We start from the raw sequence: 56,948 nt of genomic DNA, 5'->3' as shown, positions 1-56,948 counted from the left end.
TCCTGTTCGGCGCGGAAGAGCGGTCCGGCTTCCAGCAGGCGGGACTGCAACTGGGTGTGGCGGCGGATGCAGTCCTTGACGATGTCGACGAGCTCGGCGGCGCGCCGCTTGTGCTCGGGCTCCTCGGCCTCGTCGCGCGCCTTGCGGATGTTGGTGAGGATCGCGTTCTCGTGGCGGTAGCGGTCGGCGACGTGATCGAGTGCTTCGGCGATCATGTCGGGTACCGCATTGAGCCAGTCGACGGCCCGGACGTTGCGCCGGGTGGCCTCCAGCGTCTTGCGGAGGGTCTCCGCGTACTGAACGGTGCGGTAGCGGGCCTGCTCGGCGGCGAGTTGTGCATCAGCCAGGCGGCCCCGGCTGATGAGGACCTCCAGCTTCACCTCGGCGGCGATCTGGGCGCTGGTGACGTCTGTGTCGAGGGCGCCGACGAGAACGTTGACCGCCTCGTCGGTGGCCCGGAGATAGACCGTGCCGCCGTACCCCGGGACCTCTTCGATCAGCTTGAAGTCGTAATCGCGGCGGACATACACCCCATCGGGGCCGAAAGTGCCGTACACCGCACGGAATCCGCGGTCGACGCTGCCGACATTGATCAGGTTCTCCAGCACCCAGCGGGCGACCCGCTCGTGCTCGGCGGCCGGGCGGTACGGGGCCTGCGCGGCAACGCGGGGAAGCAGCCTGGTCACTATCTGGTCGTGGTCGGCACCCGTGTCGAAGTCCATGTTGAGGGTGACGTGGTCGATCGCCGCGAGTGCGACCTCGGCCATCGCGTAGACGGTGTACTCGCCGGCCAGATTCACCTTGCGCACATCGAGGTCGTGCAGGGGTGCCGTGCAGGCGAGCGCGCGCAGCCGCCGCGAGAGCCCCTCGTCGGCGGCCGGGCCCGGGGCAGGCCGCGGCCCCGCGCTGAGCTGGGGCGCAGCGTTGTCCGTGTAGGCAGGCGAAGTCACGCTGCACAGATTAGGTCCTCACACTGACAACGGTCGAAACGGCGCAGAAGCGACCCCTTGCCCGGAGCCGGCCGACGCCGGCTTCACCGCCGTTCCCCGGTGCGTTCCGGGCGGTCGTTCCGGCCCGGCTCCGGGGCTCCGTAGCCCCCGCCGCCCGGTGTGCGGAGCACGAATACGTCCCCCCGCTCCAGTTCCGCCGTGTCACAGCCGCGCAGTGGCGTGACCGTCCCGCCGTCGGAGCGCTCGATGTGCTGCTCACCCAGCGCGCCGGGTTCACCGCCCGCCATGCCGTACGGCCGGACCCGGCGATGGCCGGAGAGCAGCGCCAGGGTCACGGGTTCGAGGAAGCGGATTCGCCGCTCCACACCGCAGCCGCCGCGCCAACGCCCCGTACCCCCGCTGCCGTCCCGTACCCGGAAACTCTCCAGCAGCACGGGGTAGCGCCATTCGAGGACTTCGGGGTCGGTGAGGCGGGAGTTGGTCATGTGGGTCTGTACCGCGTCGGCGCCGTCGAAGCCGTCGCCCGCGCCCGATCCGCTCGCCACGGTCTCGTAGTACTGGACCCGTTCGTTGCCGAAGGTGAGGTTGTTCATCGTGCCCGAACCCTCGGCCTGGATGCCGAGCGCCGCGTACAGAGCACCGGTGACGGCCTGGGACGTCTCCACGTTTCCCGCGACGGTGGCCGCCGGATGGACGGGGGCCAGCATGGAGCCTTCCGGAATTCTGACCTCCAGGGGCTTGAGACACCCGCTGTTGAGCGGGATGTCGTCGGCGACCAGGGTCCGGAAGACGTACAGGACAGCCGCCATCACCACGGATTTCGGCGCGTTGAAGTTACCCGGCTGCTGCGGTGAGGTGCCGGTGAAGTCGACGACTGCGCTGCGGGTGCCCCTGTCCACGGTGAGGGCGACCTCGATGACCGCGCCGTTGTCGGTCTCGTAGCGGTAGGCACCGTCGTGCAGTTCGGCGATGATCCGGCGGACGGACTCCTCTGCGTTGTCCTGTACGTGCCCCATGTAGGCGGCGACGGCCTCGGTCCCGAACTGATCGGCCATGCGCCGGAGTTCGGCGATGCCCTTCTCATTGGCGGCGATCTGGGCGCGCAGATCGGCGAGGTTGGCGTCCGGGTCGCGGGAGGGGTACACGGCGGTGGTGAGCAGTTCGCGTGTCTCGGCCTCGCGGAGTCTGCCGTCCCGTACCAGCAGCCAGTTGTCGAACAGCACTCCTTCCTCGTGGATGGTGCGGCTGAAGGCGGGCATGGAGCCGGGGGTGATGCCGCCGATCTCGGCGTGGTGTCCGCGTGAGGCAACAAGGAAGCGCAGCTCCGGTTTTTCACCACCGGTCTCGTCGAACACGGGTGTCACCACGGTCACATCAGGCAGATGTGTGCCGCCGTGGTACGGGTCGTTGATGGCGTACACATCGCCTGGCCGCATCGCGCCACTGTTGCGCCGCAGCACCTCCTTGATGGACTCGCCCATCGAACCGAGGTGCACGGGAATGTGCGGGGCATTGGCGATCAGATTGCCGTCCGCGTCGAAGAGGGCGCAGGAGAAGTCGAGCCGCTCCTTGATGTTGACGGAGTGGGCCGTGTTCTCCAGGCGCACACCCATCTGTTCGGCGATCGACATGAAGAGGTTGTTGAAGACCTCCAGCATGACGGGGTCGACCCGGGTACCGACGGCCGTGCGGTCCGGGCGCGGGCGGACCCTGGTGAGCAGCAGATGGCCGGTGCCGGCGAGGGCGGCCTGCCAGCCCGGGTCGACGACAGTGGTGGCATCCGCCTCTGCGATCACGGCAGGGCCGTTCACGGTGTCCGCGGGGTGCAGTTCCTCGCGCCGGTGGAGCGGGGTGTCCTGCCATCGGCCGTCGGTGAACATCCTTACGGTGTCGTGCGGTTGAGGTTCTGCGCTCTCACGGGGTGTGCGGACGGCCGGGCGCGGTTCGTGCTGTCCCGCCGTTCCGATCGCCTCGACCGACACCGCCTCGACGACCAGGGGTTTGTCCATGGTGAACGCGTAGCGTGCGCGGTGCTCCGCGGTGAACGCCTCGGCCATGGCGGGTGCGCTGTCCAGGCCGACGGGCAGGCTCGAGTCCGTACCGGCGTAGCGCAGGAACACGCGGGCGTGGGTGCTGATCGCGCTGTCGGGGATGGCGTCGGCGTGCAGTTCGGCGCGGGTGCGGGCGGCGAGTTCGTCGCAGAGTTCGCCCACCGCGGTACGGGTCGTCTCACTCAGTTCCGCCTCGACGGACTGTTCGCGCATCGCGGTGGCGTCGGCGAGACCGATGCCGTACGCGGAGAGCACGCCGGCCAGGGGCGGTACGAGGACGGTGTCGATGCCCAGGGCGTCGGCGACGGCGCAGACGTGCTGGCCTCCGGCGCCGCCGAAGCCCGTCAGGGCGTAGCGGGTGATGTCGTGCCCGCGCTGCACGGAGATCTTCTTGACCGCGTTGGCCATGTTGAGCACGGCGATCTCCAGGAACCCGGCGGCGACCTCGGCCGCTGTGCGCCGCGTTCCGGTGGCGCCCGCCACGTCCTCGGCAAGCGCGTCGAAGCGTTCGCGGACGAGGTCCGCGTCGAGTGGAAGGTTGCCGTCCGGCCCGAAGACTGCCGGGAAGTGCGCGGGCTGGACCCGGCCGAGCATCACATTGGCGTCGGTGACGGTCAGCGGGCCGCCTCGGCGGTAGCAGGCCGGGCCGGGGATCGCGCCCGCCGAGTCGGGGCCGACGCGGTAGCGGTGGCCGTCGAAGTGGAGGACGGAACCGCCGCCGGCGGCGACGGTGTGGATGTTCATCATGGGGGCGCGCATCCGTACACCGGCCACCTGAGTACCCAGTTCGCGCTCGAACTCGCCCGCGTAGTGCGACACATCGGTGGAGGTTCCGCCCATGTCGAAGCCGATGACCCGGCCGAATCCGGCCTGTCCGGACGTACGGGCCATGCCGACCACGCCACCGGCGGGGCCGGAGAGCACCGCGTCCTTGCCCCGGAAGTGGGAGGCTTCCCGCAGCCCACCGTTGGACTGCATGAACATCAGCCGGATGCCGTCGAGTTCGCGGGCGACCTCGTCGACGTACCGGCGCAGGATAGGCGAGAGATAGGCGTCGACGACGGTGGTGTCGCCGCGTGGTACGAGCTTGATCAGCGGGCTCACCTCGTGCGAGCAGCTCACCTGGGTGAAGCCTGCCTCGCGGGCTGCGGCGGCCACGGCGCTCTCGTGTCCGGGGTGGCGGTAGCCGTGCATCAGGACGACCGCCGCACTGCGCAGTCCGTCGGCCCGGGCCGCCATCAGTCGCTCGGCCACGGCGTCCCGGTCGAGCGGTGTGACGACCCGGCCGTGGGCGTCGATCCGCTCGGGGACCTCGATCACCCGCTCGTACACGGCCTCGGGCAGCAGGATGCGGCGGTCGAAGAGTTTCGGCCGGTTCTGGTACGCGATGCGCAGCGCGTCGCGGAAGCCTTCCGTGATGACCAGGACGGTCGGCTCACCGCGCCGCTCCAGCAGGGCGTTGGTGGCGACCGTCGTGCCGATCTTCACCGTGCCGACCCGGTCGGCGGGGACCGGGTCGGTGGGGCCGAGGCCCAGCAGCCCCCGGATTCCGGCCACGGCGGCGTCGCGGTAGCGGTCCGGGTCGTGGGAGAGCAGCTTGCGGGTGAGCAGGTGCCCGTCGGGATCCCGGCCCACGACATCGGTGAACGTCCCGCCACGGTCGATCCAGAACTCCCAGCGTCCCGTCATCCCTCCATACTGCCGCGCGGCACGGGCAACGGTCCTGAGGGCACGGCCCGCTCCCCGGCAGCCGGCGAACCGATCGGTGCCACGGCGGCCAGCGCGCTCCGCAGCGCCGCCTCGGCCCGCCGGGCCGGCCGTCGGCCGGTGCCGCAGACCCGGTGCCCCACCTCCGCTCCGGCCAGACACAGCAGCTGGGGCAGCAGATCGGTGCTTCTGCGCGCCAGCCGGCCGGTGCCGGCGGTGGCCAGCCAGAACCATGTGTCGGCCCGGCTCGGGGGCGGCTGCTGGGCTTCGAGCCCCGGCGTGGCGCCGTGTGCCAGACCCCGGGCGGCCAGCAGCTCGTGGAAGCCGGCCGCGACCGTCCGGTGACCGCGTTCGGCCGGGTGGAGCCGGTCCGCGCTCCACAGCGAGCGGTCGCGGACCCACGCCCGGTCCGCCATGTGCAGATGAACGGCGTCGTAGCGTTCGGACAGTGCGTGCACGACGGCGTTCACCGCGGCCTGGCGCCGGGCGAGCGGCCTGCCCAGGGGCGCGGGGAGCCCGAGCACGGCGCCGGGGTCGGGCAGACAGGCGGTCAGGAGTACGGCTCCGCTCTCCGTCAGGAGCGCGCAGACCGGGTCGAGGCGCCGCGCGAGGAGCCGGATGTCGAACGTGCGGCGCAGGGTGTCGTTGACGCCGACGACGACGGACACGAGGTGGGGCCGGAACGCGGCCGCCGCCGCGGCCTGCCGGTCCAGGACGTCACCGGACTGCGCGCCGCTGACGGCGAAGTTCCTGAATTCCACGCCCCGTCGGCTGTCCGCGAGACCTTCGGCGAGCAGTGCGGCCCAGCCCCGTCGGCCACCGGGGACGGGATCGCCGACGCCTTCGGTGAACGAGTCCCCGAGCGCGGCGAACCGTACCGGGGAGAAGCTCGTGGACGGGTGCGGTCCCGGGTTGTCCGACGGCACCGCCCCCTTCATGTCCGTACCCCCGGAATCCCGCCCCGGTCCGGCACATCGTGCGCGGCCAGGAACGCGGCCACCGAGCGGTCCCAGCCGAAGAGTTCGGCCCGTCGCCTCGCCTCGGCGCGACGCCCGTCGTGCGGGCGCCCGAGCAGCTCCCGTACCGCGGCTGCGAACGCCTCACCCGTGTCCGCGGCGGCCAGTCCGGCACCGCCGATCACTTCCGGCAGCGCGGAACTCTCGCTCGCCACCACCGGGGTGCCGCAGGCCAGTGCCTCCAGGGCCGACAGGCCGAACGTCTCGGCGGGTCCGGGCGCCAGGCAGATGTCGGCCGCGGCCTGCAGATCCGCCAGAGTCTCCCGGTCCCGCACATGGCCCAGGAATTCGACCGGCAGCCGCCGCGCCCGAGCTGTGTTCTCCAGGCCCGCACGCAGTGGCCCGTCGCCCGCGACGACCAGCGCCGCGCGCACCCCCCGGTGCCGCAGCTCGGCAATCGTCTCCAGGGCCCGGCCGGGGCGTTTCTCGACCGAGAGCCGCGAGCACAGCAGAAGCAGCACGTCCCGGCCGTGCAGGTGCCGGGCGCGCAGCACCGTACTGCGCCGGTGGGGGCTACAGCGCCGCAGGTCCACGCCGAGCGGGGCGCGCACCACGTTGCGGGCGCCGATGCGCAGGAACTCGCGCTCCGCCCATTGCGTGGTGCACACGATCCGGGTGTACGCGTGGGCGCTGCGCGCGTTGAGGCGGTCGGCCGTCCGCCCGGCCGCGGCGGCCGGGACGCCCCAGGTGCGCAGCACCCCGTCGGCCGTCTCGTGGGAGACCATCACGGCGGGCACCCTGGCACGTCGCGCCCACTGCCCCGTCCAGCGCAGCGTGGTCCGGTCGGAGACCTCGAGACGGTCGGGCCGCAGCGTTTCCAGGAGGTGGCGGAGACTGCGCCGGCCGGTCAGTACGCGGTAGCCTCCGCTGCCCGGCAGGACCGGCCCGGGGAGCGTGATCACCCTCCCCTGCTCCGTACGCTCGTCGCTCCGTGTGTCGCCGGGCACGATGAGCACCGGCTCGTGCCCGGCCGCGAGATAGCCGCGGCCGAGTTCGTCAAGGGCGGTGCGCAGTCCGCCCGATGACGGGGTGATGAAGTTCGCCAGCCGGACGATGACCGTCCGCCGTTCGCGGCCGGTCATGCCACCACCGCCGTCCGGTCGCGCAGCACCTCGTCGTAGTGGTCCAGGAGTTGGTCACCCACGGCCTGCCATGTCCGGCCCTCGACCGTGGCCCGACCGGTGGCGCCGTAGGCCGCCGCGAGCGCCGGGTCCGCGGCGAGTGCGCCGACTGCCGCCGCCACGGCACCGGTGTCGAGCGGCGGGACCAGCAGCCCGGTCCGCCCGTGGTCGACGAGGTCGAGCGGTCCGCCCGCGGCCGGGGCGATCACGGGTACTCCGGAGGCCATGGCCTCCTGCACCGTCTGGCAGAACGTCTCGTACGGTCCTGTGTGCACGAACATGTCCAGCGAGGCGAAGAACCGGGCGAGGTCGTCCCCGGTTCTGCGGCCGAGGAAGACCGCGCCGGGCAGGGCGGTCCGCAGCGATGCATCACTGGGTCCGTCTCCGACGACCACGACCCGGACCCCGGGTGTCGCGCAGGCCCCGGCAAGGAGTTCGACGTGTTTCTCCGGGGCGAGCCGTCCGACGTACCCGACGAGCCGCTCCCCGCCGGGGGCGAGACGGCGGCGCAGTGCCTCGTCGCGCAGTCCGGGCCGAAACCGTGCGGTGTCGACGCCGCGTGGCCACAGCCGTACCCGGGGCACGCCGTGTTCGGTGAGGTCGCGGACGGCGGCGGTGGACGGGGCGAGCGTGCGGTCGGCGGCGCGGTGCACTGCGCGCATCCGGCGCCAGGCGGTGTTCTCGCCGGTGCCGAGATACGTACGTGCGTAGCCGGCCAGGTCGGTCTGGTAGACGGCCACGGTCGGCAGCCCGAGCCTGGTCGCGGCTGCCATGCCCCGTACGCCGAGCACGAACGGTCCTGCCAGATGGACGAGTTCCGCGCGGTGCGCGGTGAGGGCGGCCGTCAGCCGTCGGCTCGGCAGTGCCACCCGGACCTGTGGATAGCCGGGCAGGGGAAGCGAGGGGACCCGCACCACGGGGCACGGTGCGTCGGCTTCGAAGGCGTCGGAGCGCTCCGAACGGGATGTGGTCGACGCGCCCGCCGTGGCCGGGGCGACGACAAGCGGTTCGTGGCCGCGGCCGGCGAGATGCCGGGCCGTCTGCAGGGTGCAGTGGGCCACGCCGTTGACATCGGGCGGGAAGGATTCGGTGACGATGACGACACGCATACCCGTGTTGTCGCCACGCCGGACGTGTCCGGGCCGACTTGGATCTTTCCGCCCGGGGAACGTCCCATGAGCATTTGAGCCGAGCACGCCCCCGACGCGCTGCTCGCCCGTTCGCGCCGCGCGCCCCCGACGCGCGCCGCTGTGCGTACTCCGGTCAGACCGCGGGGGTGTCGGGCCCGATCCTGCTGCGTACCGCTGTCTGCACCTCGGCCTCCTCGGCCGGGTCCGCGGCGAGTCGGCGCAGTCGCTCGGCGACCCTGATGTCGCCGGTCTCGGCATGGAGTGCGGCGACCTCGCGGGTGGTCTCCTCGCAGTCCCACAGGCATTCGACGGCGAATCCGGTGGCGAAGGACGGGTCGGTTGCGGCCAGTGCGCGGGCCGCTCGGCCGCGCAGGTGGGAGGAGGACGTCTCCCGGTAGACATGGCGCAGTACGGGGGCCGCGCAGGCGATGCCCAGCCTGCCCGTGCCGTCGACGAGGGTCCACAGGCGTGGTGCGTCCGGGCCTTCGCCCCGCACGGCCTCGCGGAGTGCTCCGAGGACCAGCGAGGCGTCCTGGGCGCCGCCCCGGCAGGCGAGCACACCGGCCGCGGAGGCGCCGAGCGCGTCGGGCCGTCGGGCCCAGCGCCTGGCGCGCTCCACCGCCGCGTCGCCGCACATCCGCTCGAAGGCGGCGACGGCCGCGTCGGCGACGGTGCGCGAGGCGCCGACCGCGGCGATCTCGATCAGGTCGAGCACAGCAGGATCCCTGGCCTCGGCCAGATAGTGCAGGGCGGCGCAGCGTGCGCCTTCCGGGCCGCTGCGGGCGGCCTCGATGATCGTGGACCGGTCCTCGGGTCCGGCGACGGCGGTGAGACAGCGAGCAGCCGGGACATGGAGGACGCTGCCGCGTTCGATTCCCTGCTGGGCCCAGTCGAGGACGGCCTGGACGCTCCAGCCGGGACGGGGGCCGCCGGGCCGCATCTGCCGCTGCCAGCGGTCGAAGGAGCCCTGTTCGGAGGCGGCCCTGACCCTGGCGCCGACCTCTTCGCGCGGGTCGTCCGCCCAGAGCCTCCAGGGGCGGGGCTCGAAGGCGTCCCGTGCGGCCGCGGCCAGTTCGGCGGCGCCCTCCTCGGTGGCCGGGAACCGGCCGAGCACGGGTACGGCGAGGGCGCGGAGCCCCGCGTCGTCGTCACGCAGGGCGAGCTCGTCGAGGGCCCAGGCCCAGTTGGCTCCGGTCGCGGCGTACCGCCGCAGCAGGGCCAGGGCGTCGTCCCGCCCGTACGAGGCGAGGTGGCCGAGCACGGCGAGGGCCAGCCCGGTGCGTGAGTCGTCGGTGTCGAGGTGGTCGTCGGGATCACACAGATGGCGCTCGATCTCTTCGATACCGCCGTCGAGGTCGAGGTACAGGCGTGCGTAGTAGAGCGAGCGGTTCTCCACCTGCCAGTCGTGACGCGGATCGCTCAGGACACAGTGGTTGAGAGCCGCCAGGGCCTCGGGGCGTGGTGCGGCGAGCGCGTGGAGCGTGCCGTCGCCACGGCCCCTCTGCAGCAGGCCGAGCAGGGTGCCGCTCGGCGCTATGAACGGATCAAACATGGAAAAAGCCTCACATCAAGCTGTCGACGCAACCGGGACTGTGCAGTTCCAAGTGCCGGGTGGGGCACTACGCCGCGCAGCAACATGATCGGCCGACCGCCGTCTTCTGCTTGGTGTAGACCATCTTCCTCTGCCTCTCGTCGGTGGCCCGAACCGGGCCCGCGACGTCATGATGACCCAGCCATTTCGCCACCGCGACCACATTTACGGCGTACCCGGTCAGCGGGAGCCGAAGAGTTCCAGCAGGTCGGCCTTGCCGAACATGCGTGCAGTGTCCAGTGCGGAGGGGGTTCCGGCCGACGGGTCGGCCCCTGCGGCGAGCAGCGCCTCGATCACCGCGCCCTCGCCCTTGAAGACGGCTCCGGCCAGCGGTGTCTGTCCGCGGTCGTTGGCCCGGTCCGGGTCTGCGCCACGGCCGACGAGGGCGGTGACCGCGGCGGCGTGCCCGTGATAAGCGGCGAGCATCACCAGCGAATCGCCCCGGTCGTTGGTGAGGTTCACAGGAACACCTGCGTCGACATAGGCGGCGAGTGCTTCGGTCTCGCCGCGGCGGGCCAGGTCGAAGACCTTCGTCGCCAGCTCGACCACCTCGGGATCGGGGGTTTCGCTCATCGGACGGACCGCCTTCCATCAACCGGTTTCACACTGTCGATCTGCTGGGGCGTACGGCGCCGGCGCCGTACGAGTGAATCGACAGGGTACTGCTCGACCGAGCACATGACCCGGCCCGCCCATGGCGAAGGATCGCGCCCGGTGACGGCGGAACAGCGCGTGACATCGATGTTTCCGTCCTGCCGATGCTCCCGCGCGGGCCAATCAAGTGAAAATACAGACTTTTCACCTGAATGCAGCTTTTATCGTATAGATACTTTCGGTGAACCTGGAAGGACTCATGGTGACCGTCCCCCTAACCAGGAGAACCTCTCATGATCCTGTCCATGTCAGGCGTAGTCATCCTCGGCATCATCGTCTTCCTGTTCTTCAGGAAGGACGGCCTCAAGGCATCGCACGCCGTCGTCACTGCCATGTTCGGCTTCTATCTGGCAGGCACCGCCATCGCACCGAGCATCACCGCGGGCGGCGCGAGTCTCGCCGGTCTCTTGGGCGGGATCAAATTCTGACCCTCCGCCACCACTCCCACCCCGTCAGGAGACCGACGTGGCCCGGCGACCACTCCCCCGCATTCTGAGCAGCGGCAGCGCCTCGATCACTCGCAGTCGCGAGTTCGCGCGCACGGCCGCCGACAACGCCACCGACATCCTCCATCCGCTGATCACGGTCACTCGTGGTCTGCGGTTGCTGGCCGGAGCCGGACGGCAGAAGTGGGCCGCGACGCCCAAGGACAAGCGTGGTCCGACGCTGTTCACCGTCGCGGCCTGCGTATTCGTGGTCGCACTCATCCCGTACGGGTCCGTGCTCGCCCTGGTGACGGTGATGGGCGCGGCCGCATGGAAGGGCCGGGAGCGGACTCCCGCGAAGACCGGCCCCGACGAGGCGGAGACCGGGCGGCTGCGGTCCCTGTACGAGGCGCTCGTGCCGTACTTCTCCGTGGCCGACGACCCCAGTCCGCTGTTCGCCCACGGCGGCGACTGGGACAAGGTCTTCAGCGATTACGAGTTCGACGGCAACGGGCGCCCGACACGTCTCCAGGTGCAGTATCCCGCCTACTTCACCGACAGCGAAGCCGCCTCCCGCATCCGCATCGAGCAGCTGCTGCACGCAAAGTCGGGCCGTGGCCGCGAGTACCACTTCGCCTGGGACGAGGAGGGCAACCGGCTCGTCATGAGCGTGCTCGACGCCCTGCCCACCTCGATCGGGGCCCAGCGCTTCGTCACCGCCCCCGGCGAGACCGTGCTGGGTTTCACCGACGGCGACGCGGTGCAGCGCACCGTTCCGGTGAACGACGGCGACGAGACCCGCGACGCACCTCCGGTCGTCTGGCGGACCGGCGCCCGCTCCACCGAGCCGCATCTGCTGGTCGTCGGACAGCCCGGCAGCGGCACCACCACGCTGATGCGCTCCATCGCCCTGCAGGCGCTCCAGCACGGTGACATCCTCATCATCGAAGGCAGCGGAACCGGCGAGTACGCCTGCCTGACCGGGCGCGACGGTGTACTGGCCGTGGAGTGCGGTCCGGCGGGCGCACTGGCGACCCTGGAGTGGGCGGCCAACGAGACGGAGCGGCGGCTGATCGCGGCGAACCGGGCCCGGCAGTCCGGCCACCCCGCCCCCGACGACATCAAGCGCCCGCTCTGGATCCTCCTGGACCGGCCCAGCGTCCTCGGCCACCTGGCGGCAGCCGACGGAAAGCCCGACCCCCAGGAGTTGCTCCAGGTGCCGCTGCGGCACGGCAGGTCGGCCAACGTCACCGTGGTCGTCACCGATCAGTTCGACAGCCTGGACACCCTCGGCGAGACCGTACGGACCCACACCAGGGCCCGGGCCGTGCTCGGCAACTGTTCCCGTGACCAGATCGAGTCGGTGCTCGGCACGGAGCCGCACACGACGCCGACACCGGACGTCCCGCCCGGCCGGGGGTACGCGCGGCTCGGCACCGGCCCCGTACTGCGGCTCCAGGTCCCTGCCACCCCCGATCCGTACGACGAGGCGACCAGCGAGGCGCAGCGGCAGGCGGTCCTCGGGCTGCTCCCCGGGCTGCAGTCACCGGCCGAGGAGACCGCGCCGGTCGGGGCGAGCGTGCCGGACCCGGCGATGCCGCGCACCGTGACCGCGGCCGTCGAGAGCGTGGCGGTCGGCGACTGAACAGACGGCCCAGGGCTGCTCAGGGGTGACGGACCGGCTGATCCGTCACCCCTGAGCAGCTCCATGTCGATCACGCGACGAACGTCCGCGGCGCCTCCACTCCCGCACCCGCCCCCGAACTCACCAGCTGCGCCGCCGCCGCGAGCCGTACCGCCGCCTCGTCCGCGACCGGCCCGGCAACCGTGAACGGCAGCCGTACATACCCCTCGAAGGCGCCGTCGACACCGAACCGGGGGCCGGAGGGAACGCGTACGCCGACCCGCTCCCCCGCCACAGCCAGCCGGGAGCCGGAGAGGCCGCCGGTACGCACCCAGAGGGTCAGACCACCGCGCGGAACCGAGAACTCCCAGTCCGGCAGCTCCCGGCGGACCGCGGCGACGAGCGAGTCCCGGTTCTCCCGCGCCTGTTCGCGCCGGACCTGCACGGCCTGCTCCCAGCCGCCGGTACGCATCAGCCAGTTGACGGCGAGCTGCTCAAGGACGGGCGTCCCCATGTCGGCGTAGGCGCGGGCGGCCACCAGGCTGCGGATCACATCCGGGGCGGCGCGCACCCAGCCGATCCGCATGCCGGCCCAGAAGGCCTTGCTCGCCGATCCGACGGTGAGCACGGTGGAGCCCGCCGGATCGAAGGCGCAGACCCGGCGCGGCATCTGCACATCGGCGTCGAGATACAGCTCGTTCATGGTCTCGTCGACGACCAGGACCGTACCGGCGGAGCGGGCGGCTTCCACCAGGTCACGGCGCCGGTCCTCGTCGGCCAGCGCACCGGTGGGGTTGTGGAAGTCGGCGACGACGTAGGCGAGCCGCGGCGCCGCGTCCCGCAGTACCTGCCGCCACCGGTTCATGTCCCAGCCGCCGAGCCCCTCCTCCATCGCCACCGGCACCAGCCGGGCGCCCGCCTCCCGCATCAGCTGCAGGATGTTGGCATAGCTCGGGGACTCCACCGCGATCCGTTCTCCGCGGCCCGCGAAGAGGTGGCAGATCGCGTCGATGGCGCCCATCGCCCCGGTGGTCACCATGATCTGTTCGGGCATGGTCGGGATGCCACGCTCGGTGTAGCGGTCGGCGATCATCTGCCGCAGTGCGGGCAGACCGGCCGGGTAGTCGCCGTGGGTGTGGGCGTACGGCGCCAGCTCCTCCAGGGCGCCCTGGACCGCCCGGGTCAGCCACGGTTCGGGGGCGGGCAGCGAGGCGCAGCCCAGGTCGATCATCGAACCGAGCGACTCCGGGGGAAGCGGTTCCAGACCGCGTGCGGGCAGTGGATTGCCCGCGGGCACGGCGGTCCAGCTGCCGGCACCCCGGCGGGACTCCAGGAATCCCTCGGTCCGCAGGGCCTCGTACGCGGCGGCGACGGTGGTGCGGCTGACGGACAGGGCGAGCGCCAGTTCACGCTCTGCGGGGAGCCGGGCGGCCACCGGCACCCGGCCTTCGAGGACGAGCAGACGGACTCCGTCGGCCAGCGCGCGATAGGCGGGCGGCCTGCGGGCACCCGGTCCGGCGGGCCGGGGCTGTTGGGCCTGGAGCTGCCGGGCGAGCTGTGCCGCACCGACTGCCGAAGTCCACTGCGCCATGAAAATCAGTCCACCTTCCTCGGATTGGCCATAGTTGGCGGCCAATCCCCTGCCACAGAGTGACATGCGACAGTCCACTACCACCACTCAAGGGGGCACTTCTTGTCCATCACCCCCGTCCCTCGCGGGGCGCACCTCACTCGAAGGCTGATTCAGCTGTACGTCGGCCTTGCGCTGTACGGGGCGAGCTCGGCGCTCCTGGTCCGCGCCGGTCTCGGCCTCGAACCCTGGGGTGTACTGCACCAGGGACTCGCCGAACGCACCGGACTGTCCATCGGGGTCGTCTCGATCATCGTCGGCGCCGCCGTTCTGCTGCTGTGGATACCGATCAGGCAGCGTCCCGGCCTGGGCACCGTCTCCAATGTCTTCGCCATCGGCATCGCCATGGACGGCACGCTGGCCCTCGTGCCCGAAGTGCAGGGCCTCGCCGCGCAGATCGCCGTGATGGCCGCCGGTGTCGTGGTCAACGGTGTCGCGACGGGGCTGTACATCGCGGCACAGTTCGGCCCGGGACCGCGCGACGGGCTCATGACCGGTCTGCATCTGCGTACCGGCCGCTCCATCCGGCTCGTCCGCACACTGATCGAGGTGGCGGTCGTGGTGACCGGCTTCGTGCTCGGCGGCTCGCTCGGCGCGGGCACGGTGCTCTACGCCCTGGCCATCGGCCCGCTCGCCCAGTTCTTCCTGCGCCTCTTCGCAATCGGCGGGAAGCCGGCAGCAGCGGCCGCCGGATCCGATGCCGTGGCAGCCGTCGCACCCGGGTCGGACGGCGTCGACACCACCGTCACCACCCGGACACCGGAGCAGGCCATACTGCCGCAGTGACCTCCGTACTCCACCCCTATCTGGACCATCCCGCGACCATCCCCTTCGCCCATCGAGGCGGTGCCGCGGACGGGATCGAGAACACCACGGCCGCGTTCCGCCGGGCCGCCGACGCCGGGTACCGCTACTTCGAGACCGATGTGCACACCACGGCGGACGGCCGTCTGGTGGCCTTCCACGACGCCACTCTGGACCGGGTGACGGACGCCCGGGGCCGGATAGCCGAGCTGCCGTGGAGCGAGGTGCGGCAGGCCAGAGTGGCGGGCCGGGAGCGACTGCCGCTGTTCGAGGAGCTGCTGGAGACATTCCCCGAAGCCCGCTGGAACGTCGACATCAAGGCCGAGTCCGCCCTGGTCCCGCTGGTCGATCTGATCCGCCGGGCGGATGCCTGGGACCGGGTGTGCGTCGGCTCGTTCTCGGAGACCCGGGTCGCCAGGGCCCACCGCCTCGCGGGGCCCCGGCTCGCCACCTCCTACGGCGTCCGCGGCGTGCTGGGCCTGCGGCTGCGTTCGTACGGCATACCGGCGGCGCTGCGGTCCGGTGCGGTGTGCGCGCAGGTGCCGGAGAGCCAGAACGGCGTCCGGGTGGTCGACCGGCGCTTCGTACGCGAGGCACACGCACGCGGACTCCAGGTGCACGTCTGGACGGTGAACGAACCCGAGCGGATGGCGGCGCTCCTCGATCTCGGTGTGGATGGCATCATGACCGATCACATCGAGACGCTGCGTACGGTGCTGAACGAGCGGGGGGCCTGGGCCTGACGCGCCGGTCGTGCGAGGTCTCCACGGGGAGAGACGAGGGGGTGCGGGTTGAGCGCCGAGACCGCGGACACCGCTGAACCGACTGGACTCACGACGGGTTCCGCCGACGCCGCGAGCCGCAGACGTGAACAACGCGGCTGGTATTTCTACGACTTCGCCTGCTCCGTCTACTCGACGAGCGTCCTGACCGTATTCCTCGGCCCCTATCTGACGTCGGTCGCGAAGGCGGCCGCCGACGCCGACGGTTTCGTGCACCCGCTCGGCATACCGGTGCGCGCAGGATCGCTGTTCGCCTACGCGGTCTCCGTGTCCGTCGTGGTCGCGGTGATCGTCATGCCGGTCGTGGGCGCCGCCGCGGACCGTACGGGGCGGAAGAAGCCCCTTCTCGCGGCCGCCGCCTATGTGGGGGCCGCCGCGACCACCGGCATGTTCTTCCTGGACGGCCACCGCTATCTGCTGGGTGCGTTCCTGCTGATCGTGGCGAACGCATCGGTCTCGGTGTCGATGGTGCTCTACAACGCCTATCTGCCTCAGATCGCCGGACCGGACGAGCGGGACGCGGTCTCGTCGCGCGGCTGGGCTTTCGGATACACCTCGGGCGCGTTCGTCCTCGTCCTGAATCTGGTCCTGTACACGGGCCACGACTCCTTCGGCCTCTCCGAGTCCGACGCAGTGCGGATCTGTCTCGCATCGGCCGGCGTCTGGTGGGGCGCCTTCACCGTCGTACCACTGCGACGGCTGCGCGACAGGCGGGTGACGGCGGGCGGCGAGGGGGCGGTCGGCTCGGGGTGGCGGCAGCTGATGGCCACCCTGCGCGACATGCGCCGCCATCCGCTGACGCTCTCCTTCCTGCTGGCGTACCTCGTCTACAACGACGGCGTGCAGACGGTGATCTCCCAGGCCTCGGTGTACGGCTCCGAGGAGCTGGGCCTCGACCAGACGACGCTGATCACGGCCGTGCTGCTGGTGCAGGTGCTCGCGGTGGCCGGAGCGCTGGGAATGGGCCGACTGGCGCGGGTGTACGGCGCGAAGCGCACGATCCTGGGCTCGCTCGTCGTCTGGACGCTGATTCTCGTCGCCGGCTATTTCCTGCCCGCCGACGCGCCGGTCTTCTTCTATCTGCTTGCCTCGGCGATCGGTCTGGTGCTCGGCGGCAGCCAGGCGCTGTCGCGCTCACTGTTCTCCCATCTCGTGCCGCACGGCAAGGAGGCCGAGTATTTCTCCGCGTACGAGATGAGCGACCGGGGACTGAGCTGGCTGGGGCCACTGGTGTTCGGTATCGCGTATCAGCTGACCGGGAGCTACCGGGATGCGATCATCTCGTTGGTGATCTTCTTCGTGGTCGGTTCCGTACTGCTCGCGAGGGTGCCGATCAGACAGGCCGTGGCGGCTGCGGGGAATCCCGTTCCGGAACGGATTTAGACGTTGAAGTGAAAGGCCGGTAGTGTACGCCTTTGGCCTGCCCGGAGGACCGTTACTGCGAGTGGAAGAAGCCAAACCGTTGGGTGACAACTTCCGTCAGATGTGACAAACCGGGCATTGGCGGGTACTTGGACCCTGGGAAACCTGATAAAGCAGCGGCACGACGGGCGACGCATGACCGGCAACGGGAATCTTTGCCGCCGACCGGACGTTGACCGGATGACGACGACAGCGACACCTGTCCTGTGGGCGACAAGCCCGGGAGGCACGATTCATGAGTGAGCGAGCTCTCCGCGGCACGCGACTCGTGGTTACCAGCTACGAGACGGACCGCGGCATCGATCTGGCCCCGCGCCAGGCGGTGGAGTACGCATGCCAGAACGGACATCGATTTGAGATGCCGTTCTCGGTAGAGGCGGAAATTCCGCCGGAGTGGGAGTGCAAGGCGTGCGGCGCCATGGCACTCCTGGTGGACGGGGATGGCCCCGAGGAGAAGAAGGGCAAGCCTGCGCGTACGCACTGGGACATGCTCATGGAGCGGCGCACACGCGAGGAGCTGGAGGAGGTGCTGGCCGAGAGGCTGGCGGTTCTGCGCTCCGGAGCCATGAACATCGCCGTGCATCCGCGGGACAGCAGGAAGTCTGCCTGACCGCGCAACACCGCAATACGACAGAGCCGCGGGCTGTGGCACACCGAGCGTGTGTCACGGCCCGCGGCTCTGTCGCGTCACGGTCCGGTATCAGGGTGTCAGCGGCGGCCGGGGGCCCTCGTCGGGGCGGGAGCCCGGCTGTGTGCCGTCCTGGCGGATGACCTCACCCTGCACGATCTTTCCGTCCGGCCGGTGAATACGGGCCTGCTGGAAGGCGCCGGAGAGGCTGCCGGGCGTCGCGGCGCGCATGCGGCGCTCCAGCGACCGCTCCGCGTACCGGCCCATCATCGAACGAACCGGCGGCACGAGCAGCACAAGCCCCGCCACGTCCGAGATGATCCCCGGGATCATCAGCAGCAGCCCGGCCAGCATCAGGAAGCCGTTGCCCTTGCTGCCCGAGGGTGCGGCCTGCGGGGCGGCGGCCCCGGGCTGCCCCGGCATCTGCTGGAGCGTCTCGGTGAGATTGCGGAAGGCCCGGCGGCCGGCCCGCTTCATCACCGCGGCCCCGAGCACGATCCCCGCCACCAGGAGCAGCAGCACGGTGAACCCGCCCGCCATGTCGGCCACGACGATGAGCAGCCAGATCTCCAGCACCGCCCAGGCGGCGATGGCGAGGGGGACGAAGGTACGGGCGCGTGAGCGCCTGGGGGCGGTCGGGGGCGGTGTGCCGGTCGTCATGGTCCCCAGTGTGCCCGTAAGGGCGTCCGATCGGCGCATGGGGGTGATCACGAGCGGCGGACCGGCGCCCGCCGGCTTCGGTGGCTCAGGTCGCCTTGCGGCCGAGGACCCGGTTCGTACGGGAGGTGACACCCCAGGAGGTGACCCGCCAGAGCGCCTCGACCAGGATGTCGCGGCTCATCTTCGAGTCGCCGATCTCGCGGTCCACGAAGGTGATCGGGACCTCGACGACGTGATACCCGGCGTCGATGGCGCGACGGGCCAGGTCGACCTGGAAGCAGTAGCCCTGGGAGGCGACCCGGTCGAGGCCGATGCCCTCCAGGGTCTCGGCGCGGAAGGCCCGGTAGCCGCCCGTGACGTCCCTGGTCTGCAGCCCGAGGAGGAGCCGCGAGTACGTACTGCCGCCGCGGGAGATCATTTCCCGGGACTTGGGCCAGTTGACCACGCGCCCGCCCGGCACCCAGCGGGAACCGAGCACCAGGTCGGCACCCTTGAGCGCGGTGAGTAGACGGGGCAGCTCCTCGGGCTGGTGGGAGCCGTCGGCGTCCATCTCCACCAGCACGCCGTAACCGTGCTCGATGCCCCAGCGGAAGCCCGCGAGGTAGGCCGCACCCAGCCCTTCCTTGCCCTTGCGGTGCAGCACCTGGACCTGGTCATCGGCCGAGGCGAGCTCGTCGGCGACCTTACCGGTGCCGTCGGGGCTGTTGTCGTCGGCGACAAGGATGTCGGCTTCCGGCACAGCGGCGCGCACCCGGCTCACGATCGGCTTGATGTTCTCGGCCTCGTTGTAGGTCGGAATGATCACCAAGGTTCTGCCGAGCGGGCCGTATCGCCTCTGACCGCCGTCGTTCACTTACTGCCCCTTAAGTCCGTACGCAGGTGCACACCATATCCAGCGGGCGGGGGCCCGATACCGACGCGGTCGGGCGGGAGCGGACACCGCCACGGACAGAAGGAGGGAAGTACGGACAGACTCCCTGACGGGAACTACGGATGGGGGCCCAGCGCCCTTCGGGCCGACCTGGGACCCGCTGGCTGCGGGTCGACCTAGAGCCGTTGTCTACTGAACGTCCGGGCCCCACCCGGGTCGCACCTACCGTCCGGCTGAAACCTCCCCTCGCCCCCGAGGCGCGGGCGCTGAACCTGGCTGTCAGTGGTGGTGCACCGGTGCGGCGCACCACCCCATGACCCAGCGGCGTTCGACGACTGCGTGGAGGTTTAACCGGTCGGACGTCCTGTGGTGGACTCGGCCGAACCTACCGGCCGGTGGGCGCGTTCTGTCAATAGGTGCCTGACCTGCGATGTTCACGGAACTTGCCTGGTCAGTAGCGAAGATCCGCAGGTCGCGGCGGAGCGGGGACGTCTTCGATCGGCGGTACGAAATGTCCGGACGTCACTCGTTCGGCCGTACGTAGACATTTTGTCCGAAGACCGCGGTGCTCAGGCAGACCGGAAGCTCGGCGCCCGGGGTGAGGTCCGGCAGGCCGGGCGTTCCCGACCTCGGGTCGGTCGACCAGCGGGCGACCCGGTCGTCCGGGGCCTGGACCACCAGGTCAGCGGTGCGCCAGATCGCGTAGTCCGCCGGGGCACCGGGTACCAGGACCCCCGCGTCGTCGCGGCCGACGGCCCGCCAGCCGCCCCTGGTGTGGGCGGTGAAGCCCGCCCGTACGGAGATCCGGTGCTCGGGCGTGCGATGGAATGCGGCGGCCCGTACGGTCCCCCACGGGTCCAGCGGGGTCACGGGGCTGTCCGAGCCGAAGGCCAGGGGCACACCGGCCCGCAGGAGCGCCGCGTACGGGTTGAGGGTCCTGGCCCGCTCGGTGCCGAGCCGCTGCGCGTACATGCCCTCCTCGCCGCCCCAGGCCGCGTCGAAGGCAGGCTGCACGGAAGCGGTCAGACCCAGCTCCGCGAAGGCGGCAACGGTCTCGGGGGTGAGCATCTCGGCATGCTCGATACGGTGCCGGGCGGCCCTGATCCGGGCCAGGCCGAGCGTCTCGGAGGCGGCCCGGACGCCCTCCACCACGGCGGAGACCGCCGCGTCGCCGATGGCGTGGAATCCGGCCTGCAGCCCGGCCTCGGTGCAGGCGGTGACATGGGCGGCGATCCGCGCTGCGTCCAGGTGGGCGGTACCCGTATGTCCGGCCGGGCCGTCGGCGTACGGCTCGTGCAGGCAGGCGGTGTGCGAGCCGAGCGAGCCGTCGACGAAGAGGTCGCCGGCGGCGCCGATCGCACCGAGTTCCCGGATGCGGCGGGCGTCCTTCTCGTCGCCGACCTGCTCGGCCCAGTAGCCGAAGACCCGTGGTCCGCTCTCCGTCGCGGCGAGCTCGATCAGCGCGACGAAGTCCTCCTCGTCGGAGATGTCCGGGCCGCCGCACTCGTGGACGGTGCCGATGCCGAGCGACGCGGCGTGGCGCAGAGCGGCGCGCTGGGCGTCGGCGCGCTGCTGCGGCGAGACGGCGCCGTGGGCCGCGGAGCGCACCGCGTGGTGGGCGGCGCCGGTCAGCGGGGCATCGGGGTGGTACCCGGTCAGTCGGGTGACGCCCGGGACCAGATCGAGCAGGGCGGTGGTGACGACCGCGGAGTGCACATCGATACGGGGCAGGTACACCGGCCGTCCGCCGACGGCCGCGTCGAGCTCGCCGCGCGACGGCGGGCGTTGCTCCGGCCAGCGTGTGGCGTCCCAGCCGTGGCCGAGGACGACCCGGTCCGCGGGGTGCGCCGCCACGTACGCGCGCAGGAGACCGAGCGCCTCGTCGAGGGTCCGGGCACCGGAGAGGTCGAGGCCGGTGAGGGCCAGGCCGGTCGATGTGGTGTGGACGTGGGCGTCGGTGAACGCGGGGGTGACCAGTGCACCTTCGAGGTCGATCACTTCATCGACGCCGCTCGCGAAGGCGTCGGCGGCCCCTTCCGAGCCCACCCAGGCAACATGGCCGCGTTCGACCACCATGGCGGTGGCGAAGGGGTCGGCGGGGCTGTGGACGTCTCCACCGCGCAGCAGTACGGTGCGGTGTTCGCTCTGGGGGGCGGTGCTCTCGGTCATGGGACCAGTCTCGCGCCTGCCCGGACCCGCGCGTCCCGCGACCCCCTCAGATCTGCGGGGGCCGGGCCTCGTACGGCGTGGAGAGTACGACGGTGGTCCGGGTGGAGACACCGGCCAGCGAGCGGATCCGGCTGAGCAGGTGTTCCAGCTCCAGCGGGGTCGCGACACGCACCTTGAGAATGTAGTTCTCGTCACCCGCGACGCTGTGACACGCCTCCAGCTCCGGGACGCCCGCGAGCCGCTCCGCGATGTCGTCCGGCGCGCTCGGGTCGAAGGGTTTCACCGAGATGAACGCGGTGAGCGGCAGGCCGACGGCCTCGGGGTCGACGACCGCGGCATAGCCCCGGATCACCCCGCGCTGCTCCAGCCTGCGGACACGCTGATGAACCGCCGAGGTGGACAGGCCCGTGGCCTTGCCCAGGTCGGTGTAGCTCATCCGCCCGTCCTTGACGAGCAACTCCACGATCTGTCGGTCCAGCTCCTCCATACGGATCAACCTATTGCCCCAGGTCCCTCCAGGCACAGCGGTGAGGGCTCCGGAAGGGCACCTGCGGCGGCCATGTGACGAATGCCACAGGTTTACGGGTGGGTAGTCGACCCCCTCGTGGTTACGGCCGATGCGTGACGGGAAGTGCTTGCTGTGGTCGAGGCCGTGGCGCCTTGTCGGCCCACCCGAGGGGGGAATTTCCCATGCAGAGCCTGAAGCTCACCGGACGTACCGAACCGGAGCCCGTTGATCCGGTCGAGGACACCGCTCCCGACGCGTACGACATGTTCGAGATGTACCGGGTGATCTGCCCGGACTGCGCGCAGCCGATCGCGCTGCTGGCGGACGAGGACGTACTGCCGGAACACGCGCTGTGCCCGACTCCGTGGAATCCGTTCGTTCTGACGGTCTGTGCCGGGACCGGCCGCGCGGCGTCCCAGGCGCGGCCCGCCGACGAGTCGCTCGTCCTCCAGGAGCAGGAGACGGCACTGCTGTTGACGCTCCCTCAGGGGCTCGACTGGCGCATGCAGCCGTTCTCGCATGCCGGCGGCCCCGGCTCGCGCCCGCTGCGGGTGCCGCAGATGCGGCGCAACGCCGCCTGAGGGCCCTTCCCGCACTTGCGCGGGACCGCCCGGACGCGTCCGGCACAACTGCGCTGCACCACGACGGCCCGGCCGGCGTGGTGCCCGCTGTCGATGAGACCGCGCCGCCCGGGAACCCGGCGAACGGGCTCTCGAATCGGCCGGGCAGTGACCTGCGCCCGCCCCGCACCGTTGGCGAGGCATGACCCTGCTGCACTCAACGGCCGGTCCCGGTCGCCGCCGCCTCGCCGCTCCGACCGCCGAAGAATCGGTTCCGCAGCCCGGTTCGCAGCCGGTGCCGCAGCCCGTACCGCCCCGGTCCACGCCGCGACCGGCGCCGCACTCCACCGATCCACCCATCTACCGGTCCATGCTGCGTCATTGGGAAGGCACGGGGCGGACCCTGCCGGGCCGCCATGACCAGGAGTGGAACCGGATCATGACGACGCCCGTGTGGTCGGAGCGACCGCTGCGGGTCAGCGCGTCTCAGGACCCGCGAGGTGGCGCGCGATGACCATCCGCTGGATCTGATTGGTGCCTTCGACGATCTGCAGCACCTTGGCCTCACGCATCAGCCGCTCGACGGGGAAGTCGAGGGTGTAGCCGTATCCGCCGAGCACCTGGACCGCGTCGATGGTCACCCGCATGGCCGCGTCCGTGCAGAACAGCTTGGCCATGGCCGCCTGGCGCGAGAAGGGCCTGCCCTCGTCGCGCAGCCGGGCCGCCTCCAGGTAGAGCGACCGGCCCGCCTCTATCTGGGTGGCCATGTCGGCGAGCATGAAGCGCAGGCCCTGGAAGTCCGCGATGGGCCGGCCGAACTGCTGCCGCCCGGTGGCGTAGGCGACGGCCTCGCCCAGTGCGGCCTGGGCGACGCCGATCGCACAGGCGGCGATGCCCAGGCGTCCGGAGTCGAGCGCGGACAGGGCGATCGCGAAGCCCTGGCCCTCCTCACCGATCCGGCGGGCGTCGGCGACCCGTACGCCGTCGAAGTTCAGCTGGGCGGTGGGCGAGCCCTTCATGCCCATCTTCTTCTCGGGGGCGGCCGCGTTCAGCCCCTCGGCGTCGCCGGGGACCAGGAAGGCCGTGATGCCACGGGCGCCCTCGGCTCCGGTGCGGGCCAGGACCGTGTAGAAGTCGGCGATGCCGCCGTGCGTGATCCATGCCTTGGTGCCGGTGATGACCCAGTCGTCGCCGTCCCGTACGGCCTTCGTACGGAGCGAGGCGGCGTCGGAGCCCGAGGCGGGCTCGGAGAGGCAGTAGGCGCCCAGCAGGCCACCTCCCAGCATCGCCGGGAGGTGTTCGGCCTGCTGCTCCTTGGTGCCGTATCCGGCGAGCGCGTGGCAGGCGAGGGAGTGGACACTGACGCCGAGACCGACGGTGAGCCGGGCGGACGCGAGCTCTTCGAGGACCTGGAGGTAGACCTCGTACGGCTGGTCACCACCGCCGTGGGCGGAGTCGTAGGGCAGTCCGAGCAGTCCGGACTCGGAGAGCAGAGTGAAGACTTCGCGCGGGAACCGGCCGGCGTCCTCCTCCTCGGCCGCCCTCGGCGCGATCTCTCGCTGGGCGATGTCGCGGACGAGCGCGACGAGCTGCCTGGACTCCTCGGTGGGTAGACGGCGTTCCACCAATTGCGGGGCACGGTCGGTCATGACGGCGCTCTCCTCCCTGTCGGGCGTTGCGACGGTCGCGCGCGCGGGGTGTGGGCGGCGCCGCCGGGGGGCGTTCCGGGCACGGCCCGGAGAAGCACTGCTGCCCAGCCGATGCCGGACTCCCGGATTTCGAGAGTCGCCGGCCAGCGGCTGTGGCGGCTTGAGTATGCCCGATCGGACGATATCCGTCACGGGGTGACCGAGCGACTCGGGGGCGAGCGGAACGGTCTCCGAAGTTGGTCCGAACCATTGACCCAACTGGTCTAGTCCATCTACGGTTCCACCGAACCGGCCTTTCCGCGTTCATACCAAGTCCACGGATGGCCGAAAGCGCGCCCCCCACTGCCGAGTTCCCTCCCCCACGAGGAGACAAGATGTTCGGACCGTACGATCCCCGCGCCCGCCTCCAGGCGCTTGCCGCAGCCGCCTGCACCGTCGCCCTGGGCGCCACCCTGCTGGGTGCCGCGGGCACCGCATCAGCCGGCGCGGCCCCCACCGCCACGCAGGCCGCGGCTCCTGCAGCCGCCGACGCCACCCCCACGGCGGCCGGCGACAAAGTGGTCGGATACTTCACCAACTGGGGTGTCTACCAGCGCAATTACCATGTCAGGAACATCGAGACGTCGGGCTCGGCCGACAAACTCACGCATATCAACTACGCCTTCGGCAATGTCACCGGCGGCAAGTGTGCGATCGGCGACTCGTACGCCGACTACGACAAGGCGTACACGGCCGACCAGTCGGTCGACGGCGTGGCGGACACCTGGGACCAGGACCTGCGCGGCAACTTCAACCAGTTGCGCAAGCTGAAGAAGCTGCACCCGAACCTCAAGGTCATCTGGTCGTTCGGCGGCTGGACCTGGTCCGGCGGCTTCGGCGAGGCGGCGAAGAACCCGGCCGCGTTCGCCGAGTCCTGCTACAACCTGGTGGAGGACCCCCGCTGGGCCGATGTCTTCGACGGCATCGACATCGACTGGGAGTATCCCAACGCCTGTGGTCTGACCTGCGACACCAGCGGACGTGACGCCTACGGCAACCTGCTGGCCGCGCTGCGCTCCAAGTTCGGTGCGGACAACCTGGTCACCTCGGCAATCTCCGCCGACGGCTCCGACGGCGGCAAGCTCGACGCCGTCGACTACGGCGGCGCGTCGAAGTACGTCGACTGGTACAACCCGATGACGTACGACTTCTTCGGCGCCTGGGACGCGAAGGGGCCGACCGCCCCGCACTCCCCACTGACCTCCTACAGCGGCATCCCGAAGGAGGGCTTCAACAGCGAGGCCGCCATCAACAAGCTGAAGGCGCAGGGCGTCCCCGCGTCGAAGCTGCTGCTCGGCATCGGCTTCTACGGGCGCGGCTGGAGCGGCGTCACCCAGGACGCGCCCGGCGGCACCGCGACCGGAGCGGCCCCCGGTACGTACGAGGCGGGCATCGAGGACTACAAGGTCCTGAAGACCAGTTGCCCGGCCACCGGCACGATCGCCGGAACGGCGTACGCACACTGCGGCACCGACTGGTGGAGCTACGACACCCCGGCCACCATCGCCACGAAGACGGACTACAAGAACCAGCAGGGGCTGGGGGGCACCTTCTTCTGGGAGCTCAGCGGTGACACGACCGATGGCGAGCTGATCAAGGCGATCAACTAGCCGGTCACTGTGTCCGGCGCGACCGGCCCCAGGAGCGGGGCGGCGGGCCGTCGGCCTTCCGCCCCGTTTCGTCCGTGATGACAGGCCCCCCGCGGTAGAGACGTCCGTCACTCCGCCCTGAAGAACCAGCGGTTGCCCAGCCGGGACGAGCAGCCGGATCCAGCCGCGTCGCCGCAGGCCGGTCCGGTGCGCCACGACCCGCGATCGGGAAGATTCACCGGGGCGGTGGGTGTCAGGGGTGCGTCCGTGGAAGTGGTGCCTGGCGTACTGAGCTTCGCTCTGCCCGTGGGGATGCCTACGGCCCCGCACGGTGAGCGCCTCCTCCACAGCACTGTCAACTCTGCTCGATGTGCAGATGAATCGGCCCCCGCAGGATCGGGCTGGGCCGGTACGGCGGCGGGTCGGTCACCAGCCTGGGCCGCTCGAGTCGGCGCACCAGCTCGCTGAGTGCGATCTGGGTTTCCAGCCGGGCCAGCGGGCCTCCGAAGCACAGGTGGATGCCGCTGCCGAACCCGAGGTGCTGGTTGTCCTGTCGATCGGGGTCGAAGCGGTCGGGATCGTCGAAGCGGTCCGGATCGCGACTGCCGGAGGCGAGCATGAGAATGATCCGGGAACCCTTGGGGATGACGGTGTCGGCGAGGGTGATGTCGCTGTACGCCGCCCGCCAGGGGATGATGTGGACAGGGGGCTCGTAGCGCAGCAGCTCCTCGACCAGTCGCACGATCAAGTCCGGTTCGCCACGCAGCCGTTGGAGTACGTGCGGGTGGCGCAGAAGCGTCAGCATGCCGTTGGTGATGAGGTTGACGGTGGTCTCATGGCCGGCAATGAGCAGCAGGTGGGCGGTGCTGATGATTTCCTTGTCGGTCATCCGCCCATCGGGCCCGTCGTCGTTGGCCAGCCGTGACAGCAGGTCGTCGCCGGGCCGGCCGTGGCGTGGCTCCAGCAGCCCACCGAGATACTGGTGCATGTCCTTGGTGGCCTGCATGCCATGGTTCATTTTCTCCGGCGGGTCGGTCTCCGGGTTGTAGTCGAGCGAGTCGATGATGGCGTTGACCCACTGGTGGAACCGTGGTTCGTCCTCGCGTGGCACGCCGAGCAGTTGGCAGATCACGGTGACGGGGAACGGGTAGGCGAAGTCGTCGACGATGTCGACCAGCTGCGAGTTTTTCGCGAAGTCGTCGATCAGGCTGCCGACGATCGCGGTCAGGTCGGGTTGCATGCCGGTCACCAGCCCCGGCGTGCACGGCGGGCCGAAGTGGCGCATCGCCAGGCGACGTAGGCGGTCGTGCTCGGGCGGGTCGATGGTGATGAACGAAGGCGTGTCGCGCTCTTCGGCTGCCGGCGTCGGCCGCGACAGGTTGCGGGCGTCCGAGCTGAGGTGCGGGTTGTGCAGTATGTCGGTGATCTCGCGGTAGGTGCTGATGACGTAGCTGCCGTCCTCCTGCAGGGCCACCGGGGTCTTGCGCAGTTCGGCGTACAGCGGGTACGGGTCGGCGCGAGCGGAGTAGTCGAGGATTCGGTGCAGGGTGCTGGTCTCGGTCATGTCGCCTCCTACCGGTGGATCCGCACGGCCGTGACGCGCCGCTCGCTCGGGTCATGGCCGGTGACCACTACCGTGGCGCCCTGGCTGAGCAGGAGGGGGCCGGGAAAGTCGACGGGCACCGGCTTCGCGTCGACGGGTCGGTCGGGTGTGGGGCAGGGCGGCGGGAAGGGCGCGGCCGTCTCGATCAGCTTTCGGTAGTGGTCCAGCCACTTCGCGTTGTTGAAGCTGACGGCCGCGGTGACGCGGCCTTGGTAGCCGTATGCAGCGACGAAGCGGCGGTCGGGAACTGAACCCTGAGTGACAACGACCTCGTCGGCAAAGGTCGGCACACCGACGGACTTGATGTTGACACCGAACTGGATGGACCAGAACGCCGGGATGGCCAGGTGCGGCCAGCGGTCCGCCTGAGCGTTGACCATGTTGTGTGCCGCGATATCGGCCTGTTCCACGGCGTTGGCCCAGTGTTCCAGCGAGATGAAGCGGTACTCGTAGACCGGGTGCGGGCAGCGTGCCACGTCTCCGGCGACGAAGACGTCATCGGTGACCAGGCCGTTGAAGTCGAAGGCGCGGCAGCCCGAGTCGCAGGCGATTCCCCATACGCCCACCGCCAGTCCTGAATCCTGCAGCCAATCGGTGTTGCGGATGCCGCCGAGCGCCACCACCGCCACGTCGGCGTCGACGGTGCTGCCGTCGGAGAAGTGGGCGCGGCACAACCGCCCCTGCGCGTCACCTTCCAGCCGGGTGACCTTGACGCCGCAGCGCAGGTCGACGCCGTGGGCACGCTGCATGTCAGCGGCAACGCCACCGATCACGGCGCCGAGTGCCCCGACGAGCGGGGCGGGTCCGAGCTCGGCGACGGTGACCGAAATGTCACGCTCGCGGCAGATGGAGGCGATCTCGGAGCCCGTGAAGCCCGCGCCGATGATCAGTACGCGGGAGGGGCCGGCGGCGAGTGCCTGCTGCAGGCCTTCGGCGTCCCCGCGCGTGCGGACGACGAAGACGCCGTGCAGGGAGGCTTCTGCCTCGACGGGCCAGGGCCGGGCGCGTACTCCTGTGGAGATGAGCACTCGGTCGAAGGCGACGTCGTTGCCGTCGGCGAGGTGCACATGATTGGTCGCCAGGTCGAGGCCGCTGGCGGGCACGCCCAGAAGCCACTGCGCATCGATGTCGCGACGCTGCGGCAATGTGGTGCCGTCGGTCGGCACCCACCCGGTCAGTACCTGTTTGGACAGAGGGGGCCGGTCGTAGGGCTCTCCCAGCTCGTCGCCGATCATGGTCAATGACCCGGTGAATCCCTCACCGCGCAGGGCCTCCGCGGCCCGCAGTCCCGCCAGTGAGGCTCCGACGATGGCGATGCGGCCGTCGCGCTTGAACCCCTGAAGCGTGTGCGCGCTGCTCATGACGGCGACGCCTCCGCCGGCGCGTCCCACTCATTGAGCCGGTCGACGAGAATGGCCTGGAGCGGGCAGGCTGCCGCAGCGCGTTCCACCTGTTCGCGCTGGGAGTCGTCGGGGTTCGGGTGATACATCAGCGCTTCCTCGCCGTGCATCCGGAACACTTCCGGGGCAAGGAATGCGCACTGCGCGTAGCCCTGGCATCGGGAAAGATCTACGACAACCCTCATGCCGACCCTCCGTTTCGGGGGCTGAAGAGCGGCGGTCACCGAGGTGGCACCGCGTCGGCGCGCACAACGCAAGGGTGGGTCTCCGAGAGAGAAAATCGGCTGTTGCCCGCCCCTTCGCCTGCGAAGGTGACAGCGGCGCTCATCAAAGGTCTCCGTAGGCAGAACTGGTCGTCACGAACCTGGCGACCGGTGTCTGCGACACCGCCTGGAGAACCTGGCTGTTGTCAACAGCCTATCCCTCGCATATATCGCTCGCATGCCGGAGAAGGAGGGCGGGCATCAGGCGATGGCCGCGTCGATGGCCATCGCTGTGAGGGAGGCACATGCGAGCCATCGTCGCGGGCCCTCAGCCGCACGCCGCCTCTGAATACCCGCTGGTGGGCGGGTAACGTCCGGCTGGTCTGCGTCCGACATGGCTGAGCGGCCTCGGCCGCGGAAACGACCGGTAAGGCCGAAGCAGCCCGTAACCCGACCGTGTGACGTGCCCGCCTGAAACACGGCAGTATGGCGCGGCGATCCGACCGCCCGCGGCTCAGGGTGCTTTCGTCTGGTGCGCAGGTCTGCGTCAGTGCCTGTGCGCCCGTCCTGGTGGGCGGCCGAGGCCCCCTCCCTCATGTGCGTCGCCTGTTCCCGTAGGCGTTCATCGCGTGGGCGGGCGCACCCTTCGAAACCGCCTGAGGAGAGATCGTGGCAGGTAGCGCCGACGAAAACCGCGGGACCGTGTCCGCGCAACTCCTCAGGGGCCAGAAGGCGCTGGTGACCGGTGCCAACTCGGGTATCGGCCTGGCGACCGCCATCGCCCTGGGCCGGGCCGGAGCGGACGTTGTCGTGAACTACGTCGCCGGCGCGGGCGAGGCCGAAGAGGTTGTGGCGCAGATCAAGGACTTCGGGGTCCGTGCCTACGCCCACGAGGCCGACGTGTCCGACGAGGCCCAGGTGGTCGACATGGTCGCCCGGATGGTCGAGGCGTTCGGCACCATCGACATCATGGTGGCCAACGCGGGGCTCCAGCGGGACGCGGCCGCTACGGAGATGACGCTCGCCCAGTGGCAGAAGGTCATCGACGTCAACCTGACCGGTCAGTTCCTCTGCGCCCGCGAGGCCGCCAGGGAGTTCGTCCGGCGCGGCGTGGTGGAAGAGGTGTCCCGCTCAGCCGGGAAAATCATCTGCATGAGCTCGGTCCACCAGATCATCCCGTGGTCGGGACATGTGAACTACGCCGCTTCCAAAGGCGGTGTGGGGATGTTGATGCAAACTCTCGCCCAGGAGCTCGGCCCCCGGCGGATCAGAGTCAACGCGGTCGCACCCGGCGCGATCCGCACGCCGATCAACCGCGACGCCTGGTCGACCCCCGAGGCCGAGGCCGATCTCCTGCGGCTGATCCCGTACCGCCGCGTGGGTGACCCGGGGGACATCGCCAACGCCGTCGTCGTCCTCGCCTCCGACCTGCTCGACTACGTCGTCGGCAGCACGCTCTACGTCGACGGTGGAATGACGCTCTTCCCCGGCTTCGCCACCGGCGGCTGACTGCCGGTGCACGACGCTGTCACGACCCGCCGGGTGGTGATCCTCGGCAAGAGCACCGGGCTGATCACCGTCGCTCCCCCGCAGTAGCCACCAGGCACGGTGACCCCGTTTCGCGTTCACGGAGTTCGGCGAACGCTTCGACGCTCAGCCGCGGCATGCGGTCAGCGCCCCTGCTCATGATCGAGCGCCTCATCGAGGGTGACGGCGGCCATGATCAGCGACAGGTGGGTGAACGCCTGTGGGAAGTTTCCCAGTTGCTCCCCACTCGGACCGACTTCCTCCGAGAAGAGTCCGATGTGGTTGGCGTACATCTGCATCTTCTCGAAGGTGTAGCGGGCCTGGGGCAGTCGGCCCGCCCGGGCGAGCGCGTCCACGTAGAGGAAGGTGCACAGACTGAAGGTGCCTTCCGAGCCGCGTAGCCCGTCCGGAGAAGCCGCCGGGTCGTAGCGGTAGACAAGGCTGTCGGAAACGAGCCTGCGGTCCATCGCATCGAGTGTGGACAGCCAGGAGGGGTCCCTGGGCGCGATGAACGCAACCCTCGGCATGAGCAGCAGCGAGGCGTCCAGGACGTCGCCGTCGTAGTGCTGGATGAACGCACGCTCCGTCTCGCTCCAACCGCGTTGCATGACCTGCTCGAAGATGGCATCTCTCGCCCTGCGCCATCCCTCCAGATCAGCGGGCCTGCGGAAGGCCTCGGCCAGGCGAAGCCCGTGGTCGAAGGCGACCCAGGACATCACCCGGCTGTAGGTGAAGTCCTTTCGACCGCCGCGGGTCTCCCAGATGCCCTCGTCCGGTCTGTTCCAGTTCTCGGTGAACCAGTCCAGTGTTCTGGCCAGTGCCCGCCACCCCTGGTAGGTGGCCTGTTGCGCGATCTCGCCCCCTTGCGACACCGCGTATACCGCCTCGCCGTAGATGTCGAGCTGAAGCTGGTCGGCAGCGCCGTTGCCGATGCGGACGGGGAAGGAACCGCGGTAGCCCTCGAAATGATCGAGTGTCTCTTCCGGCAGTTCGGGGTTGCCGTCGACCCGGTACATGGTCTGCAACGGCTCTCCGTCCTCGCCCTCGCGCTCGCGCAACCTGTCCACCAGCCAGTGCACAAAGGCTGCGGCTTCCTCGACGAAGCCGAGGTCCAGCATGGCCCGCACGGACAACGCCCCGTCACGCACCCAGGTGAACCGGTAGTCCCAATTGCGTTCTCCGCCGACCTGCTCGGGCAGACCCGTCGTGGCCGCCGCGATCAAGGCGCCGGTGGGGGCGTAGGTAAGCAGCTTGAGAGTGATGACCGAGCGGTGCACAAGCTCGGGCCAACGCCCCCGGTAGCGGGACTGGCGCAGCCACCGCTGCCAGAAGCGGACGACCTCCTCGAACTGTTCTGTCAGCCCGTCGACGGTGGGGAGGGCAGGCGCCTCGGCGCCGGATGCGCAGACGGTGAAGACCGCAGCGTGGGACTCTCCGGCCCACAGCGTCACCTTGCCGCGCACATCCTGGCCGTCCCGCTCCAGCGGGAAGGTGGTCTGCAGGTACCCATCGATCCCCGGAGCCCGGAACAGGGCGCCTTGGCCGTCGAGTGCGAGCTGATGCTCGGCCCGGCCGTAGTCGAAGCGCGGCCGGCACTCGAGCGTGAAGTGAACGGTGCCCCGCACGGCGCGCATACCGCGGATCAGGGTGTGGCGATCCGTGGGGGTGCGGGTCTGGTCCGGAGGCATGAAGTCGAACACTTCGCCCACGCCGTCCGGCGACATGAACCGCGTCACCAGGACGGCCGTGTCGGGGTAGTAGAGCTGTCTGCAGGAAGCGTCGGTCTCCTCGGGCGCCAGACGAAAGTACCCGCCGCGGTCGTGGTCGAGCAGGGCGGCGAAGATGCTGGGAGAGTCGAATCTTGGGGCGGCGAACCAGTCGACGACGCCCTGCGACGAGATGAGCGCCGCGGTCTGCAGGTCACCCACCAGACCGTGCTCGGCGATGGGGGGATAGCGGTCCATGGCTGCTCCGGAATCTCGGAAAACACCCCGCCATCCACCATCCCCCACCCCGGTCGTCCGCACCAGTTGCGGTCGCACGCCGGCACCGGTGTCATGCGACGCGGAAGCTGCCTCGTGCTCCCGCGCGGGAACTTCGATCAGCGGCCGCCGTAACGTGCTCAGCCGGCAGGTCCGCAGCTCGCACCGGACTGTGTGAGGATGCGCCGAAGCCAGCGGGAACGGGCGTTGCGGGCGTCCTGGCTGAGAGCTGCCCGTGGTGCGAAGGTGTCGAAGCCGTGGCAGGCTCCGGGCCATACGTGCAGTTCGGCTTGGCCACCGGCCTGCCAGATCGCATGGGCATAGGCCACATCCTCGTCCCTGAAGGTCTCGGCCGACCCGACCTCGATGTAGGCCGGGGGCAGCTTGGACAGATCGGTGGCGCGGGCGGGAGCCGCGTAGGGCGGCAGGTCCGCAGCGCCGTACAGGTCGCCCAGCAGCGCCTGCCACGCGGTTGCATTGGAGGTGCGGTCCCAGGTGTCGATGCCGGCCATCTGGTGGCTGGAGAAGGTGTTGTTGCGGTCGTCGAGCATCGGGCATAGGAGCAGTTGCCCGATCGGTCCGGGCCCGCCTCGGTCACGGGCCATCAGGGCGAGTGCCGCGGCGAGTCCGCCGCCGGCACTCTTTCCTCCGATAATGATGCGGTCCGCGTCGATGCCCAGTCCGGCCGCGTGCACAGCTACCCAGACGAGTCCGGCGTAACAGTCCTCCACCGGTCCGGGGTACCGTGCCTGTGGTGCCAGCCGGTACTCGACAGAGATGACGGCCAACTCCAGCGTGAGAGCCCATTCGCGAAGCAGCTGCGGAAGTACGGACCACGCATTGCCCATGATCATTCCGCCGCCGTGCATGTAGTACAGCAGCGGCAGCGGCCCGGCGATCCCGGCGGGCCGCGCGCTCACGAGCGTGACGTCCCGCCCGCCCGACGGTGCAGGCACACGCAGCTCATCCACCTCGAAGCGGCCGTCGGCCCGGAGATCCCGGACCGTCGGCCTGGGCCGTACCGCAGCATCCCGCTCCTGCCGGGCCGCAAGGTTGTCCAGGGTGAACGGCTTCCTCGCCTCGTCCCCCAAAGCCGCCAGCGCCGCACTCAGTTCAGGGTCGAAAGGGGGCGCGTCCCAAGCCGTCGAGACGGGGCCGGGCTCCGACGGTGTGCCATCGACACTCATGACAGGCCAACGCGTCGGGCAAGGGAAGACCGGCCGGCATCCCGACCGGACCAGCTCGTCAGCACGTCCGTGCATGCAGGGAACGCTCGCGCGAGGTCCATGCGGCGTAGTCAATCACCTGCCATGCGGAGGCCACGGCTCCTCGGAGAAGGTCACAGGTCCAGATCATCACCCCGGAGCACCGTCAGAACTCAGGTTCCGACACCGGTCGCGGTACGCGGCGATACACCGTGATGTCGGGGCGGGGATGTCGAAACGGGCCTGGCAGCGCAAGTACGGGGTGGCCTTCCGGACGGTCTCCCGCTCTTGCGGTGCGATGGCCTTGAGCCGGTCCTCCACGGCGACGACATCAGCCCACTGTGCCTTGTACGTGTGCCTGTTCGGCCGTTCGGCATGAAGGCACCGCCGGACCCTCGCATGTGACAACCACCGCCACCGTGCATGGATCGTCAGCGCAGGGGCCGCCGACCGCCCGGCTTGCGGGCAGCGGTGAGCGTGCAGTCATGGTGAGCCTCGGCACCGGCGCGAGCGGCCTGCTTCCGCTCGGCGCCGCCGCAGCGTCCACGGAAGTGGGCTCCATGGACTTCGCCGTCAACTCCTCCGTGCCCTCCGACGTCGGAACCCGCACGGCTTGCGACACAAAGGGGCCACCGTGACCTTGTCGAGCGGCCTGTCCGTCCACGAAGTGTCTCGCGGGCTCGGGCATCGCTCGATCAAGGCCACGGTGGACAAGTACGGCCACCTCACCCAGGACGGCCAGGAACGCCGTCGTCAGGTGGTCGAGGCAGCCGTGGCGCCGCACATGCTCACAACAGGCCCAGTGACTTCAGAACCCGGCGCTGACTCGGTGCCGGGTCGGCGGGCCAGTAGATGTAGCAGACACCGCCCGTACCGCTTCTGACCCTGCCGTTCGCGTCGTAGCGCTTGGTGCGGAGCCAGATCGTCTCCCACTCCTGGCGCTTGTAGACCCGCCGCACGGCCTCGTTGCTCGGCGAGGCCGGGTCGTTCGCGATCACGTCGCCGTCCGCGGTGAACCCGATCACGGTCATCAGGTGGCCGGAGGTCCCGTACCCGGCGCCGGTCAGCTCCTCCTTGAGGAACGACTGCGAGGTTATGACCGGGATACCCGCCCGGATCAGCTTCTCCACGTCCGTCAGCGAGCCGAGCCTGGTCACCGCCGCGCTCATGTCGTCGTACGTCGCGGCATACGCGGCGTTGAACGGCCAGTTGCCGCAGCCCTCGTACTGGTAGTCGTACGTGAACCGGGCGGCATGGCAGACCTGCGGGTCGGCCAGACCCGGCTTGACCCAGGCAAGCTCCTCGGCGGTGGGCCTGCGCCCCCAGTACTCGATGATCATCTGCGAGGAGGTGGGGCTGCACCAGGCCTCGCCGCCGTTGTCGTACTCCGGGTACTGGCCCGCGTGCACGTTCTGCGAGTAGCGCGGCACCGGCAGTTCCCGGGCGAGGCCGGGGGTGCTGGCAGGCACGGTGAAGCGATCCGGGACGTCGGAAGCCATCGCGCCGAGCCGCCGGACGGTGGGCGTGAGGCGGCTGCCCGGGGGGCGGTGGAGCGTGAGCCGCAGCCGGTAGGACACCAGCCGCAACCCGCTCGCCGCGTCGTCCACCGAGAACGTGTCGGTCCAGATGGAGCTCTTGCCGTCGCTCTGGTCGTCGACGGACGTCCTGCGGATGTCGGCGTCGCCCGCGGCCCAGCGGCCCATCACATACCAGGGTGTCGAGGTGGCGTCCGAGTAGCGGCCCTGCAGCTCGATCTGGATCCAGGTGCCCGCCGGGGTGTCGGCGTTCCAGGAGGCGATCACCTCGGTCGCCGGGACGGCGGACCGGTGGACCGGCGAGGTCCAGGTCGCGTACTCCCAGTCGGCGGTCTGACCGGTGTGCGGATCGGTGTAGTCGGTGACCCCCACGGCGTGGCCGATCACCAGACCGGGCCGACGCCCCGCGACGGCACGCGTCCCGGCGCCGCAACCGCTGCGCCAGTCGGTGTACGTGTGCCAGGAATGGTTGTCCACGAGAGAAGCGGCCGGCGGGGGGGCCGGGAGCGGGGCGGCGGGAACGGCGGCGGTTGCGGAGCCGGCGGACGACACCGTGCCGGCGGCGGCCGCCACCGCGAGCGCGGCGGTCAGCATGGTTCTGCGCGAGGTCGGTCTGTTCATGGGCGAGACCCCCGGTCGTAAGCGGAATGGGGCTGCAAGTGCACGACAGTGGGCCAACTATTGCGGGTAGTGGCCGGATTCGGCCAGCGATTCGGCGTGCGCCAATAAACCAATATTGGTCTGGTCCACTGGCGTGACCTGCGATTGCTTCGGATCGACTCGTAGGCTGGGGCGCATGAACGACCTCTCGCTCCTCGCCGCGCGGCTGCGCACCCTGGCACCGTCCTGCGGACCGGTGCGGCTGATCGCCGTCGACGGCCATGCGGGATCGGGTAAGAGCACCTTCGCGTCCCGCCTCGCGGCCCTGCTCGACGACGCCCCCGTACTGCATCTGGACGACCTGGCCTCCCACGAGTCCTTCTTCACCTGGGTGGACCGGCTGCGGGAGCAGGTGATCGGGCCTCTGTCGCGCGGTGAGTGCGCGCGCTATGCGCCGTACGACTGGACCGCGCGGACGTTCGCGGCGCCGCGCGGTCTGGAGCCCGCACCGGTCGTCCTGATCGAGGGGGTCGGGGCGGGCCGCCGGGCGCTGCGGCCCCATCTGGCACGGCTGTTGTGGATGGATCTCGCTGCCGCGGAGTCCTGGGAGCGGGGCCGCCGTCGGGACGGACCGGCTCTTTCGGCCTTCTGGGACGGGTGGACGGCGGCCGAGGCGGAACATTTCTCGGCCGATCCCTCGCGCTCCCACGCCGACGCTCTGGTACGGCAGTTGCCCATGGGGTACGAGTGGCTGGAGGGGCCTGACACGGCAGCAGGAGTGAACCATTCCGTCACAGAACGTGATCCCCTGGCGCCGCCGTACTGAGTGGTGAGAAATCGGCCTGGAAGTACCTCAACTCTGCTTGACCCGAGGGCGGTAAAGGTCTTACGTTCTCAATGTGCGGCTTTTCGGAGCCCTCACAGACACGAAGCCCCCGGTTGTTCCCCCGTGATCGGGGGCTTCGTTCTGTCCTCGCACCCTCTTTCCCACGCCGGTTCGACGGATTCCGCTCACCCTCGGTCACGGTCTCCCTTCCGCCTGCGGCGCTCTTAGTCGCACACTCCCTGCGCAGGTACGATGCCTCTCGGTGCGGTCAATTCCCGTCCGTGGCACAGTGATTCAGCGCGCCTCGGCGGGCAGGTCGTGCGGCGGGACATCCTGGGGGCACGGTTTGTGGGGGACCAGATGGACATCGGCACGCAGGGCGCACAGGCCCCGGCCGACCTCGCCTGGCTGCGCGGCGTGGACGCCTACACCATGGGCGCCTACCCGCAGGCCGAAGAGGAGTTCAGGGCTGCGGTACGGATCGATCCCGGTATGGCGGACGGCTGGCTCGGCCTCCATGCGCTGCGGGCCGACACCACGACGGCGCTGCTGCGCATGTACCGACACCGTGAACGCTTCGGCGAACAGCGCACCCGCCATCGGCGCACGCTCAACTCCTGGTACTGGCTGGGCTGGTGGGTTCAGCCGGTGCTGGAGAGCCCGCGCGATCTGCTCCTCGCGCACGCCTCGCACTGGCTGGACGGGCGCCATGTCCCCGAGCTGGACCGTGCGCTGGCCGGCCTGCCGCCGGTGGACGCGGACCCGCAGGTGCGCTTTTTGCACGCCTGCCGCTCCTATCTGGTCAAGGACTGGGAGCAGCTCGTACGCAACACCGAGCAGCTGATCGACGATCCGATGCTCGGTATCGAGGCGGGGCTGTTCGGCGGGATGGCGCGCGTGCGGCTGGAGATGTACGGGCAGGCCGAGCCGCTGCTCTCCGCCGCGCTGATGCGCTGCCGCAGCGAACAGCCGCAGCGCAAGGAACTGCGCTACTGGCTGGCCCGCGCGCACGAGGGCACCGGCCGCAGCGCGGCCGCCCTGCCGCTCTACCGGGCGGTGCACCGGATCGACCCGGCGTTCATGGACACCTCGGCGCGGCTCGCCGCGATCGCGGACTACGACGGCCTCGAAGGCACTGATGAGGCCGCCGGTCTCACCGCCGTGTCGCTGGCCGGGTTCGGCACGGACGCCGTGGCGGAGGCACAGTCGGACGGGGATTCGCCACTCGGTACCGATCTGGTGGACGGCCGGGAGCTGCGGCCGGGGGGCGAGACCCCGGGGCTCGTGGGTATCGGGGTGCCGCCGCCCGACGGGGCACGGCGGAAGACCGCGGTCCCCGGCCAGCCGACGGCCCCCTTCCCGGCCGGTCCCAGCGATCCTGTGCTGCTTGCCGAGGCGCTGGCGGAGCTGGAGCGGATGGTCGGCCTGGAGCCCGTCAAACGCCAGGTCAAGGCGTTGTCCGCGCAGCTGAACATGGCCCGGCTGCGGGCCGGCCAGGGGCTTCCCGTGCAGCCACCGAAACGCCATTTCGTCTTCTCGGGCCCCTCCGGCACCGGCAAGACCACGGTGGCCCGCATCCTCGGCCGGGTCTTCTACGCTCTCGGTCTGCTCGGCGGTGACCATCTCGTCGAGGCCCAGCGGGCGGATCTGGTGGGCGAGTTCCTCGGCCAGACCGCGGTCAAGGCCAATGAGCTGATCGACTCGGCACTCGGCGGGGTGCTCTTCGTCGACGAGGCGTACAGCCTCTCCAACACCGGCTACAGCAAGGGTGACGCATACGGCGACGAGGCCCTCCAGGTCCTCCTCAAGCGCGCGGAGGACAACCGGGACCATCTCGTCGTCATCCTCGCGGGCTATCCGGAAGGCATGGACCGGCTGCTGGCCACCAATCCGGGGCTCTCCTCACGCTTCACCACCCGGGTGGACTTCCCGAGCTACCGGCCGCTGGAACTCACCTCCATCGGTGAGGTGCTGGCCGCGGAGAACGGCGATGCGTGGGACGAGGAGTCCCTGGAGGAGCTGCGCTCCATCAACGGCCATGTCGTCGACCAGGGCTGGATCGACGAGCTGGGCAACGGGCGGTTCCTTCGCACCCTGTACGAGAAGAGCTGCGCCTACCGCGATCTGCGGCTCTCCGGCTATACGGCTGTGCCGAGTCGGGACGATCTGGCCACCCTGCGGCTGCCGGATCTGATGCAGGCATACGGCGAGGTGCTGTCCGGCCGGGGGCCGGTGGGCCGGGGGCAGCAGGAGCCGCCGCCGTTCTGAGGGCGGGCTGCCTCGGTCGCCCGGTGGCCGTTGTCCTCGATCGCCGGACGGGATGAGAATCAGCCCGTCCGGCGATCGAGACCCTAAGGGACCGACGCGGTGAGTTCGCCGGTGCCGGCGGCTGTCGTGTCCGTCGTCCGGCGCGGCAACGCGACCCGGTGGGCCGGGTCGCGTACCTCGCCGACCAGCATCTCCAGGACGTCCTCCATGGCGACCAGGCCCAGGACCCGGCCCGATGCGTCGGCGACCTGCGCCAGATGCGTCGCCGCGCGGCGCATCACGGTCAGGGCGTCGTCCAGGGGCAGCTCGGCCCTCACGGTCGCCATCGGGCGCCACACGTGCTGCGGGACGGCCCGCTCGCCGTCCTCCAGGTCCAGGACATCCTTGACGTGCAGATAGCCCATGAACGGGCCGCCGCCCTCCGCGCACACGGGAAAGCGCGAGTAGCCGGTCCGTACGGTCAGCTCCTCGATCCGGTGCGGGGTGACGGAGGGGTCCACCGTCACCAGGGAGGCCCGGCTGAGCAGCACATCGGTGACGGGCCTGCTGCCCAGCTCCAGTGCGTCCTCCAGCCGCTCCTGCGCCTCCGGCTCCAGCAGTCCGGCCTGGCCGGAGTCCTCGACGAGCCGGTTGAGCTGTTCGCTGGTGAAGACGGCCTCCACCTCGTCCTTCGGCTCGACGCCGAAGAGCCGGAGCACCAGCCGGGCGCATGCGCCCAGTGCGGAGGTGACCGGACGGCACACGCGGGCGAAGCCGACGAGGCCGGGGCTGAGCCAGAGCGCGGTCTTCTCCGGCGCCGCCATCGCGAGGTTCTTCGGGACCATTTCGCCGATGACGAGATGGAGGAAGACCACGAAGACGAGCGCCAGCACATAGCCGAGCGGATGGATCAGGCCCTCGGGCAGGTGGACCGCCTGGAAGACCGGCTCCAGCAGATGGGCGACGGTCGGTTCGGCGACGGCGCCGAGGGTCAGCGAGCAGACGGTGATGCCGAACTGGGCGGCAGCCATCATCTGCGGCAGGTTCTCCAGGCCGTACAGCACCTGGCGGGCCCGGCCCGACCCTGCCGCCGCCAGAGGTTCGACCTGGCTGCGCCGTACGGAGACGAGGGCGAACTCGGCCCCCACGAAGAAGCCGTTCGCCAGCACGAGGAGCGCCGCGAACAGCAGCTGGACGAGGCTCATCGCACGGCCTCCAGGACGCCGTGGGCCAGCGGTGTCTCGGTGACGGGGTCGGTCACCTCGGCCGTGCGTACGAAGCGGACCTTCTCGGCGCGGTAGTGGTCGACCTGGCGGACGGAGATCCGCCAGCCGGGCAGTTCGGCCCGGTCGCCGGGGGCAGGGATGCGGCCCAGCAGATCGGCAACGAGTCCGGCCACGGTCTCGTACGGTCCGTCGGGGACGTCGAGCCCTATCCGGCGCAGGGTCAGGACCCGGCAGCTGCCTTCGGCATCCCAGGCCGGGCGGCCGTCCTCGGGAGCGGCGGGGGCCAGTTCGGGCCGGTCGGCGCCTTCGGCGTCGTGCTCGTCCCTGACCTCGCCGACGAGTTCTTCGATGATGTCCTCGAGGGTGACGACCCCGGCGGTGCCGCCGTACTCGTCGACGACCACGGCGATCGGCTGTTCGTTGCGCAGCCGCTGGAGCAGCTGTTCGACGGGCAGTGTCTCCGGCACCAGCAGCGGCGGTACGGCGATCCGGCCCGCGGGCGTGCGCAGCCGGTCCTGGGCGGGCACGGCGAGCGCGTCCTTGAGGTGGATCATGCCAACGACCTCGTCGATGCGCTCCCGGTAGACGGGGAAGCGGGAGAGGCCGGTGGCGCGGGTGAGGTTGAGGACATCCTCCGCGGTCGCCGAGGACTGCAGGGCGCTGACCTTCACCCGTGGGGTCATGACGTGCTGTGCGGTGAGTCCGGCGAGCGACAGGGTCCGTACGAAGAGATCCGCGGTGTCCTGTTCGAGGGTGCCGGCCTCGGCCGAGTGCCGGGCCAGGGAAACCAGTTCCCCGGGGGTACGGGCGGAGGCCAGCTCATCGGTGGGTTCGACACCCAGCAGTCGTACCAGCCGGTTGGCGACGGTGTTCAGCAGGCTGATCACCGGCCGGAGCGCGGCGGAGAAACGGTGCTGGGGGCCGGCGACGAACCGGGCGACCTGGAGCGGCCGGGAGACCGCCCAGTTCTTGGGCACGAGTTCGCCGATCACCATCTGGACGGCGGAGGCCACCATCATCCCGATCACCACGCTGATGCCGGGTACGGCGCCGTCGGGCAGACCGGTCGCGGTGAGGGGGCCGTCGAGCAGCTGGGCGAGTGCCGGTTCGGCGAGCATGCCGACGACCAGCGAGGTGATGGTGATGCCGAGCTGGGTGCCGGAGAGCTGGAAGGAGAGTTCACGCAGGGCTTCGACGACGGTGCGGGCCCGCCGGTCGCCCTCGGCGGCGGCGCGCTCGGCGTCCGGCCGCTCCACCGTGACCAGCCCGAACTCGGCTGCCACGAAGAATCCGTTGGCGAGGATGAGAAGGAATGCTGCGCTCAGAAGCAGCAGGGGGGTGGTCATGCCGCCGCCTCCTGGGAAGGGGCGGCGCAGGTACTACCGGACGATCCGTCCATTGCTGGAAGGAGTCACTCCTTGGGTCGCAGGAAAGCCCCGCAGGCCTCATGGACCCTCTGGTGCGGGGCGGGGCGCACGGGGCGCCGCCGTCCTCCAGAGTAAACAAGAAGAGGCCGTACGGGGCAGGGGGCTCAGCCGTTGTCCGTACCGGTGCCGTGGTTCTCGGCGAGGGCGCGGAGCGCACGGGCATCGCGGATGGCTTGCTGCTTGGCGATTCCCGGCTGGATACCGAGGGCCGGCATGCTGGTCCCGTCGCTCAGGTCGAGAAAGACCCAGGGGTCGCCGACGCGCAGGTTGACACGGAGAATCTCCGCCCAGGACAGTCGGCGCGTTCGGGTGAGATTGACCACCGTCACGCCGTCCTCGTTCGCGACGATCTTCGGGCGGCTGAGCAGCGCGAGTACGCCGAAGAACAGCAACGCGGTGAAGATGAAGCTGGAGCGCTCCCCCGCGCTCAGCTGCTCCAGGGTCAGGGCGATGACGGTGATGACGACGAACATCGCCGCCCCCACGGTCAGCAGGACCACCCGGGTTCGGGTCGGCCGGAACGTGACCGGGAGCGTGGGGAGTTCGGGCCGGGGCGCGGGGGCGGACATCGTGTTCTTCTGTCTTCCGGGTGGTCGCCCGGCCGTCAGAGGCGGCAGGCGTGGATGGCGGTGGTGAGGATGGCGCGGGCGCCGAGGTCGTACAGATCGTCCATGATCCGCTGGGCCTCCCGGGCGGCGACCATGGAACGGACGGCGACCCAGCCCTCGTGGTGCAGCGGGGAGATGGTCGGCGACTCCAGGCCCGGGGTGAGGGCCACCGCGCGCTCCAGGTGCTCGACGCGGCAGTCGTAGTCCATCATCACGTAGCTGCGGGCGACCAGGACGCCCTGGAGGCGGCGGAGGAACTGCTGCACCTTGGGGTCGTCGTCCGGTGCGCCGGTGCGGCGGATGACGACGGCCTCCGACTTCATGATCGGCTCGCCGATGACTTCGAGTCCGGCGTTGCGCAGGCTGGTGCCGGTCTCCACGACATCGGCGATGACCTGGGCGACACCGAGTTCGATGGCGGTCTCGACCGCGCCGTCGAGGTGGACGACGGAGGCGTTGACGCCGACATCGGCGAGGTGCTTGGCGACGATGCCCTCGTAGGAGGTGGCGATCGTCTTGCCGTCGAAGTCCTGCGGGCCCTGGGCCGTGCCCGGCTTGGTGGCGTAGCGGAAGGTGGAACGGGCGAAGCCGAGCTGGAGGATCTCCTCGGAGTCGGCGCCGGAGTCCAGCAGCAGGTCGCGGCCGGTGATGCCGATGTCGAGGCGGCCGGAGCTGACGTAGATCGCGATGTCGCGCGGCCGCAGGTAGAAGAACTCGACCTCGTTCTCGGGGTCGACGAGGACGAGCTCCTTGGACTCCTTGCGCTGCTGGTAGCCGGCCTCATGGAGCATCGCCATCGCAGGCCCGGAGAGTGAACCCTTGTTGGGGACGGCGATGCGCAGCATGAGGCCAGGTTTCCTTTGCGAGGAGGGAGTCTTGTACGGGTGTGTGGATGTACGGAGTGCTACGTGGTGCTCAGGTCGTGCTCAGAGGTGAGCGTAGACGTCGTCGAGGGAGATCCCGCGGGCGACCATCATCACCTGGACGTGGTACAGCAGCTGGGAGATCTCCTCGGCGGCGGCGTCCTTGCTCTCGTGCTCGGCGGCCATCCAGACCTCGGCGGCCTCCTCGACGACCTTCTTGCCGATGGCATGGACACCCTTGTCCACCAGCTCGGCGGTACGGGAGGTGGAGGGGTCGCCGTTGGCGGCCTTGAGCTGCAGCTCGGCGAAGAGCTCTTCGAAGGTTTTGTTCGCCATGATGGTCCTTAGACTACGGGGTCCGGGCCCCGCACTCAGCGCCAGGGCTCGCTGACCGTGCGCAGCGTGGCGGCGGTGGCGACGGCCGCGGTGACCGCTTCGTGCCCCTTGTCCTCGTTGGAGCCTTCCAGTCCGGCCCGGTCGAGCGCCTGCTCCTCGGTGTCGCAGGTGAGTACGCCGAAGCCGACCGGGACCCCGGTGTCGACGGCGACCTGGGTCAGGCCGTTGGTGACGCCGTGGGACACGTACTCGAAGTGCGGCGTGCCACCGCGGATGATCACGCCGAGGGCGACGACGGCGTCGTAACCGCGACCGGCGAGGACCTTGGCGACCACCGGGAGCTCGAAGCTGCCGGGCACCCGGAGCAGGGTCGGCTCGTCGATGCCCAGCTCGTGCAGGGCGCGCAGCGCGCCGTCGACGAGTCCGTCCATGACCTTCTCGTGCCACTGGGCGGCGACGACCGCCACACGCAGGTCACCGCAGTTGCGTACGGACAGTTCGGGTGCACCCTTGCCGCTCATGTCTCTCCTACCGCTCGTTTCCGTGATCGTTACTGGTTGCCGCAGGTCGACGCCGTGGCGTCGAGCCAGGGCAGGTCGTGCCCCATACGGTCGCGCTTGGTGCGCAGGTAGCGCAGATTGTGTTCGCCGGCCTGGACGGGCATCGGCTCGCGGCCGGTGACGGCCAGACCGTGCCGCAGGACCGCGGCCGTCTTGTCGGGGTTGTTGGTCATCAGCCTGAGGCTGTGGACGCCGAGGTCCTTGAGGATCTGGGCACCGGCCGCGTAGTCCCGGGCGTCGGCGGGCAGGCCGAGCTCGAGGTTGGCGTCGAGGGTGTCGATGCCGCGCTCCTGGAGTTCGTAGGCGCGCAGCTTGGACAGCAGGCCGATGCCCCGGCCCTCGTGGCCGCGCAGATAGATGACGACGCCTCGGCCCTCCTCGGTGATCCGGCGCATGGAGGCGTGCAGCTGGGGCCCGCAGTCGCAGCGCTGCGACTGGAAGATGTCGCCGGTCAGGCACTCGGAGTGGATCCGTGTCAGGACGTCGTCGCCGTCCCCGATGTCGCCGTGGACGAGCGCGACGTGCTCGACACCGTCGGCCGTGGAGCGGTAGCCGTACGCGGTGAACGCGCCGAAGCTCGTCGGCAGCCGTACCTCGGCCTCGCGGCGGACGGTCGGCTCCGAGGTGCGGCGGTAGGCGATCAGGTCCTCGATGGAGATGATCGTGAGGCCGTGCTTGCGGGCGAACGGGACCAGCTGGGGCAGCCGCAGCATCACGCCGTCCTCGCCGGCGATCTCGACGATCGCTCCGGCGGGCCGCAGTCCGGCGAGCCGGGCGAGGTCGACCGCGGCCTCGGTGTGGCCGTTGCGGACCAGCACCCCGCCGGAGCGGGCGCGGAGCGGGAAGATGTGGCCGGGCCGTACGAAGTCGCCGGGGCCGGCCTCGCCGCCCGCCAGCATCCGGAGCGTGGTGGCCCGGTCCGCGGCGGAGATGCCGGTGGTGACGCCGTGCGCCGCTGATGCGTCGACGGAGACGGTGAAGGCCGTGCGCATCGACTCGGTGTTGTGGCCGACCATCTGCGGCAGTTCGAGCCGTTCCAGCTCGTCGTTCTCCATGGGCGCGCAGATCAGGCCGCGGCACTCGCTCATCATGAACGCGACGATCTCGGGGGTGGCCATCTCGGCCGCGATGACGAGGTCGCCCTCGTTCTCCCGGTCCTCGTCGTCGACGACCACGACGGGCCGTCCGGCGGCGATGTCGCGGATCGCCTGCTCGACGGGGTCGAGGCTCAGGTCCTCGACGGCGCTTTCGTGTTCCCGGTGCAACCAGGTGGGCTGGGCAGTCATGCCGTGGCTCCTTCCAGAGCGGGTGTCCGCGAACGCAGCCACCAGTCGCGCATGCCCCACAGCACAAGGGCGCCGTACACGACGTAGATGAGACCGGAGAAGGCGAGACCGCTGTGGAAGTTCAGCGGTACCCCGACCAGGTCGACGAGGAGCCAGGCGAACCAGAACTCGACCATGCCGCGGGCCTGGGCGAACATCGCGACGAGCGTGCCGGCGAATATGTACGCGTCCGCCCACGGGCTCCAGGAGAGTGAGGGGAACGCGGTGAACAGGCCGCCGACCGCGAGGGTGCCGAGTGCGGCGCCGCCCAGCAGGTAGCCGCGCTCGCGCCAGGTGGCGAACCGTACGGCGAGGGAGCCGTCCTGGGCCTGCCGCTTGCCCCGGGTCCACTGCTGCCAGCCCCAGACGGCCACGGCGATGACCACGAGCTGCTTGCCGACGCTGCCCGCCTGGTGCACAGAGACATTGGCGGCGACCAGGACCACGCCGGACAGGAGCTGGGCGGGCCAGGTCCAGATCGAGCGGAGCCAGCCCAGGGCCAGCGCGATCAGACCGACCGTGTTACCGATCATGTCGGACCAGATGATGTGCTGTCCGAAGGCGGTGAACGCCTGCGAGTTCAGCCAGTTCAGCGCGGTCACTTCGCCGGCTCCTCGGGTTCCTGCGCGGTGTTGCCGAGCAGCCGCTCGACGTACTTCGCGATGACGTCCACCTCGAGGTTGACCGGGTCGCCGGGCTCCTTGATGCCGAGCGTGGTCAGGGCGAGGGTGGTGGGGATGAGGCTGATGGTGAAGTAGTCGGGTCCGGCGTCGACGACGGTCAGGCTGACGCCGTCGACGGTGATCGACCCCTTCTCCACCACGTAGCGGGTCAGGTCCGCGGGGAGGGAGATCTTCACGATCTCCCAGTTCTCGGAGATCTCGCGCTCGACGATGCGGCCGGTGCCGTCGACATGGCCCTGGACGATGTGGCCGCCGAGCCTGCCGCCGACCGCCATGGGGCGCTCCAGGTTGACCCGGGAGCCGGTCTCCAGGGCGCCGAGGCTGGACCGGTTCAGGGTCTCGGCCATCACATCGGCGGTGAACTCGCCGTCGCCGAGGTCGACGACGGTGAGGCAGACGCCGTTGACGGCGATGGAGTCGCCGTGCTTGGCGCCTTCGGTGACGACGGGACCGCGCAGGCGGAAGCGGGAGGCGTCGCCGAGCTTCTCGACAGCGGTGACTTCACCCAGTTCTTCGACAATTCCGGTGAACACTCAGTTTCCCTTCCGGGCAGGGCCGGGGACGGCGGTGATGCGCAGATCGGGGCCGATACGGACGGTCTCGGTCACATCGAGGCGCAACGCATCGGTGATGGTGGAGATTCCGGCGTCGGCGAGGGCCGCAGGGCCGGCGCCGAGGAGCACGGGGGCGAGATAACCGACGACCTTGTCGACCGTTCCCGCCGCGACGAAGGCCCCGGCCAGGGTCGGGCCGCCTTCGAGGAGTACGGAGCGGATGCCTCGCCCGTGCAGGGCGGCGAGCAGGGCGGGGACGTCCAGGCCGGGGCCGGTGGCGGCGCGCGGCAGCCGCAGGACGGCCCCTTCGGGGAGATGGCGGGCGTCGGCGTCGTCGGCGACGGCGATCAGGGTGGGCGCGGTGTCGTCGAGGACGCGGGCGCCGGGGCGTACGGCGCCGGCACCGGTGTCGACCACCACCCTCAGGGGCTGTACGGCGCCTTCGATGCCCCGTACGCCGAGCTGCGGGTCGTCGGCACGGGCGGTGCCGGAGCCGACCACGACGGCGTCGGCCTCGGCGCGCAGCCGGTGGACGTCGGCGCGGGACTCGGGCGAGGTGATCCAGCGGCTGGTGGCGTCGGCGGCCGCGATCCGGCCGTCGAGGGTCGCCGCGTACTTCCACAGGACGTACGGGCGGCCCAGGCGCACCGAGGTCAGCCAGGCCGCGTTGCCCGTCTCGGCCTCGTCCGCGAGGAGCCCCTGCTCGGCTTTGACCCCGGCCGCACGCAGGGTGTCCGCACCGCCGGTGGCCTGCGGATTCGGGTCGCCGACGGCGTAGACGACGCGGGCGACACCGGCCTCGATGAGCGCCTGGGCGCAGGGACCGGTGCGGCCGGTGTGATTACAGGGTTCGAGAGTGACGTAGGCGGTGCCGCCCCGGGCCCTGTCGCCTGCGGCGCGCAGGGCGTGGATCTCGGCGTGCGGCCCACCGGCGCGCTGGTGGAATCCTTCGCCGGCCGGCCTGCCTGCGGCGTCGAGGATGACACAGCCGACGACCGGGTTGGGGCTGGTGGAGCCGAGACCGCGCGCTGCGAGCGTGATCGCTCGGCGCATGGCGGTGATGTCGGCTGCGGTGTCCACCGGGTCCTCCTGCCTCTTAGGGCACGGACTCCGGGGCCTGTCGATGACGACAGATGAAGCGGGAACGCGACAAGGGGACGCCGAATGCCGAATACACGGATGGATCGGTTGCCCGAAGACCATCCGCCGACGGCGGCGTACCCGTGAAACGGCCCGCCGCGCACTGCCTCCCATCCGGACTTTAACCGTCGGTCCAGGAATTTCACCTGGTCAACCGGCCGCTGGATGCGGACGGGTCGCGGACTATAACCGCCGGTTCGGAATTGCACCGACCCCGGAGTGCGCTGCTGCTGGTACACGATCAGTGTGCCACGCCTGCTCATGGGCCATACGAGTGAGCACCTGTGGAGTGGCTCACAAAGACCCCCGAACGGGGCCTGCCACAACGGGACCACCGAGCCTTGAAGATCCAGGCCGATTGATGCAATGGTCCAGTCCTCTCAATCTCTGCGTCACCTCCGAGGGGCGATCCCCCGGTGTGCGCACGCCGCGGGACATCAACACAACCCACCGCCTTGTCAGTTGCGTTCCGCCGAACGTCCCCGGGAGGAACCGAACGTACTGTCCCCCACCCGTGCGAGAGCCACCCTGCTCGCAGCCTGCGCAGCCGTCGCCGGACTGCTCATGGGCTCGCTCGCCGCCGCCCCGTCGGCCGCCGCCGACCAGGAGTCCTGTCGGCCCGACGGGCTCTACGGAACCCGTGGTGCCGCCGCCCCCTGCTGATCCGTCTACGACACCGAGGGGCGCGAGGAGATGGGCGCCGACCATCCGCGGCGGATCGTCGGACACTTCACCGACTGGCGGACCGGGAAGGACGGCAAGCCCGCCTGTCTCGCCTCCGACATCCCCCGGGACAAAGTCACCCAATTGAATTACGCGTTCGCCCACGTCGACGGCGGTACGGGCTGCCTCGACACCGATGCCGCCGCCGGCCGGGGTACGGATGCAGCCGGTCGACTCCGGTGAAGTCGCGGACCGACCGGCCGAATCGGCCGCCTCGGGACCGGCGCGCCGGGTGCCCTATATGGGCGGACCCGGGATCGGACCACTCACCGAACCGGCCCGCGCATCTCTCCGGGCGACCGGACGGAAGCGGCCCCCGATGCCCGCACGGCCGACGGGCAAGGCGTACGCCGGATACCGGCGCGAAGACCATCTGAGCCCCGAACCGACCGTGGAAATCGCGACGTTCGAGGAATTTCTCGCCGAGCGGTTCAGCCGGCCGGGGTGAACAGCTCGTCCTGAGCCGCCTCACGGGCGGCGAGCAGTGCGCCGCGGAGCACCGCGGCACCGCCGAGCCGGCCGGCCCTGACCTCGGTGCGAAGCGGGGACATCATGGCCAGCCGCTCCTCGACCCGTGCCGCCAGCGCGTCGCCGCCCGCGTGGCCGACCTCGCCCGCGAGCAGCACACAGCCCGGGTCGAGAACGGAGGCGATGGCGGCGGCGCCGAGCGCGAGACGTTCGGCGAGGGCGCCCAGGAAGGCCTCGCTCTCCCCCTCCCCCGCCAGCGCGGCCCGTACGACAAATGCGGCGCCCGGCTCCTTGTCCCCCTCGGTCGCGCCCGGGGGCACGTATATGCCGTGGGCGGCGGCCAGTTCGCACACCGCGGCGGAGCCCACCAGCGAGTGGAACCCGCCGTCGCAGTTGACGGCCGACGGGGTGCCGATCGTGCCGGGCACCGGCAGGAAGCCGATCTCGCCCGCGCCTCCCGAGGCGCCGCGGCGGAGCTTCCCGTCCAGCATGACGGCGGCGCCGACGCCATGGCCGAGCCAGAAGAGTACGAAGGTGTCACGGTCGCGGGCCGCGCCGATGCGCTGCTCGGCGACGGCGGCGAGATTGGTCTCGTTCTCGACCAGCACGGTGGCGGGCAGCCTCTGCTGCAGCACCCGCACCAGTCGTCGGTGCCAGGCGGGCAGCCCGGTGGTGTCGCGCAGTTCGCCGGTGACCGGGTCGATCAGACCGGGCGCGCCGATGCCGACGCTGTGCAGCGGGGCGGCGCCCGCCTCCCCCGCGGTGCGTTCCAGCAGCGCTGCGGCCTGTTCGGCGGCGGCCTCGGTATCGGTGTCGCTGCCGATGGGCAGGGTCGCCTCGGCGAGCGTGGCGCCGAGGAGATCGGCGACGACCACGGCGACGCTGCCGGTGCGTACGTCGAGCGCGGCGAGGTGGGCGCGGTCGGCGGCGATCCCGTACAGCCGGGCGTTGGGGCCGCGGCGCTCGGAGCCGGCCTCACCGACCACCCGGACCAGACCGGCCCCCTGCAGCCGTTCGACGAGGTCGGCGACGGTCGGGCGGGAGAGACCGGTCAGCGTCTTCAACTGCGTGGCCGTCAGCGGGCCGTCCTGCTGAAGCAGTCGCAGGGCGAGCCGGTCGTTGATGGCCCGGGCGGTGCTCGGTGATGCGGGCATGCCGGGATCCTTCCAGATCACTCCCGCACGGGACGAGAGGATGGACTATTTATCAGGCAGGGTTCCTGATAGTTTACGGCCCGCACCGTGGAGACGCGCGCCGGGGGCGCCGGTGACAGAGGATTCCCAAGGGAGGGCACGGCGGTATGACGACGGATTCCACAGAGACGGTCTTCGGCATGGAGCAGGTGAGGCGGGCCAGGTTCGCCGTCGCCGCGGTCTTCGCCGTACACGGCGCGGTGACCGGCAGCTTCGCCACCCGGGTGCCCTGGATCCAGGACCACGCGGGGGTCAGCGCCGGGCAGCTCGGCCTCGCCCTGGCCTTCCCGGCGATCGGCGCCTCCCTCGCCATGCCGCTGGCCGGTGCGATCAGTCATCGCTTCGGCGCCAGGACCGCGCTGCGCGGACTGCTCGCCCTGTGGACACTGGCGCTGATCCTGCCCGCGCTGGCACCCAACCTGCTGACGCTGTGCGCCGCGCTCTTCGTGTACGGGGCATCGGCCGGCATGTCGGATGTGGCGATGAACGCCCTCGGTGTCGAGGTGGAGAACCGCCTCGACAAGTCGATCATGTCCGGGCTGCACGGAATGTGGAGCGTGGGCGCCCTGGTCGGTTCGGCTGCGGGCACGGTGGCCGCGCATCTGGGCTCCGACGGCCGGCTGCACCACACGATCGCCGCTCTGGTGCTCACGGCACTCGGGCTGATCGCCTGTCAGGGCGTACTGGATCTGCGCAGCGAGCCGGACGAGGAGCCGCCGCCGCGCTTCACACTGCCGCCGAAGTCGGCGCTGGTCATCGGCGCGGTGGGCTTCTGCGCGGTATTCGCGGAGGGCGCCAGTCTGGACTGGTCGGCGGTCTACCTCCGGGACATCATGGACACCTCCGCCGGGCTCGCCGCGGCGTCCACGACGGCGTTCGCGCTGACGATGGCGGTTGCCCGGATCGCCGGTGACAAGGTCGTCGACCGCTTCGGGGCGGTCCGGACCGTACGGGTCGGCGGCGTCCTCGCGTCGGCCGGCGGGCTGCTCGTGGTCGCGTCGCCGAACGCGGTACTGGCGATGTGCGGTTTCGGGCTCCTCGGCCTCGGTATCGCCGTGGTCGTCCCGCTCGCCTTCGCGGCGGCCGGACGCAGTGGCCCGAACCCGAGCCGGGCGATCGCGGGCGTCGCCACCATCACGTACACCTCCGGGCTCATCGCCCCGTCCGCGATCGGCTCGCTGGCCGAGGCGACCTCGCTGGTCGTGTCGTTCGGCCTGGTGACGGTGCTGGCGTTCGGCCTGGTGCTGGGGGCCGGGGTGCTGCGGGCGGGCGACCGCAGGGCCGTGTCGTCCTCGCAGGCCGCCGCTCCGAGCGCGGCGGCGGCCGAGCCGCGCCCCTGAGCCGGCGGCTGCGCGGAGCGCGGCGGACGGTTCAGCCGGCGATCGAGTCGAGCTGCTCCGCGGCGGGCCGCAGCGCCCACAGGTCACCGCCGGGCGGAGTCTCCAGCTGCCCGACGGCCACCTCGGCCTTCGCGTCACCGGCGGCGGCGGCCGCGTGCACGATGTCACTGGCCGCGTACCGGTGGAACTCCAGCTCCGGGTAGGGCCAGGGAGCGGCCCCGGTCGCGGCGGGCAGCAGATAGTCGACCGCCTTGAACAGGCTCTGTCCCTGCGGCCCTTCGTATGCCCAGAGGTCCACGCCGACCTGCCTGCCGATGGCAGCGAGCCGGGTGTAGGCAACCAGGTCGAAGGTCGAGTAGTGCCAGCTGCGGGTGCGTGCCAGCTCCTGCGGCTGGGTGCCGTCGCCCGCGATCTGCCGGTCGATCCGCAGCGCACGGGAGTCCAGGACGACCTTGCGGGCGAGGGCCTTGTCGCCGGTGGCGAGGGCGAGGCCGGCGATCTGCATGTCCTGGAAGGTGCCGTGGTTGTTCTGAGCTGCTGATTCCTGCTTGCCGAAGTCCGAGTTCACCAGCCAGTCGAGGAACGAGGTGTTCCAGGCCCGCATGGCGGTCCGGTCACCCTTCGACCAGCCGGGTGCCCCGGTTTCGAGCAGCGCGACGGCGTCCAGAACGGACGTGTACTGCTGGGAGAAGTCGATGATGCCGATCGCCCGGCCGTCGTACTTGCAGGGGATGAACTGTCCGTGGTTCAGGTTGGGGTTCATCCGCGTCGCGGGATCCAGGAACCAGGTGCGCAGGATGTCGGAGGCGTGCTCGGCGTACTGCTTCCGGCCCGTGTAGTACCAGGCGAGGCTGAGGGTGGTGACGGAGTTGAAGACCTTGCCGATGTCGGGACGGTCGGTGCCGGTGTCGACCTCGGGGTTGCGTACGCCGTCACGCTGCACGTACGGGCAGCCCCAGGGGTTCTCCGTGGTCTTCGGCTGGGAGGGCCACCAGTACGGCGCCTGGCTCAGGTAGTCGTGCGGGTCTCCGCTCGGCGCGGGCTTCGGCTTGTCGACGACCGTCCAGGGGCCCTGGCCGAGCCAGCCGTCCGCCTCGGCGGTCAGCGCCCGGACGGCGGTGCGCAGGACCGGGTCGCCGTGGTCGAGCCGGAGCTTCGCCTGCTGGATGCGGTGGCCGTCGACGACCACGGCCCTCGGCACGCGATGTGGCGGACGGTGGCCGTGCGCGGTGGCGGCAGCCGAGGAAGCGGCCGGGACGAGCACCGCAGTCCGGGCGACGGCGGCGGTGAGGAGGGCGCCCAGACGCCGACGTGGTCTTCCACTCATCGAAACACTCCCATCAATCATGTACGTGAATCGTGTTCATGACCAAGGCCGTGCGAGCGTAGGGCTGGCTGTTCGGAGTGACAATGCTTCGCGCACGATTCATGCATGGGATCCGTGGTGGAGTGCTTGCGCCCATGCCCGGCCGCGAGCGCGGCGCGATCCGGCATTACCATGACGCTGATCATTTCTGCGGTTTGCGCCATGCCGGGCGAGGCACTGGACTCCGCACCTACACACAGGGAGCGACCATGGGCCTCGGCGTGCGCTGGACCTTGCACGGCGACGGGAAGACCCCCGCGCCGGGGGCCGTGGTCCGGCCGGACGAACGGCTCTCCTGGCCCCGTACGTTCGGACTCGGCGCCCAGCACGTGGTCGCGATGTTCGGCGCGTCGTTCGTCGCCCCGGTGCTCATGGGCCTGGACCCGAACCTGGCGATCATGATGTCGGGGGTCGCGACGGCCATCTTCCTGCTGGCCACGCGCGGCCAGGTGCCCAGCTACCTCGGCTGTTCGCTCTCCTTCGTCGGGGTCGCCGCGACGATCCGGGCGAGCGGCGGCAGCAGCGCTGTGGTCACCGGTGCGGTCTTCGTCGTCGGTGTGGTGCTCTTCCTCGCCGGTCTCGCGGTGCAGCGGTTCGGCGCGCGGATCATCCATGCCGCGATGCCGCCGGTGGTCACCGGCGCCGTCGTCATGCTGATCGGGTTCAACCTGGCTCCGGTGACCGCGTCGACGTACTGGCCGCAGGACCAGTGGACGGCACTGCTGGTCATGCTGTTCACCGGACTGGCCGTAGTGTGCCTGCGCGGATTCTTCTCGCGTATCGCGATCTTCCTGGGTCTGGTCTTCGGGTACGCGCTGTCCTGGGCCCTCGACCGGATCTTCGGCAAGATCCACTCCCCGGTGGGCGGCGCCGAGGCCGTCGACCACTGGCGGCTCGATCTGTCGGGCGTCGGCAAGGCCGACTGGATCGGTCTCCCGTCCTTCCACGCGCCGAGCTTCGAGTGGTCGGCGATCCTGGTCGCCCTGCCGGTGGTCATCGCGCTGATCGCCGAGAACGCCGGCCATGTGAAGGCCGTCGGCGAGATGACCGGCGCCTCGCTGGACGACAAGCTGGGCACCGCGATCGCCGCCGACGGTGCCGCGTCGATGCTGTCGACCGCGGTGGGCGGACCGCCGAACACCACGTACTCGGAGAACATCGGCGTCATGGCCGCGACCCGGGTCTACTCCACCGCCGCGTACTGGGCCGCCGCCTGCTTCGCTCTGCTCTTCGGCCTCTGCCCCAAGTTCGGTGCGGTCGTCGCCGCCATCCCCGGCGGTGTGCTCGGCGGCATCACCGTCATCCTGTACGGCATGATCGGCCTTCTCGGTGCCCAGATCTGGCTGCACGGCAAGGTCGATCTGCGCAATCCGCTGAACCTGGTCCCGGCCGCCGCGGGCATCATCATCGGCGTCGGCGGGGTCAGCCTGAAGATCACCGACAACTTCGAGCTGAGCGGCATCGCCCTGGGCACGATCGTGGTGATCACCGGCTACCACGTACTCCGTGCCTTCGCCCCGGCGCACCTCAAGACCCAGGAGCCCCTGCTGGACTCCGGGACTTCGGCGTACGACGAACCGGCACCGACGGACAAGGCGTAGCACCGAAGCAAGGGCTTCCGGCTGCGCGCACGCCAGGCGCGGTGCGGTGCCCGTCGCAGCCGTCCCCTCGTTCCGATGAACCCTCGGCAGGTCTGGGCCATGGCGCACTCGGATCCGCGAGGATCTGATGCCCGGCCCCGATCTGCTGGAACTCGCGGACCCGATCAACCATCCGCTCGGCTCGTGGAGTCCGGAACCGGCCCGTGAGGCGGCCTGGTCCGCGGCCCTGGTGCTGTGGCGATTGCGTGATGTCCCTTTGCTCGCCGAAGAGTTCAGAAAGCCGAGGGACGCGGGGGCGGGGCCGGCAGGGCGCTGCCTGCTCACTCCCTGTCGCTGACAGCGCCCCGGCCTCGCAGAAGCAGCCGCCGTACCGGTCAGAAGCAGTCGCCGTACCAATGGACCGCGCCGGGCGCCGTGACCGTGGCCCGGACCGAGTCGGCGGTGGCGTGCAGCGGGCGCGCCATGCCCACGTGTTCGTCCACCGGCCGGGGGTCCGCCAGCAGGGCCGGCAGTGCTGCCCGGACCCCGGGGCCGTCGGGAATCCGGACCCGGGCCCGGCTCAGCCCCGCGGCCCGGCCACGTTCACCGACGGCGGCGAACAGTTCGCCCAGGCAGTCGGGTGCGCCGGCGAATTCGCGTACCTCCACACGCTCCCCCTCGTGCTGGGCCACCATCCAGCCCACGACCGCCCCCGACCCGGGGTCCTCCGCCACGAGCGACCGCTCGACCGGGCCGTACCAGGCGGGCACGCGCACCGCCCAGTCCTCCGGAGCCCGCAACGAGCTGAGCGGTCTGTTCGCGTTGTACGCATGGTGCAGGGCGGCCACCTCCACGGCGTCCTCCGCGGTGGCCTCGCGGACCCGGAACGCCCCGAGGGCAACCGGGGGCGCGAGCGTCCCCTCGGTGTACGCGCTGCCGAATTCCTGCCATCCCGAGCCCCGGTAGACCCCGGGTGTTCCGGTGAACAGCAGTGACCAGGCGCACTGTTCGGCCATCATGGTGCGCTCCGCCTCCACCAGCAGCCGCCGCACCAGCCCCTGGCCCCGTGCCTCGGGACGGGTGGCGACGCTGCCGATGCCGCCGACCCGTTGCGGGGTGCCGTGCGCGTCGCGGATCAGCCTCGGTACGTAGACGACGACCGCGTCGATCCCGCCCCCCGGACCGTTCTGCGCGACGAACGTATGGCGGTGGCGGTCCGGGTCGAGGGCATGGAGAGCGACGATCTGTGGGGCGTCGAAGCACCGCTGCCACAGGGCGGCCAGGGCCGGGTCATCGGCCGCCGTCGCGGTCCTGATGACGGCGGTCACAGCGTCAGGTTCCCGTCCGTGCGCACCGAGTCGCTGTTCGCGGGCATCGCGCTGCGCTTCGTACCGTCCTCCACGCACGCGGTGTGCAGGGCCGAATCGAGTGCGTCCGGGGCGAGGTGGAGCGTGCCGCCGGTGAAGCGGCTGCCGGTCGCCGCGTAGTGGTTCGTGCCGTCGGCGATGCGTACATGGGCGGTGTCCGGTCCCGAGGCGGCGCTGCTGAGCGCGTTGATGTCCCAGGTCACCTTCCCGGGACCGGCTGCGCGGCCGAGAAATACCTTGGCCTTGTTGCTGCCGGTGAGGCGGGTGCCGCCGGTGATGGTGATCCGCTGGTCGCGGACGGCGCTGAGTTCGATGCCGGTGTTGTCGTAACTACCGCCGTCCATCCGCAGATCCGCCGATCCGACCGAGAGCGGGGCCGCGTTCTCGGCGCCGGTGACGGTGCAGTCGGTGAAGTGGACGGGCCCCGCACCGCGCAGGATCGCGCCGTCGACGCCCTTGAAGGTGCAGCGTACGAAGTGGACGGGGGCGGTGACCGGAGTCTGGACGAGGACGGCGCCCGCAGGCGGCTCGAAGGAGCAGTCGCTGATGGTGGTCGGCCGGGTGGAGCGGGCGGAGCGCTGGGCGACGGCGAAGGTCTTGGCGGTGCAGCCGCGCACCTGGGCTCCGTCGGCGTTGACGGTGAGGGTGCCGGCCTGGTCGAAGGTGGGGCGCGCGATCACCGTGATGTCCTCGAGGGTCAGATCGGTGATCTTGGTGTTGGCGGTGAACCAGGAGCAGACATGTCTGCGTACGGTGATCCGCTTCGCGGAGATTCCCCACTGCGCACCGGAGTTGGCTATGTCCATCAGTCCGGAGTTGCCGTCGAAGAGGAGATCGTGCTCGTACTGCCCATGTGTCGTGAAGGGGTTGCCGCCCGCGTCGTCGCCGTCGCCGTGGCAGTTCACGACGGTGCAATAGGCGGAGGCGGTCAGGTCGTTGAGATGACGGACGTTGCTGGTCGTGCAGTCCGCGACCCGTCCGTACAGACAGTAGATCTGCTGCGTGAGATAGCCCGCGCCGCCGTACTCGACGGTGGGCGGGTTCTTCAGGGAGCACTCCTCGGTACGGAACCGGGTGCACCAGCGGCGCATGATGACCGGCCAGAAGGAGCCGGTGGCGTGGATCCCGGAGACGTCGCAGCCGACGGCGTACTCGAAGCTGACGGGGTGGGAGCCGGTGTACTCGTCGGGGCCGGCGCCCTCGAAGACCAGATTGCGGATGTGGGTGTTGTGGACCGGCTCGATGCGGGTCCAGGTGAGGGTGCGGCCCGCGGCGAGTTCCCAGCCGTTGAGGTAGCCGATCCGGATGTGGTCCGCGTCGATGATCTCGGTGATCTCGACCAGCTTCTGCAGCTCGCGTTCGTCACGGCCGCCGCCCGCGACCGGATCGACCTGCACGGCCCACCACTGGCCGACCTCGAACGCCTTGGCGTCGGGGACCGGGAAGGTGTCCGTGAGCTCGATGACCTTGCCGGAGAGCGC

Annotated in this window: 48 protein-coding genes, 2 pseudogenes and 1 riboswitch (1 of these 51 running past the window's edge); of the genes and pseudogenes, 17 read left to right on the top strand and 33 right to left on the bottom strand. The window is 70.5% G+C overall.

Annotation, left to right across the window (positions count from 1 at the left end; all coding sequences use genetic code 11):
- The 7 genes from GA0115254_RS07880 to GA0115254_RS07850 form a co-directional block, all read right to left on the bottom strand.
- Positions 1–950 carry the 5' portion of a hypothetical protein gene (locus tag GA0115254_RS07880; protein ID WP_093894569.1) on the bottom strand. The gene continues 577 nt to the left of window position 1, outside the view, so only the first 950 of its 1,527 coding nucleotides appear in the window; its start codon is at positions 948–950; the stop codon falls past the left edge of the window.
- A gap of 83 nt (positions 951–1,033) precedes the next feature.
- Entirely contained in the window at positions 1,034–4,690 is a 3,657-nt protein-coding gene (locus tag GA0115254_RS07875; RefSeq protein ID WP_093894568.1) for a hydantoinase B/oxoprolinase family protein, read from the bottom strand.
- Positions 4,687–5,646 carry an SGNH/GDSL hydrolase family protein gene (locus GA0115254_RS07870; RefSeq protein WP_093894567.1) on the bottom strand — a complete coding sequence of 320 codons (960 nt, stop codon included), beginning with the start codon at positions 5,644–5,646 and terminating at the stop codon, positions 4,687–4,689. The genes GA0115254_RS07875 and GA0115254_RS07870 overlap by 4 nt, the downstream gene beginning before the upstream one ends.
- The gene (locus GA0115254_RS07865) at positions 5,643–6,806 is read right to left on the bottom strand and encodes a glycosyltransferase (RefSeq protein WP_093894566.1); all 1,164 of its coding nucleotides are present in this window, start codon (positions 6,804–6,806) and stop codon (positions 5,643–5,645) included. The genes GA0115254_RS07870 and GA0115254_RS07865 overlap by 4 nt, the downstream gene beginning before the upstream one ends.
- Positions 6,803–7,954, bottom strand: coding sequence for a glycosyltransferase family 4 protein (locus GA0115254_RS07860; RefSeq protein WP_093894565.1), 1,152 nt, complete (start codon positions 7,952–7,954; stop codon positions 6,803–6,805). The genes GA0115254_RS07865 and GA0115254_RS07860 overlap by 4 nt, the downstream gene beginning before the upstream one ends.
- 154 nt (positions 7,955–8,108) lie before the next feature.
- On the bottom strand, positions 8,109–9,527 hold the full coding sequence (locus tag GA0115254_RS07855; protein WP_093894564.1) for a hypothetical protein: 1,419 nt from the start codon (positions 9,525–9,527) through the stop codon (positions 8,109–8,111).
- 219 nt (positions 9,528–9,746) lie between these two features.
- Positions 9,747–10,139, bottom strand: coding sequence for an ankyrin repeat domain-containing protein (locus GA0115254_RS07850; protein WP_093894563.1), 393 nt, complete (start codon positions 10,137–10,139; stop codon positions 9,747–9,749).
- 314 nt (positions 10,140–10,453) lie between these two features.
- On the opposite strand from GA0115254_RS07850, the gene GA0115254_RS07845 reads away from it, so the two are divergent.
- Both GA0115254_RS07845 and GA0115254_RS07840 read left to right on the top strand, forming a co-directional pair.
- Positions 10,454–10,648: a hypothetical protein gene (locus GA0115254_RS07845; protein WP_037696696.1), complete on the top strand. Its 195-nt coding sequence runs from the start codon at positions 10,454–10,456 to the stop codon at positions 10,646–10,648.
- A 37-nt stretch (positions 10,649–10,685) separates the two neighbouring features.
- Entirely contained in the window at positions 10,686–12,290 is a 1,605-nt protein-coding gene (locus tag GA0115254_RS07840; protein ID WP_093894562.1) for an ATP-binding protein, read from the top strand.
- 70 nt (positions 12,291–12,360) lie between these two features.
- On the opposite strand, the gene GA0115254_RS07835 is transcribed toward GA0115254_RS07840, so the two are convergent.
- Positions 12,361–13,860 (bottom strand): SCO1417 family PLP biosynthesis transcription factor, encoded by a 1,500-nt coding sequence (locus GA0115254_RS07835; protein WP_093894561.1) that lies wholly within the window; start codon positions 13,858–13,860, stop codon positions 12,361–12,363.
- Positions 13,861–13,962: 102 nt separating this feature from the next.
- Here GA0115254_RS07835 and GA0115254_RS07830 point away from each other — a divergent pair, with 102 nt between their 5' ends.
- From GA0115254_RS07830 to GA0115254_RS07815, 4 genes are all read left to right on the top strand, one after another.
- On the top strand, positions 13,963–14,685 hold the full coding sequence (locus tag GA0115254_RS07830) for a membrane protein YczE (protein WP_093894560.1): 723 nt from the start codon (positions 13,963–13,965) through the stop codon (positions 14,683–14,685).
- Complete coding sequence (locus tag GA0115254_RS07825; RefSeq protein WP_093894559.1) at positions 14,682–15,446, top strand: glycerophosphodiester phosphodiesterase family protein; 765 nt, start codon at positions 14,682–14,684, stop codon at positions 15,444–15,446. Before GA0115254_RS07830 ends, GA0115254_RS07825 begins: the two co-directional genes overlap by 4 nt.
- 48 nt (positions 15,447–15,494) lie before the next feature.
- A complete protein-coding gene (locus tag GA0115254_RS07820) occupies positions 15,495–16,868 on the top strand; it encodes an MFS transporter (protein ID WP_093894558.1) in 1,374 nt (457 codons plus the stop codon).
- Positions 16,869–17,142: 274 nt separating this feature from the next.
- Positions 17,143–17,517 (top strand): RNA polymerase-binding protein RbpA, encoded by a 375-nt coding sequence (locus GA0115254_RS07815; protein ID WP_007262928.1) that lies wholly within the window; start codon positions 17,143–17,145, stop codon positions 17,515–17,517.
- A gap of 90 nt (positions 17,518–17,607) precedes the next feature.
- Here GA0115254_RS07815 and fxsA read toward each other — a convergent pair whose 3' ends face one another.
- The 4 genes from fxsA to GA0115254_RS07795 all read right to left on the bottom strand — a co-directional run bounded on the left by fxsA (position 17,608) and on the right by GA0115254_RS07795 (position 21,722).
- A complete protein-coding gene (fxsA, locus tag GA0115254_RS07810; RefSeq protein WP_093894573.1) occupies positions 17,608–18,195 on the bottom strand; it encodes an FxsA family membrane protein in 588 nt (195 codons plus the stop codon).
- Between the two features lie 85 nt (positions 18,196–18,280).
- Positions 18,281–19,048, bottom strand: a complete 768-nt coding sequence (locus GA0115254_RS07805; protein WP_093894557.1) for a polyprenol monophosphomannose synthase — start codon at positions 19,046–19,048, stop codon at positions 18,281–18,283.
- A 540-nt stretch (positions 19,049–19,588) separates the two neighbouring features.
- Positions 19,589–21,235: an amidohydrolase gene (locus GA0115254_RS07800; RefSeq protein WP_093894556.1), complete on the bottom strand. Its 1,647-nt coding sequence runs from the start codon at positions 21,233–21,235 to the stop codon at positions 19,589–19,591.
- A gap of 46 nt (positions 21,236–21,281) precedes the next feature.
- On the bottom strand, positions 21,282–21,722 hold the full coding sequence (locus GA0115254_RS07795) for an Lrp/AsnC family transcriptional regulator (protein ID WP_093894555.1): 441 nt from the start codon (positions 21,720–21,722) through the stop codon (positions 21,282–21,284).
- Positions 21,723–21,925: 203 nt separating this feature from the next.
- Here GA0115254_RS07795 and GA0115254_RS07790 point away from each other — a divergent pair, with 203 nt between their 5' ends.
- Positions 21,926–22,324: a hypothetical protein gene (locus tag GA0115254_RS07790; RefSeq protein WP_093894554.1), complete on the top strand. Its 399-nt coding sequence runs from the start codon at positions 21,926–21,928 to the stop codon at positions 22,322–22,324.
- Between the two features lie 455 nt (positions 22,325–22,779).
- Here the strand turns inward: GA0115254_RS07790 and GA0115254_RS07785 are convergent, their stop codons facing one another.
- Entirely contained in the window at positions 22,780–23,952 is a 1,173-nt protein-coding gene (locus tag GA0115254_RS07785; protein ID WP_093894553.1) for an acyl-CoA dehydrogenase family protein, read from the bottom strand.
- Positions 23,953–24,326: 374 nt separating this feature from the next.
- On the opposite strand from GA0115254_RS07785, the gene GA0115254_RS07780 reads away from it, so the two are divergent.
- Positions 24,327–25,601 carry a glycoside hydrolase family 18 protein gene (locus GA0115254_RS07780; protein WP_093894552.1) on the top strand — a complete coding sequence of 425 codons (1,275 nt, stop codon included), beginning with the start codon at positions 24,327–24,329 and terminating at the stop codon, positions 25,599–25,601.
- Positions 25,602–25,935: 334 nt separating this feature from the next.
- On the opposite strand, the gene GA0115254_RS07775 is transcribed toward GA0115254_RS07780, so the two are convergent.
- From GA0115254_RS07775 to GA0115254_RS07765, 3 genes are read right to left on the bottom strand one after another with little or no spacing between them, the layout of a single operon-like run.
- Positions 25,936–27,144, bottom strand: a complete 1,209-nt coding sequence (locus GA0115254_RS07775; RefSeq protein ID WP_093894551.1) for a cytochrome P450 — start codon at positions 27,142–27,144, stop codon at positions 25,936–25,938.
- 8 nt (positions 27,145–27,152) lie between these two features.
- Positions 27,153–28,544 carry an NAD(P)/FAD-dependent oxidoreductase gene (locus GA0115254_RS07770; RefSeq protein ID WP_093894550.1) on the bottom strand — a complete coding sequence of 464 codons (1,392 nt, stop codon included), beginning with the start codon at positions 28,542–28,544 and terminating at the stop codon, positions 27,153–27,155.
- Complete coding sequence (locus GA0115254_RS07765; protein ID WP_093894549.1) at positions 28,541–28,768, bottom strand: ferredoxin; 228 nt, start codon at positions 28,766–28,768, stop codon at positions 28,541–28,543. The genes GA0115254_RS07770 and GA0115254_RS07765 overlap by 4 nt, the downstream gene beginning before the upstream one ends.
- 687 nt (positions 28,769–29,455) lie before the next feature.
- Between GA0115254_RS07765 and GA0115254_RS07760 the strand changes: the two genes are divergently transcribed.
- A complete protein-coding gene (locus GA0115254_RS07760) occupies positions 29,456–30,295 on the top strand; it encodes an SDR family oxidoreductase (protein WP_093894548.1) in 840 nt (279 codons plus the stop codon).
- Between the two features lie 161 nt (positions 30,296–30,456).
- Here the strand turns inward: GA0115254_RS07760 and GA0115254_RS07755 are convergent, their stop codons facing one another.
- Entirely contained in the window at positions 30,457–32,277 is a 1,821-nt protein-coding gene (locus tag GA0115254_RS07755) for a glycoside hydrolase family 15 protein (protein ID WP_093894547.1), read from the bottom strand.
- A gap of 158 nt (positions 32,278–32,435) precedes the next feature.
- Complete coding sequence (locus tag GA0115254_RS07750) at positions 32,436–33,482, bottom strand: alpha/beta hydrolase (RefSeq protein ID WP_176740017.1); 1,047 nt, start codon at positions 33,480–33,482, stop codon at positions 32,436–32,438.
- Between the two features lie 503 nt (positions 33,483–33,985).
- Between GA0115254_RS07750 and GA0115254_RS44250 the strand changes: the two genes are divergently transcribed.
- Complete coding sequence (locus GA0115254_RS44250; RefSeq protein ID WP_176740016.1) at positions 33,986–34,138, top strand: hypothetical protein; 153 nt, start codon at positions 33,986–33,988, stop codon at positions 34,136–34,138.
- A gap of 150 nt (positions 34,139–34,288) precedes the next feature.
- Here the strand turns inward: GA0115254_RS44250 and GA0115254_RS07740 are convergent, their stop codons facing one another.
- Complete coding sequence (locus tag GA0115254_RS07740; protein ID WP_093894545.1) at positions 34,289–35,656, bottom strand: peptidase C39 family protein; 1,368 nt, start codon at positions 35,654–35,656, stop codon at positions 34,289–34,291.
- A gap of 175 nt (positions 35,657–35,831) precedes the next feature.
- On the opposite strand from GA0115254_RS07740, the gene GA0115254_RS07735 reads away from it, so the two are divergent.
- A complete protein-coding gene (locus tag GA0115254_RS07735) occupies positions 35,832–36,461 on the top strand; it encodes a uridine kinase family protein (RefSeq protein ID WP_093894544.1) in 630 nt (209 codons plus the stop codon).
- Between the two features lie 360 nt (positions 36,462–36,821).
- Positions 36,822–38,729: an AAA family ATPase gene (locus GA0115254_RS07730; protein ID WP_176740015.1), complete on the top strand. Its 1,908-nt coding sequence runs from the start codon at positions 36,822–36,824 to the stop codon at positions 38,727–38,729.
- Positions 38,730–38,812: 83 nt separating this feature from the next.
- Here GA0115254_RS07730 and GA0115254_RS07725 read toward each other — a convergent pair whose 3' ends face one another.
- From GA0115254_RS07725 to ribD, 10 genes are all read right to left on the bottom strand, one after another.
- Positions 38,813–39,913 (bottom strand): hemolysin family protein, encoded by a 1,101-nt coding sequence (locus tag GA0115254_RS07725; protein ID WP_093894543.1) that lies wholly within the window; start codon positions 39,911–39,913, stop codon positions 38,813–38,815.
- Positions 39,910–41,280 carry a hemolysin family protein gene (locus GA0115254_RS07720; protein WP_093894542.1) on the bottom strand — a complete coding sequence of 457 codons (1,371 nt, stop codon included), beginning with the start codon at positions 41,278–41,280 and terminating at the stop codon, positions 39,910–39,912. Before GA0115254_RS07720 ends, GA0115254_RS07725 begins: the two co-directional genes overlap by 4 nt.
- A 185-nt stretch (positions 41,281–41,465) precedes the next feature.
- A complete protein-coding gene (locus tag GA0115254_RS07715) occupies positions 41,466–41,930 on the bottom strand; it encodes a PH domain-containing protein (RefSeq protein WP_093894541.1) in 465 nt (154 codons plus the stop codon).
- A gap of 35 nt (positions 41,931–41,965) precedes the next feature.
- Positions 41,966–42,814 (bottom strand): ATP phosphoribosyltransferase, encoded by an 849-nt coding sequence (hisG, locus tag GA0115254_RS07710; protein WP_093894540.1) that lies wholly within the window; start codon positions 42,812–42,814, stop codon positions 41,966–41,968.
- Positions 42,815–42,895: 81 nt separating this feature from the next.
- On the bottom strand, positions 42,896–43,168 hold the full coding sequence (locus tag GA0115254_RS07705) for a phosphoribosyl-ATP diphosphatase (protein ID WP_018524273.1): 273 nt from the start codon (positions 43,166–43,168) through the stop codon (positions 42,896–42,898).
- Positions 43,169–43,203: 35 nt separating this feature from the next.
- Positions 43,204–43,689, bottom strand: coding sequence for a 6,7-dimethyl-8-ribityllumazine synthase (gene ribH / locus GA0115254_RS07700; RefSeq protein ID WP_093894539.1), 486 nt, complete (start codon positions 43,687–43,689; stop codon positions 43,204–43,206).
- Positions 43,690–43,718: 29 nt separating this feature from the next.
- On the bottom strand, positions 43,719–45,014 hold the full coding sequence (locus tag GA0115254_RS07695) for a bifunctional 3,4-dihydroxy-2-butanone-4-phosphate synthase/GTP cyclohydrolase II (protein ID WP_093894538.1): 1,296 nt from the start codon (positions 45,012–45,014) through the stop codon (positions 43,719–43,721).
- Entirely contained in the window at positions 45,011–45,655 is a 645-nt protein-coding gene (locus tag GA0115254_RS07690) for a nicotinamide mononucleotide transporter family protein (RefSeq protein ID WP_093894537.1), read from the bottom strand. Before GA0115254_RS07690 ends, GA0115254_RS07695 begins: the two co-directional genes overlap by 4 nt.
- On the bottom strand, positions 45,652–46,269 hold the full coding sequence (locus tag GA0115254_RS07685; RefSeq protein ID WP_093894536.1) for a riboflavin synthase: 618 nt from the start codon (positions 46,267–46,269) through the stop codon (positions 45,652–45,654). The genes GA0115254_RS07690 and GA0115254_RS07685 overlap by 4 nt, the downstream gene beginning before the upstream one ends.
- Positions 46,270–47,370, bottom strand: coding sequence for a bifunctional diaminohydroxyphosphoribosylaminopyrimidine deaminase/5-amino-6-(5-phosphoribosylamino)uracil reductase RibD (gene ribD, locus GA0115254_RS07680; protein ID WP_093894535.1), 1,101 nt, complete (start codon positions 47,368–47,370; stop codon positions 46,270–46,272).
- A gap of 156 nt (positions 47,371–47,526) precedes the next feature.
- Positions 47,527–47,657, bottom strand: a riboswitch (FMN riboswitch).
- A gap of 337 nt (positions 47,658–47,994) precedes the next feature.
- Between ribD and GA0115254_RS07675 the strand changes: the two are divergent.
- Positions 47,995–48,267: pseudogene (locus tag GA0115254_RS07675) on the top strand (chitinase); the annotation flags it as partial.
- A 205-nt stretch (positions 48,268–48,472) separates the two neighbouring features.
- On the top strand, positions 48,473–48,601 hold the full coding sequence (locus tag GA0115254_RS45705) for a hypothetical protein (RefSeq protein ID WP_256102438.1): 129 nt from the start codon (positions 48,473–48,475) through the stop codon (positions 48,599–48,601).
- Here the strand turns inward: GA0115254_RS45705 and GA0115254_RS07665 are convergent.
- Positions 48,585–49,775, bottom strand: a complete 1,191-nt coding sequence (locus tag GA0115254_RS07665; RefSeq protein WP_093894533.1) for an ROK family transcriptional regulator — start codon at positions 49,773–49,775, stop codon at positions 48,585–48,587. The genes GA0115254_RS45705 and GA0115254_RS07665 overlap by 17 nt on opposite strands.
- Before the next feature lie 146 nt (positions 49,776–49,921).
- On the opposite strand from GA0115254_RS07665, the gene GA0115254_RS07660 reads away from it, so the two are divergent.
- A complete protein-coding gene (locus GA0115254_RS07660) occupies positions 49,922–51,154 on the top strand; it encodes an MFS transporter (RefSeq protein ID WP_093894532.1) in 1,233 nt (410 codons plus the stop codon).
- Positions 51,155–51,185: 31 nt separating this feature from the next.
- Here GA0115254_RS07660 and GA0115254_RS07655 read toward each other — a convergent pair whose 3' ends face one another.
- Entirely contained in the window at positions 51,186–52,481 is a 1,296-nt protein-coding gene (locus GA0115254_RS07655) for an alginate lyase family protein (RefSeq protein ID WP_093894531.1), read from the bottom strand.
- 248 nt (positions 52,482–52,729) lie between these two features.
- Between GA0115254_RS07655 and GA0115254_RS07650 the strand changes: the two genes are divergently transcribed.
- Entirely contained in the window at positions 52,730–54,121 is a 1,392-nt protein-coding gene (locus tag GA0115254_RS07650) for a uracil-xanthine permease family protein (RefSeq protein ID WP_093894530.1), read from the top strand.
- A 109-nt stretch (positions 54,122–54,230) separates the two neighbouring features.
- Positions 54,231–54,458, top strand: a pseudogene (locus tag GA0115254_RS07645) (DUF5995 family protein); the annotation flags it as partial.
- 37 nt (positions 54,459–54,495) lie between these two features.
- Here GA0115254_RS07645 and GA0115254_RS43745 read toward each other — a convergent pair.
- Both GA0115254_RS43745 and GA0115254_RS07635 read right to left on the bottom strand, forming a co-directional pair.
- A complete protein-coding gene (locus GA0115254_RS43745) occupies positions 54,496–55,428 on the bottom strand; it encodes a GNAT family N-acetyltransferase (RefSeq protein WP_176740014.1) in 933 nt (310 codons plus the stop codon).
- On the bottom strand, positions 55,425–56,948 hold a 1,524-nt coding region (locus tag GA0115254_RS07635; protein WP_107451306.1), incomplete at its 5' end, for a peptidase C14. The genes GA0115254_RS43745 and GA0115254_RS07635, both read right to left, overlap by 4 nt.

Source organism: Streptomyces sp. Ncost-T10-10d (genome assembly GCF_900091955.1).
GTDB lineage: Bacteria > Actinomycetota > Actinomycetes > Streptomycetales > Streptomycetaceae > Streptomyces.
This window is presented reverse-complemented; position numbering and strand designations above follow the sequence as displayed.

What these genes read in the sequence shown, in the direction of transcription:
- GA0115254_RS07650 (WP_093894530.1), top strand. Translation starts at nt 52,730, where the DNA reads ATGGGCCTCGGCGTGCGCTGGACCTTGCACGGCGACGGGAAGACCCCC.
- GA0115254_RS07835 (WP_093894561.1), bottom strand. Translation starts at nt 13,860, where the DNA reads ATGGCGCAGTGGACTTCGGCAGTCGGTGCGGCACAGCTCGCCCGGCAG.
- GA0115254_RS07850 (WP_093894563.1), bottom strand. Translation starts at nt 10,139, where the DNA reads ATGAGCGAAACCCCCGATCCCGAGGTGGTCGAGCTGGCGACGAAGGTC.
- GA0115254_RS07705 (WP_018524273.1), bottom strand. Translation starts at nt 43,168, where the DNA reads ATGGCGAACAAAACCTTCGAAGAGCTCTTCGCCGAGCTGCAGCTCAAG.
- GA0115254_RS07730 (WP_176740015.1), top strand. Translation starts at nt 36,822, where the DNA reads ATGGACATCGGCACGCAGGGCGCACAGGCCCCGGCCGACCTCGCCTGG.
- GA0115254_RS07860 (WP_093894565.1), bottom strand. Translation starts at nt 7,954, where the DNA reads ATGCGTGTCGTCATCGTCACCGAATCCTTCCCGCCCGATGTCAACGGC.
- GA0115254_RS07865 (WP_093894566.1), bottom strand. Translation starts at nt 6,806, where the DNA reads ATGACCGGCCGCGAACGGCGGACGGTCATCGTCCGGCTGGCGAACTTC.
- GA0115254_RS07750 (WP_176740017.1), bottom strand. Translation starts at nt 33,482, where the DNA reads ATGAGTGTCGATGGCACACCGTCGGAGCCCGGCCCCGTCTCGACGGCT.
- GA0115254_RS07755 (WP_093894547.1), bottom strand. Translation starts at nt 32,277, where the DNA reads ATGGACCGCTATCCCCCCATCGCCGAGCACGGTCTGGTGGGTGACCTG.
- GA0115254_RS07660 (WP_093894532.1), top strand. Translation starts at nt 49,922, where the DNA reads ATGACGACGGATTCCACAGAGACGGTCTTCGGCATGGAGCAGGTGAGG.
- GA0115254_RS07725 (WP_093894543.1), bottom strand. Translation starts at nt 39,913, where the DNA reads ATGAGCCTCGTCCAGCTGCTGTTCGCGGCGCTCCTCGTGCTGGCGAAC.
- GA0115254_RS07720 (WP_093894542.1), bottom strand. Translation starts at nt 41,280, where the DNA reads ATGACCACCCCCCTGCTGCTTCTGAGCGCAGCATTCCTTCTCATCCTC.
- GA0115254_RS07795 (WP_093894555.1), bottom strand. Translation starts at nt 21,722, where the DNA reads ATGGAGGAGCTGGACCGACAGATCGTGGAGTTGCTCGTCAAGGACGGG.
- GA0115254_RS07715 (WP_093894541.1), bottom strand. Translation starts at nt 41,930, where the DNA reads ATGTCCGCCCCCGCGCCCCGGCCCGAACTCCCCACGCTCCCGGTCACG.
- GA0115254_RS07775 (WP_093894551.1), bottom strand. Translation starts at nt 27,144, where the DNA reads ATGACCGAGACCAGCACCCTGCACCGAATCCTCGACTACTCCGCTCGC.
- hisG (WP_093894540.1), bottom strand. Translation starts at nt 42,814, where the DNA reads ATGCTGCGCATCGCCGTCCCCAACAAGGGTTCACTCTCCGGGCCTGCG.
- GA0115254_RS07740 (WP_093894545.1), bottom strand. Translation starts at nt 35,656, where the DNA reads ATGAACAGACCGACCTCGCGCAGAACCATGCTGACCGCCGCGCTCGCG.
- ribH (WP_093894539.1), bottom strand. Translation starts at nt 43,689, where the DNA reads ATGAGCGGCAAGGGTGCACCCGAACTGTCCGTACGCAACTGCGGTGAC.
- GA0115254_RS07695 (WP_093894538.1), bottom strand. Translation starts at nt 45,014, where the DNA reads ATGACTGCCCAGCCCACCTGGTTGCACCGGGAACACGAAAGCGCCGTC.
- GA0115254_RS07770 (WP_093894550.1), bottom strand. Translation starts at nt 28,544, where the DNA reads ATGAGCAGCGCGCACACGCTTCAGGGGTTCAAGCGCGACGGCCGCATC.
- GA0115254_RS07785 (WP_093894553.1), bottom strand. Translation starts at nt 23,952, where the DNA reads ATGACCGACCGTGCCCCGCAATTGGTGGAACGCCGTCTACCCACCGAG.
- GA0115254_RS45705 (WP_256102438.1), top strand. Translation starts at nt 48,473, where the DNA reads ATGCCCGCACGGCCGACGGGCAAGGCGTACGCCGGATACCGGCGCGAA.
- fxsA (WP_093894573.1), bottom strand. Translation starts at nt 18,195, where the DNA reads ATGACGACCGGCACACCGCCCCCGACCGCCCCCAGGCGCTCACGCGCC.
- GA0115254_RS07855 (WP_093894564.1), bottom strand. Translation starts at nt 9,527, where the DNA reads ATGTTTGATCCGTTCATAGCGCCGAGCGGCACCCTGCTCGGCCTGCTG.
- GA0115254_RS07655 (WP_093894531.1), bottom strand. Translation starts at nt 52,481, where the DNA reads ATGAGTGGAAGACCACGTCGGCGTCTGGGCGCCCTCCTCACCGCCGCC.
- GA0115254_RS07780 (WP_093894552.1), top strand. Translation starts at nt 24,327, where the DNA reads ATGTTCGGACCGTACGATCCCCGCGCCCGCCTCCAGGCGCTTGCCGCA.
- GA0115254_RS07765 (WP_093894549.1), bottom strand. Translation starts at nt 28,768, where the DNA reads ATGAGGGTTGTCGTAGATCTTTCCCGATGCCAGGGCTACGCGCAGTGC.
- GA0115254_RS07735 (WP_093894544.1), top strand. Translation starts at nt 35,832, where the DNA reads ATGAACGACCTCTCGCTCCTCGCCGCGCGGCTGCGCACCCTGGCACCG.
- GA0115254_RS07665 (WP_093894533.1), bottom strand. Translation starts at nt 49,775, where the DNA reads ATGCCCGCATCACCGAGCACCGCCCGGGCCATCAACGACCGGCTCGCC.
- GA0115254_RS07870 (WP_093894567.1), bottom strand. Translation starts at nt 5,646, where the DNA reads ATGAAGGGGGCGGTGCCGTCGGACAACCCGGGACCGCACCCGTCCACG.
- GA0115254_RS44250 (WP_176740016.1), top strand. Translation starts at nt 33,986, where the DNA reads ATGGTGAGCCTCGGCACCGGCGCGAGCGGCCTGCTTCCGCTCGGCGCC.
- GA0115254_RS07790 (WP_093894554.1), top strand. Translation starts at nt 21,926, where the DNA reads ATGCAGAGCCTGAAGCTCACCGGACGTACCGAACCGGAGCCCGTTGAT.
- GA0115254_RS07875 (WP_093894568.1), bottom strand. Translation starts at nt 4,690, where the DNA reads ATGACGGGACGCTGGGAGTTCTGGATCGACCGTGGCGGGACGTTCACC.
- GA0115254_RS07800 (WP_093894556.1), bottom strand. Translation starts at nt 21,235, where the DNA reads ATGACCGAGAGCACCGCCCCCCAGAGCGAACACCGCACCGTACTGCTG.
- GA0115254_RS07845 (WP_037696696.1), top strand. Translation starts at nt 10,454, where the DNA reads ATGATCCTGTCCATGTCAGGCGTAGTCATCCTCGGCATCATCGTCTTC.
- GA0115254_RS07815 (WP_007262928.1), top strand. Translation starts at nt 17,143, where the DNA reads ATGAGTGAGCGAGCTCTCCGCGGCACGCGACTCGTGGTTACCAGCTAC.